35 protein-coding genes are annotated in these 43,828 nt (G+C 69.3%); 14 read left to right on the top strand and 21 right to left on the bottom strand.

The genetic code is table 11. The features are described 5' to 3' along the window. Positions 1–267: PAC2 family protein (locus QZX79_RS06985; protein ID WP_294566592.1), on the bottom strand; the 267-nt coding region annotated here is incomplete at its 3' end. A gap of 232 nt (positions 268–499) precedes the next feature. On the opposite strand from QZX79_RS06985, the gene QZX79_RS06980 reads away from it, so the two are divergent. The 3 genes from QZX79_RS06980 to sucB all read left to right on the top strand — a co-directional run bounded on the left by QZX79_RS06980 (position 500) and on the right by sucB (position 5,609). Beyond that, complete coding sequence (locus tag QZX79_RS06980; RefSeq protein ID WP_294566589.1) at positions 500–2,047, top strand: leucyl aminopeptidase; 1,548 nt, start codon at positions 500–502, stop codon at positions 2,045–2,047. A 195-nt stretch (positions 2,048–2,242) separates the two neighbouring features. Next, positions 2,243–3,625 (top strand): dihydrolipoyl dehydrogenase, encoded by a 1,383-nt coding sequence (gene lpdA / locus QZX79_RS06975; RefSeq protein ID WP_294566586.1) that lies wholly within the window; start codon positions 2,243–2,245, stop codon positions 3,623–3,625. Positions 3,626–3,773: 148 nt separating this feature from the next. Next, positions 3,774–5,609, top strand: a complete 1,836-nt coding sequence (sucB, locus tag QZX79_RS06970; protein WP_294566581.1) for a 2-oxoglutarate dehydrogenase, E2 component, dihydrolipoamide succinyltransferase — start codon at positions 3,774–3,776, stop codon at positions 5,607–5,609. Positions 5,610–5,855: 246 nt separating this feature from the next. Here sucB and QZX79_RS06965 read toward each other — a convergent pair whose 3' ends face one another. Beyond that, positions 5,856–9,293: a S41 family peptidase gene (locus QZX79_RS06965; RefSeq protein ID WP_294566578.1), complete on the bottom strand. Its 3,438-nt coding sequence runs from the start codon at positions 9,291–9,293 to the stop codon at positions 5,856–5,858. A gap of 83 nt (positions 9,294–9,376) precedes the next feature. On the opposite strand from QZX79_RS06965, the gene QZX79_RS06960 reads away from it, so the two are divergent. Further along, positions 9,377–10,270, top strand: coding sequence for a TIGR01777 family oxidoreductase (locus tag QZX79_RS06960; RefSeq protein ID WP_294566574.1), 894 nt, complete (start codon positions 9,377–9,379; stop codon positions 10,268–10,270). Position 10,271: 1 nt separating this feature from the next. Here the strand turns inward: QZX79_RS06960 and QZX79_RS06955 are convergent, their stop codons facing one another. After that, entirely contained in the window at positions 10,272–12,485 is a 2,214-nt protein-coding gene (locus QZX79_RS06955; RefSeq protein ID WP_294566568.1) for a serine/threonine-protein kinase, read from the bottom strand. Between the two features lie 72 nt (positions 12,486–12,557). On the opposite strand from QZX79_RS06955, the gene lipB reads away from it, so the two are divergent. The 3 genes from lipB (at position 12,558) to QZX79_RS06940 (ending at position 15,120) form a co-directional block, all read left to right on the top strand. Then, on the top strand, positions 12,558–13,280 hold the full coding sequence (gene lipB / locus QZX79_RS06950; RefSeq protein WP_294566565.1) for a lipoyl(octanoyl) transferase LipB: 723 nt from the start codon (positions 12,558–12,560) through the stop codon (positions 13,278–13,280). Then, entirely contained in the window at positions 13,277–14,278 is a 1,002-nt protein-coding gene (gene lipA, locus QZX79_RS06945; RefSeq protein WP_294566562.1) for a lipoyl synthase, read from the top strand. The genes lipB and lipA overlap by 4 nt, the downstream gene beginning before the upstream one ends. A gap of 89 nt (positions 14,279–14,367) precedes the next feature. After that, positions 14,368–15,120 (top strand): DUF4191 domain-containing protein, encoded by a 753-nt coding sequence (locus QZX79_RS06940; RefSeq protein WP_294566560.1) that lies wholly within the window; start codon positions 14,368–14,370, stop codon positions 15,118–15,120. 216 nt (positions 15,121–15,336) lie between these two features. On the opposite strand, the gene QZX79_RS06935 is transcribed toward QZX79_RS06940, so the two are convergent. Continuing rightward, positions 15,337–15,774 (bottom strand): RDD family protein, encoded by a 438-nt coding sequence (locus tag QZX79_RS06935; RefSeq protein WP_294566558.1) that lies wholly within the window; start codon positions 15,772–15,774, stop codon positions 15,337–15,339. Positions 15,775–16,066: 292 nt separating this feature from the next. Here QZX79_RS06935 and glnA (QZX79_RS06930) point away from each other — a divergent pair, with 292 nt between their 5' ends. From glnA (QZX79_RS06930) to QZX79_RS06920, 3 genes are all read left to right on the top strand, one after another. Further along, positions 16,067–17,491 carry a type I glutamate--ammonia ligase gene (gene glnA / locus QZX79_RS06930; protein ID WP_120169652.1) on the top strand — a complete coding sequence of 475 codons (1,425 nt, stop codon included), beginning with the start codon at positions 16,067–16,069 and terminating at the stop codon, positions 17,489–17,491. A 268-nt stretch (positions 17,492–17,759) separates the two neighbouring features. Beyond that, positions 17,760–17,969 carry a hypothetical protein gene (locus tag QZX79_RS06925; protein ID WP_294566556.1) on the top strand — a complete coding sequence of 70 codons (210 nt, stop codon included), beginning with the start codon at positions 17,760–17,762 and terminating at the stop codon, positions 17,967–17,969. A gap of 387 nt (positions 17,970–18,356) precedes the next feature. After that, the gene (locus QZX79_RS06920) at positions 18,357–20,492 is read left to right on the top strand and encodes an acyltransferase family protein (protein ID WP_294566554.1); all 2,136 of its coding nucleotides are present in this window, start codon (positions 18,357–18,359) and stop codon (positions 20,490–20,492) included. 122 nt (positions 20,493–20,614) lie between these two features. Here the strand turns inward: QZX79_RS06920 and QZX79_RS06915 are convergent, their stop codons facing one another. From QZX79_RS06915 to glnA (QZX79_RS06905), 3 genes are all read right to left on the bottom strand, one after another. Further along, positions 20,615–21,817 (bottom strand): hypothetical protein, encoded by a 1,203-nt coding sequence (locus QZX79_RS06915; RefSeq protein WP_294566551.1) that lies wholly within the window; start codon positions 21,815–21,817, stop codon positions 20,615–20,617. Positions 21,818–22,060: 243 nt separating this feature from the next. Next, on the bottom strand, positions 22,061–25,069 hold the full coding sequence (locus QZX79_RS06910; protein ID WP_294566548.1) for a bifunctional [glutamine synthetase] adenylyltransferase/[glutamine synthetase]-adenylyl-L-tyrosine phosphorylase: 3,009 nt from the start codon (positions 25,067–25,069) through the stop codon (positions 22,061–22,063). Positions 25,070–25,096: 27 nt separating this feature from the next. Beyond that, entirely contained in the window at positions 25,097–26,437 is a 1,341-nt protein-coding gene (glnA, locus tag QZX79_RS06905) for a type I glutamate--ammonia ligase (protein WP_294566546.1), read from the bottom strand. Positions 26,438–26,657: 220 nt separating this feature from the next. Here glnA (QZX79_RS06905) and panB point away from each other — a divergent pair, with 220 nt between their 5' ends. Further along, complete coding sequence (gene panB / locus QZX79_RS06900; RefSeq protein WP_294566543.1) at positions 26,658–27,527, top strand: 3-methyl-2-oxobutanoate hydroxymethyltransferase; 870 nt, start codon at positions 26,658–26,660, stop codon at positions 27,525–27,527. A 15-nt stretch (positions 27,528–27,542) separates the two neighbouring features. Here panB and QZX79_RS06895 read toward each other — a convergent pair whose 3' ends face one another. Continuing rightward, positions 27,543–27,707, bottom strand: a complete 165-nt coding sequence (locus tag QZX79_RS06895; RefSeq protein WP_133404849.1) for an SPOR domain-containing protein — start codon at positions 27,705–27,707, stop codon at positions 27,543–27,545. A 120-nt stretch (positions 27,708–27,827) separates the two neighbouring features. Here QZX79_RS06895 and map point away from each other — a divergent pair, with 120 nt between their 5' ends. Both map and ppgK read left to right on the top strand, forming a co-directional pair. Further along, positions 27,828–28,706: a type I methionyl aminopeptidase gene (gene map / locus QZX79_RS06890; protein ID WP_294566538.1), complete on the top strand. Its 879-nt coding sequence runs from the start codon at positions 27,828–27,830 to the stop codon at positions 28,704–28,706. A gap of 96 nt (positions 28,707–28,802) precedes the next feature. Continuing rightward, a complete protein-coding gene (gene ppgK, locus QZX79_RS06885; protein WP_294566535.1) occupies positions 28,803–29,624 on the top strand; it encodes a polyphosphate--glucose phosphotransferase in 822 nt (273 codons plus the stop codon). Positions 29,625–29,834: 210 nt separating this feature from the next. Here ppgK and nrdR read toward each other — a convergent pair whose 3' ends face one another. The 3 genes from nrdR to QZX79_RS06870 all read right to left on the bottom strand — a co-directional run bounded on the left by nrdR (position 29,835) and on the right by QZX79_RS06870 (position 32,372). Continuing rightward, the gene (gene nrdR, locus QZX79_RS06880) at positions 29,835–30,332 is read right to left on the bottom strand and encodes a transcriptional regulator NrdR (RefSeq protein ID WP_294566532.1); all 498 of its coding nucleotides are present in this window, start codon (positions 30,330–30,332) and stop codon (positions 29,835–29,837) included. Positions 30,333–30,447: 115 nt separating this feature from the next. Then, entirely contained in the window at positions 30,448–31,809 is a 1,362-nt protein-coding gene (gene hisD, locus QZX79_RS06875) for a histidinol dehydrogenase (RefSeq protein ID WP_294566530.1), read from the bottom strand. Between the two features lie 38 nt (positions 31,810–31,847). Continuing rightward, entirely contained in the window at positions 31,848–32,372 is a 525-nt protein-coding gene (locus tag QZX79_RS06870) for a hypothetical protein (protein ID WP_294566527.1), read from the bottom strand. Between the two features lie 122 nt (positions 32,373–32,494). Here QZX79_RS06870 and QZX79_RS06865 point away from each other — a divergent pair, with 122 nt between their 5' ends. After that, the gene (locus tag QZX79_RS06865; protein WP_294566524.1) at positions 32,495–33,016 is read left to right on the top strand and encodes a flavin reductase family protein; all 522 of its coding nucleotides are present in this window, start codon (positions 32,495–32,497) and stop codon (positions 33,014–33,016) included. 158 nt (positions 33,017–33,174) lie between these two features. On the opposite strand, the gene dnaE is transcribed toward QZX79_RS06865, so the two are convergent. The 10 genes from dnaE to QZX79_RS06815 all read right to left on the bottom strand — a co-directional run. Continuing rightward, positions 33,175–36,714: a DNA polymerase III subunit alpha gene (dnaE, locus tag QZX79_RS06860; RefSeq protein ID WP_294566522.1), complete on the bottom strand. Its 3,540-nt coding sequence runs from the start codon at positions 36,712–36,714 to the stop codon at positions 33,175–33,177. A 59-nt stretch (positions 36,715–36,773) separates the two neighbouring features. Next, positions 36,774–37,724: an RluA family pseudouridine synthase gene (locus tag QZX79_RS06855; RefSeq protein WP_294566519.1), complete on the bottom strand. Its 951-nt coding sequence runs from the start codon at positions 37,722–37,724 to the stop codon at positions 36,774–36,776. After that, positions 37,721–38,410 (bottom strand): signal peptidase II, encoded by a 690-nt coding sequence (gene lspA / locus QZX79_RS06850; RefSeq protein ID WP_294566516.1) that lies wholly within the window; start codon positions 38,408–38,410, stop codon positions 37,721–37,723. The genes QZX79_RS06855 and lspA overlap by 4 nt, the downstream gene beginning before the upstream one ends. A gap of 186 nt (positions 38,411–38,596) precedes the next feature. Next, positions 38,597–39,244 carry a DivIVA domain-containing protein gene (locus QZX79_RS06845; protein ID WP_294566513.1) on the bottom strand — a complete coding sequence of 216 codons (648 nt, stop codon included), beginning with the start codon at positions 39,242–39,244 and terminating at the stop codon, positions 38,597–38,599. A gap of 140 nt (positions 39,245–39,384) precedes the next feature. After that, a complete protein-coding gene (locus QZX79_RS06840) occupies positions 39,385–39,678 on the bottom strand; it encodes a YggT family protein (RefSeq protein ID WP_120169683.1) in 294 nt (97 codons plus the stop codon). Positions 39,679–39,738: 60 nt separating this feature from the next. Next, on the bottom strand, positions 39,739–40,254 hold the full coding sequence (gene sepF / locus QZX79_RS06835; RefSeq protein ID WP_120169685.1) for a cell division protein SepF: 516 nt from the start codon (positions 40,252–40,254) through the stop codon (positions 39,739–39,741). Positions 40,255–40,346: 92 nt separating this feature from the next. Then, entirely contained in the window at positions 40,347–41,108 is a 762-nt protein-coding gene (locus QZX79_RS06830) for a YggS family pyridoxal phosphate-dependent enzyme (protein WP_294566505.1), read from the bottom strand. After that, the gene (locus QZX79_RS06825; protein WP_366484768.1) at positions 41,105–41,788 is read right to left on the bottom strand and encodes a polyphenol oxidase family protein; all 684 of its coding nucleotides are present in this window, start codon (positions 41,786–41,788) and stop codon (positions 41,105–41,107) included. The genes QZX79_RS06830 and QZX79_RS06825 overlap by 4 nt, the downstream gene beginning before the upstream one ends. A gap of 37 nt (positions 41,789–41,825) precedes the next feature. Continuing rightward, entirely contained in the window at positions 41,826–43,019 is a 1,194-nt protein-coding gene (ftsZ, locus tag QZX79_RS06820; protein ID WP_294566499.1) for a cell division protein FtsZ, read from the bottom strand. A 206-nt stretch (positions 43,020–43,225) separates the two neighbouring features. After that, the coding region (locus tag QZX79_RS06815) for a cell division protein FtsQ/DivIB (RefSeq protein WP_294566496.1) at positions 43,226–43,828 on the bottom strand (603 nt) is incomplete at its 5' end.

The raw sequence follows: 43,828 nt of genomic DNA, 5'->3' as shown, positions 1-43,828 counted from the left end.
AAGCTCAAGGCGGGGGGCCTGATAGTCGGTGAAGTGGTCTTCCTCGAACGTGATCCGCGGGCGGCGGTTCCGGTAATCGATGAGCTGGTCGGTGTCGAAGACGGCGACCAGCTCCGAATCGAGGGTCTCCAGGAGCTCCTCGCTGACCTGCGACACGACCTGCCCCGCGTCAGCGAATCCGCTCAGGCTCGCGAGCAGCGGCAGCCCGCGCAGCTGCTCGGGACGTGCGTCGGCGCTCAGGCTGAACAGTGTCCGTGCATCTAGCATTATTTCCTCCTGCATATCCCGGGGCCGCCTGCGTGGCCGCGCCTTCGGGTTTCCAACAAGTCTGCTTACTGACTCAACGCACCGGGCACGCCCTTCATTCCACGCGGCCGTCCGTGGAGCACCGAGAGGATACGATCGAAGAACGGTCACCGGCCTGCCCGCCGCCCTGGTTCACCAAGCCCGGCCGGGCGGCCCGGACCCGATATCCCATCTGGAAAGAGGAAACACCTTAGTGATGAAGCCAAGCGAGCCCACTCTGACAGCGGTTGCCAAAGACCTCAAAAAAATCCCAAGCGACGCCCTGGTGATCGGCGTGGGCAAGGGCCAGGACGGCCCGGTCCTGCTCGACAGTCCCCTGCCGGCGAAGGCCGCCCGCGCCCTGGGCGATTCGCTCCAGGTCCTCGGCGTGACCGGCGCCGCCGACGATGTCCGCCGGCTGGCCGCACTGCCCGACACCGGCTCGGAGTCCCTCGTGCTGGTCGGCGTGGGCCCGGTCACCGCCGGAAGCGCCCTGCCGGCCGAGACCCTGCGGCGCGCCGCCGGAGCAGCGGTCCGCCAGCTCAAGGGCCTCGAGACCGTGGTGCTCGCCCTGCCGGCACCGGGCGCGGCCGAAGCCACGGCAATCGCCGAGGGCGCCGCCCTGGGCGCCTACGCCTACGACGGATACCGCTCACGGCTCGGCGCCGACGGCAAGCCCGCCCCGCGCAAGGATGACGGGCCGGTGCGCACGATCCTCGTGCACACCGCCGCCGCGCAGGACGCCGCACTGTCGGCCGGGCTGGCCCGCGCCGCCGTCCTGGCGAAGAACGTAAACCTCACCCGCTCGCTGGTCAACCAGCCGCCGAGCCACCTCTACCCCGAGAGCTTCGCGCAGGCAGCGCGGGATCTCTCGAAGGGCCTGCCCGTCAAGGTGACGGTGATGGATGAGAAGAAGCTCGAACGCGACGGCTACGGCGGCATCCTCGGGGTCGGCAAGGGCTCCTCCCGGCCGCCGCGCCTGGTGAAGGTCGAGTACGCGCCCGCGAAATCGAAGGTGCACCTGGCCCTTGTGGGCAAGGGCATCACCTTCGACTCCGGCGGACTGTCCCTGAAGCCCGCCGCCGGCATGCAGACGATGAAGCTCGACATGGCCGGCGCCGCCGTCGTGCTCAACACCGTCCTCGCCGTGGCCGAACTGGGCCTGGCCGCCAAGGTGACCGCCTGGCTGTGCCTTGCGGAGAACATGCCCTCGGGCACCGCCCAGCGTCCCGAGGACGTCCTGACGACCTACGGCGGACGCACCGTCGAGGTCCTCAACACCGATGCCGAGGGCCGCCTGGTCCTCGCCGACGGCCTCGCCGCCGCCCGCGAGGAGCACCCGGACGCCATCATCGACATCGCCACCCTCACCGGCGCCCAGATGATCGCCCTCGGCAACCGCACCTCCGGTGTGATGGGCGACGACGGCGTGCGCGACGCGGTCAAGGCCGCGGCCGACCGCGCCGGCGAACCGTTCTGGCCCATGCCCCTGCCCGAGGAACTGCGCCCGAGCCTCGACTCCCAGGTGGCCGACATCGCCAACATCGGTGAGCGGTTCGGCGGCATGATGACGGCGGCCGTCTTCCTGCGGGAGTTCGTCGGCTCGATCGACGGAGAGAAGATTCCGTGGGCGCACCTCGACATCGCCGGGCCGGCCTTCAACGAAGGCTCCGCCTACGGGTACACGCCCAAGGCGGGCACCGGCGTCGGCGTCCGGACGCTCCTGGCCTACGTCGAGGACGTGCTCGAGCGGGCCTCCTAGGTCAGTACGAAGGCCCGCCCGGCACACCGCCCGGCGGGCCTTCGTGAGACTGCCCACACGTGCCGGGAATGGGCGGTTCCCATGTGGCCGCGGGCAGCATCTGGCGATAGGGTAAAGCCTGATCACCAAGCAATTTGGCACAATCAATCACCGACGCGTCTCGGCGCGTCATTGCTTACGCGAGGGAGCGTCAAAGTGGCCGATACGGCAGCTGCGCAAGAATTCGACATCCTGATCCTCGGCGCGGGAAGCGGTGGCTATGCTGCCGCCCTCCGGGCCGTTCAGCTGGGTTTGACCGTAGGTCTCGTGGAGAAGGGCAAGCTGGGCGGCACCTGCCTCCACAACGGCTGCATCCCCACCAAGGCGCTCCTGCACACGGCGGAGGTCGCGGACAGCGCCCGCTCGGCAGGCAAGTACGGCGTGAACGCCACCTTCGAGTCGATCGACATGGGCGCGGTGAACGCCTACAAGGAAGGCATCGTCGCCAGCAAGTTCAAGGGGCTGACGGGCCTGATCAAGTCCCGCGGCATCACCGTGATCGAAGGCGCCGGCCGGCTGACCTCCTCGAACACCGTCGAGGTCGACGGGACCTCCTACACGGGCAAAAACATCGTCCTGGCCACCGGCTCCTACTCGCGGACCCTGCCCGGCCTCGAGATCGGCGGCAAGGTCATCACCTCCGACCAGGCCCTGCAGATGGACAGCGTCCCCAAGAGCGCCATCATCCTCGGCGGCGGCGTCATCGGCTGCGAGTTCGCCTCCGTCTGGGAATCCTTCGGCGTCGACGTCACCATCATCGAAGCCCTCCCCTCGCTGGTTCCCAACGAGGACGCCACCATCGTCAAGGCCTTCGAGCGTGCGTTCAAGAAGCGCGGCATCAAGTTCAACACCGGCACCCGCTTCCAGGGCGTCGAGCAGAACGACGAGGGCGTGACCGCCACCCTCGAGGACGGCAAGACCTTCAAGGCCGACCTCATGCTCGTGGCCGTGGGCCGCGGGCCGGCCACCGCGGACCTCGGCTTCGAGGAGGCGGGCCTGACGATGGACCGCGGCTTCGTCATCACCAACGAGCGCCTCCACACCGGCGTCGGCAACATCTACGCCGTCGGCGACATCGTCCCCGGCCTGCAGCTGGCCCACCGCGGCTTCCAGCAGGGCATCTTCGTCGCCGAAGAGATCGCCGGCCTCAAGCCCGTCGTCGTCGAGGACCTCAACATCCCCAAGGTCACCTACAGCGAGCCCGAGATCGCCTCGGTCGGTTACACCGAGAAGGCCGCCAAGGAGAAGCTGGGCGAGGACAAGGTCCTGACCCAGGAGTACAACCTGGCGGGCAACGGCAAGAGCTCCATCATCGGGACCGGCGGGCTGGTGAAGCTCGTCCGGGAGAAGGACGGCCCCATCATCGGTGTCCACATGATCGGCAGCCGCATGGGCGAGCAGATCGGTGAGGCGCAGCTGATCGTCAACTGGGAGGCGTACCCCGAGGACGTCGCCCAGCTGGTTCACGCCCACCCGACGCAGAACGAAGCCCTCGGCGAGGCCGCTCTGGCCTTTGCCGGCAAGCCCCTGCACAGCTGAGCTCCGCCCGCACCCCCAAGTGCGGGCCCAGTGCACCCCAAACGGGGTGCACTAAGCTCGCAATAAGTCATCCAAGCATTTCCGGCTGACCCTGCACCACGGGGGCCCAGCCGTCAGGAACGAACCAACAAGGAGAAACGGGGACACTATGTCTGAATCCGTGAACTTACCCGCTCTCGGTGAAAGCGTCACCGAGGGCACCGTCACCCGCTGGCTGAAGCAGGTAGGCGACCGTGTCGAAGTTGACGAGCCGCTCCTTGAGGTCTCGACCGATAAGGTCGACACCGAGATTCCCTCGCCGATCGCGGGCGTCATCGAAGAGATTCTCGTCGCCGAGGACGAGACGGCCGACGTCGGCGCGCCCCTGGTGCGCATCGGTGACGGCTCGGGAGGCGGCTCGGCCGACTCCAACGGCAGCGCGGCTCCCGCCGCCGAAGCCGCCCCGGAGCCCGCAGCCGAGGAAGCACCCGAACCGGCCCAGGAAGCCGCCCCCGAGCCCGCCCAGGAGGCTGCCGCACCGGCCGCGTCCGGTGGATCGGACAGCGGTTCGGACAGCGGTTCAGACAGCGGATCCGGCGAAGGCACGGAAGTGACCCTGCCGGCCCTCGGCGAGAGCGTCACCGAAGGCACGATCACCCGCTGGCTCAAGGCCGTCGGTGACGAGGTCGCCGTCGACGAACCGCTCCTCGAGGTCTCCACCGACAAGGTGGACACCGAGATCCCCTCCCCCGTGGCCGGAACCCTCCAGGAGATCCGCGTCGCCGAGGACGAAACGGCCGAGGTCGGCTCCGTCCTCGCGGTCATCGGAACCGGCGCCGGCGCACCGGCCAAGGCCGAGGCGCCCCAGGGCGAGCCGCTCGCCGCCGGTGAAGCGGAGACCCGCGAAGCCCCGGTTGCGGCACCCAAGGCCGAAGAGGCTCCGAAGCCCGCCGAGAAGACCTCGGAGCCCGAGGAGGAAGCAGCGCCCGCCCCCGCACCGAAGGAAGCGCCCGCTCCGGCCCCCGCCGCCGAGCAGGCAGCTCCCGCGGAATCCGAGCCGGCCGGGGACGCCTACGTGACCCCGCTGGTGCGCCGCCTGGCGAACCAGAACGGCGTCGACCTCTCCGCCCTCCGGGGCACCGGCGTCGGGGGTCGGATCCGCAAGCAGGACGTCCTCGAGGCAGCGGAGGCGGCCAAGGCCGCGGCCGCCGCTCCGGCTCCCGCCGCGGCACCGGCGTCCGCGCCGGCCCGCGCCGCCGCTCCCGCCGTGGAGCCCTCGAAGCTGCGCGGCACGGTCGAGAAGGCCCCGCGGATCCGCCAGACCATCGCGAAGCGGATGCGCGAGTCCCTCCAGGTCTCCGCCCAGCTCACCCAGGTGATCGAGGTCGACATGAGCCGCATCGCGCGGCTGCGGAACACGGCGAAGAACAGCTTCCAGGCCCAGAACGGCGCCAAGCTCACCTTCCTGCCCTTCATCTCGAAGGCCGTGATCGAAGCGCTGAAGCAGCACCCGAAGCTCAACGCGTCCTTCGACGAGGAAGCCAAGGAGATCACCTACCACGACGCCGAGCACCTGGCGATCGCCGTGGACACCGAGAAGGGCCTGCTCGTTCCGGTCATCCGCGATGCGGGCAACCTGAACCTGGGCGGCCTGGCGAAGAAGATCGCCGACGTCGGAGCGCGCACGAAGAACAACAAGATCGGACCGGACGAGCTTGCGGGCGGAACCTTCACGATCACGAACTTCGGCTCGGTGGGGGCACTGTTCGACACCCCGATCATCAACCAGCCCCAGGTCGCCATCCTCGGCACCGGGACGATCGTCAAGCGCCCGATCGTCGTCACGGACGCCGACGGCGAGGACACCATCGCCATCCGTTCGATGATGTACCTGAGCCTGACCTACGATCACCGCCTGGTCGACGGCGCGGATGCCGGTCGGTTCCTGCAGACCCTCAAGGCGCGCCTTGAGGATGGAGCCTTCGAAGCCGAGCTCGGCCTCTAGGCTCTCCGCTTCACCGCAAAGGGCGGCGTTCCCCGTGGGGAACGCCGCCCTTTGCTGTTGGCGGCCGATTTCCGCCGGCCGCTCGACGCCGCCGGCCCGCGCCGACCTGGGCCGATCTGGGCCATGCAGGCGGGGACCGGGCGGGCACGCAGCGCGGCGGGCCGGCCGGATGCCGACCTGCCGCGACCGATCAGCCGGGACCGGTCAGCCCGGGACAGGTCAGCCAGGCCCGGTCGGCCAGGCCGGTCAGCTGCCCGGGCGTGCCGGCAGCGGCGCCGGCCGCAGCGAACGGTAGCCCTCCCGTGCCGGAGGGAGGTCCGTGGGCAGCTCGGTGAGCATCTCCTTGAGGGTGGCCACCCCGTGCTCGAGCTGCGGGTCCTCCCCCGCGGCGTAGGCGTGCGGCGGGAAGGGCACCTCGATGTCGGGGTCGACGCCATAGTTCTCAACTCCCCAGCCGGGCCCGCCGGTCATCCAGAAGGAATACCTCGGCTGGGTGACGCCGGTGCCGTCGGCGAGGCGGAATCTTCCGTCGATTCCCACCACGCCGCCCCAGGTCCGGGCCCCGATAACCGGGCCGATCCCACGCAGCTTCGCGACCTGCGTGATGATGTCTCCGTCCGAGCCGGCAAACTCGTCGGCAAGGATGACCACGGGCCCGCGCGGGGCGTGCGCCGGGTAGGTTCCGGGCTGCTCGCCGCGGGGGAAGGACCAGGCCGTAACCTTCCGGCCGATCAGCTCCGCGACCAGCTGCGAGGTGTGGCCGCCGCGGTTGCGCCGCACGTCGACGATCAGGGCGTCGCGGCCCGTTTCGCGGTCGAGGTCGCGGTGCAGCTGGGCCCAGCCGTTGGCCACCATGTCCGGGATGTGGAGGTAGCCGAAGCGCCCGGCGGAGGCCGCGTGCACGATCATGCGGTTGGCGTTCACCCAGTTCTGGTAGCGCAGCCGTTCCTCGCTGCGCAGGGGCACGACGGCCACACGCCGGGTGGCGGCCTCGCCCTCGCCGTCCCGGCGGGTCACGGTCAGCTCGACGGTCCGGCCGGCCGAAGCGGTGAGCAGGACCGACGGCCCGAAGCCGGCAGGGACCGGCACGCCGTCGACGGCGTCGATGGTGTCCCCCTCGGCGACGGCCACCCCGGGGGCGCTCAGCGGGGAGGAGGCCTGCGGGTCGGAGGATTCGCCGGCGAAGATCCGCTTCACCATCCATCCGGCCTCGGTGGGCTCAAGCTCGGCGCCGAGGAAGCCCTGCGCACCGCCCGGTTCCGCGTTCAGGGCCGGGGTGACGTAGGCGTGGGAGGTTCCCAGTTCGCCGTGGAGCTCCCAGAGGACGTCGATCAGGTCATCGTGTGAGCCGATCCTGTCGAGGAGCGGACGGTACTTGGCACCAACCGCCTCCCAGTCGATGCCGCCGAGGTCGGGGGTCCAGAAGAAGTCGCGCTGAAGCCGCCAGGTCTCCTGGTAGGCCTGCTTCCAGACGGCGACCGGGTCGAGCAGCACCCGCACGCGCTCGAGCCCCACCTCGATCCGCTCGGGTGACTCCGGCTCGACCTTGCCTGAGGTGGGGACCGCGGTGATGGCGCCCTGGCGGACGACTACGGCGGTCGAACCATCCCCGCTGACCCGGTAGGAGTCCGCCTCGCCGACGAGGACCTCGACGGTGCGCCGCTGCAGGTCGAACCGTTCCAGCCGGCGCGCCGGCTCCTGGTCGGAGGGAGTGGCCCGGCCGTCACCGGTCAGTCCCCCGGCGTCCCCTGCCGTCCACAACAGGGCGCCCTCGACCGCGGAGAGGGATTCGTAGCGGCCCTGGGCGACGGGGACGGCGATGATCCGTTCCCCGATGCGGTCGGCGTCAACGGTCACCGCATTGGGCACAGCTTCAGCGCCGGCGTCCTGCCGCGCGCCGTCCGGACGGGCGGAATGCGCGGCCGGACCGAAGGGCGAGGGCGTATCGGCGGCGAGCGCCACCAGGAAGGGCTTGGTGGAGGCGGGGAAGCTGAGGTCGAAGCGGTGCGTGTCGTACACCGGATCGAAGCTGCGGTCCGAAAGGAACGCCAGGTACTTGCCGTCGCGGGTGAAGACGGGCGTTGAGTCGCGGAACCGACCGTCGGTGAGGTCGTGGACCTCGGCCCCCTTTTCGGCCCGGGCGATGCGGATCCGGGTCCGGGCGCCCTCGGTCGTCACCGGCTCCGCCCAGGTGACCCAGCGCGAGTCGCCCGAGAAGGCGACGTCGTTGATGGCGCCGTGCTCGGGCGCGGCAAGTGGGAAGAACGTCCCCGAGGCCACCTCGAGCACCAGCAGCCCGCCGAGTTCACCGGCGACGGCGACACGTGCTCCGTCCGGGCTTACCGCCAGTTCGCTTGCGCGGAACGGGCCGTCGAAGGCGAAGGTGCGCAGCAGCCGGGCCTCCGGTGCGTCTTGGGCGGCGAGCGCGGTGGAGCCCGGGTCGCCGGACCCGTCGTCGTCTCCGGCTGTAGCCGGTGCCGCGGGGGCCCCCTGGACCGCCGGCACGGGGGCCGGCAGGGCGGGGCCGCCGTTGGTCCGCTCCGGGTCCTGGGCGGTGCCCGGCTGCGGTGCGGTGCCGGCCGGCCGGGCGGCGCCGAAGACATCGCGGATGTGGAGAGATTCTTCGCCGCCGTGGTCGGCGACGTAGACGACGCCGTCCGAGCCAAGGGGCCGTCCCAGCCGGGCCCGCACGCCGGCGGTGCCCTCGATCACGCGCGAGGGGCCGTCCCGGTGGGTCAGCCAGTGGAGGGTTCCGTGGGTTTCGACGACGCTGGCATCGCCTGCCGGGACCGGGACGGCGTCGGCGAGATGGCGGGCGGCGTCGAGCAGGACCGGCCGGCGCGCGGTCGAGGCCGACCCGAGTTCGATGTCCAGCCGTTTCGGCGCCGTCTCCGGTTCGAGCGAGCCCAGCAGCCACAGCTGACCGGCCGATTCGTAGACGATCCGCTCCCCGTCGGTGGAGGCGTGGCGCACGTAGAAGTCTTCATTGTCGGTGTGCCGGCGCAGGTCCGCGCCCTGCCGGTCCACGGAGTACAGGTTGCCGTAGCCCTCGTGGTCCGAGAGGAACGCCACGCGCCCTGCCACCCACATGGGATCCGTGAGGTTTCCGTCGAGCTCGGGCACGAAGCGGGAAAAGCTTCCTCCGCCGTCGGCGTCGATCCACAGCTTTCCGGCCGTTCCGCCGCGGTAGCGCTTCCACCACGCCTGCTCGCGCGTCATCACGCTGCCGATGATCACCGGGCGCTCGTCGCCGAGGGCTTCCGCGTGCACGATAGTGTCGACCGGCCCGTACGGGAGCACCGTCTGGGCGGAACCGTCGAGGGGCACCCGGTAGGCCCAGGCCAGCCGGGGGTCCTCATGCCGGTAGGCGCTGGTGGCGATGACGTCGCCCTCTTCGGTGAACCCCTTGACCCGGGTGTTCTGGTGCCCCCAGAAGGTCAGGCGCCGGTAGCCGCCGCCGTCGGCGTTCGCCGCCACCACCTCGGGCGCACCGGCCTGCACCACGGTCCAGGCGATCACCTTTCCGTCCGGGGAGAACCGGGGGTTGCGGGCGGGCAGCTGCATCGCCGAAATGCGCCACGCCCTTCCACCCGAAACCGGCGCCACCCAGACGTCGTTTTCGGCGACGAACGTGACGGAATCTCCGGAGAGATGCGGATAGCGTAAGTAGTCTGAGGAACCCATTGCCCGATCATAACCACAGCCCCCGCCGCAACGGCTGAGGCCGCCGTGTTCCCCCGGGACGTCGTGGATGGTTCGATGGGGGCATGCATATTCTCATCGCCGGCGCTTCCGGCCTGATCGGCAAGGCTCTCCAGAACCGGCTGCGGGACAACCACACGGTCACCCGGCTTGTCCGGCGTGCTCCCGCAGGCCCGGATGAGGTGGCATGGGATCCGGCCCGGGGCGAGCTCGACCCGTCGGTGATGGACCGGGCCGACGCCGTCATCAATCTTTCGGGCACGTCCATTGCCGGCGGCCTGTGGACCCGCAGCCACAAGGAATCCCTCTACTCCTCGCGCATCCGCTCCACCCGCACCCTGGTTGAGGCGATGCGGCGGGCCGGCAGCCCGCCGGCCGTGTTCCTCAGCCAGTCCGCCTCCGGGTACTACGGGAACCGGGGCGAGGAAGTGCTCACCGAGGCCTCGGGCTCCGGTGACCTGCTCCTGTCCGACGTGTGCCGCCGGTGGGAGGCCGAGGCGGTGAGGGCCCCCGAGGGCGTGCGCACCGTGCTGACCCGTACGGGCATCGTCATGAGCCTGAAGGGGGGCGCCCTGCCGAAGCTGCTGCTGCCGATGCGTCTTTATGCCGGAGGCCCCCTGGGAAGCGGCCAGCAGTGGTGGCCGTGGATCACCATGACCGACGAGGTCCGCGCCATGGAGCATCTGCTCACCGCGGAGGTGGAAGGGCCGGTGAACCTCTCCGCGCCGCAGCCGGAGAGGCTGCAGACGCTCCTCCAGGAACTCGGCAGGGCGCTGCACCGCCCCACCCGCTTCCGCGTCCCGCAGAAGGTCCTGACGGTGGCGATGGGCCAGCTCGCGGATGAACTCCTCCTGGTGAGTGCACGGATGGATCCGAAGGTCCTCACCGCCTCGGGTTTCCGGTTCGACGCCGTGACCGCCGCCGATCTCGCCGAGCAGGTCCGGGATCGGCGCGTTTGACTCACGGGCCCTGCGCGGCCGCATATACAGCGTGGATCTTCCAGCCGCCCTCCTCTTGGAGGACGAAGACGAGTTCCTGTCGGCGCGGAGGAACCTCCGCGGAGACGGCGGCTCCTGAGTTGTCGAGTTCGGTGTGGGCCGAGACCTCCACCGTGGCGGCGACGGCTGCGGTCCGGGACGCGCCGCCGTCGGCGAACCCGTTTGACCCCGGGGGTTTTGCGGCCGGGGGTTTTGCGGCCGGGGGTTTTGCGGCCGGGGGTTTTGCGGCCGGGGGTTTTGCGGCCGGGGGTTTTGCGGCCGGGGGTTCGACGATCTGCGCCTCGATCACGGTCAGCCGCAGCCCGGCCAGGCGGCGGCCGGCTTCCGCAAGAGCAGTGACTTCCCGAAGGTCCGATGCCATCGCCGTGGACCCCCTCGTGTTGACCTCGTCGAGCACGGCCGGGTCGGCCCGGGCGAAGGCGGCGGCGCGCTGCTGCGCCAGCTGAGGCAGTGCTGTGAGCGGGTCAACCGCTGAAATCGGTTCGGGCGCCGGAGGCCCCGACGACGTCCGGGCCTCCGGCGCCGGTTGTGTTTTCGGAGCGGCCGGGGTGACCGATGGACGATGTACCTCCGCCCGGCCTGGTGCGCCAAGGGACTCGAGGGCTTCCGGTGTTTCCGGAACGTCCAGGGGTGCCGGTTCCTCCTGAGTATGCGGTTCCTCCCGGGCAGCCGATCCTTCCTGGGCCGATCCTTCCCGGGGAACCGGTCCCTCCTGGGGAACCGGTCCCTTCCCGGAACCGGGCGCGGGATCCGTCACCGGCGGCAGCTGCCCCGGCCCGCCCCCCGGAAAGTCCGGCCCCCGCTCCGCGACGGCCTCCGGTGGCCGCTCGGGCAGCCGGAGGCGCCCACCCTCCCCCTGCGCCCAGACAGCGCCGGCGGCAAGCAGGACCGCGAGGGCTCCCGCCGCGATCCACCGCGGCATCGAACCTGGAATCGAACCTGGAATCGAGCCCAGAATCGAGCCCGGTACCGGGCCGAATCCCCTCCGTGCGGCGGACCGTCGGCCCGTCCCGGCCGCAGCACCGCGGCGGCGCGGTTCCGCGGGCCGGGAATCCGTCCTGCTGGCCGGGGTCCGGGCCCGCGATCCCGATCTCCCCTTCCCGCTCCCGAACGCTGTTCCCGCACCGGGCCCACCGGACCTCCGCCCGCCCGAACCAATGCGGCCCAGGGGACCCCAAGGCCTGGCGTTCGGTGCCGCGTCGCGCCGGGTAAGGAGGCGCGGGCGGACATCCTCCCCCACCGCCTCTACGAGCCCGACCGGCACCGCCGTACCCGCCCTCAGGCTCCCCCGCGCAAAGGAAACGGCATCGGGGCGCTGCGTCGGGTCCTCGGACAACGACTCCTCGATCAGGGAAAGGAACCGGGGCGGAATCTCGGGTACCAGCATCGACAGGGGTGGGCGCTGCGCGGACGGCCCGGGGACCCGGCCGGTCAGGGCGAACCACGCCACCGCGCCGAGGGAGAAGACGTCGGCCTCGGTGTTGAGGCGCTCCGGCTCGGATGGGCGGGGATCCCTGAAGCCAGGCGTTCCTGCCGTCAGCCGCAGCCCCTCGCCGAGACGCCGCCCCAGTTCGAAGTCGCTCAACAGCGGCTTGCCTTCCTCGGTGAAGAGGATGTTCGAGGGAGTGACGTCACCGTGGGACACACCCTGCCCGTGGAGGTAGGCGAGAGCCTGCGCAATGGGCACCAGAACCGTAACCGCCTCGCCGACCGGCAGCGGGCCCCGCACCGCCACCAGATTCTGCAGGGAACCTCCGGGGGCGTAGTCCATGAGCGCACCAGGGCCGCGGTCGGTCGCCACGATCCCGTGGATGGTCACGAGGTGTTCGTGGCGCAGCCCACCCATCACGTCCGCTTCCCGGTGGACCATTCCTTCTGCAACGCCCGGGTCCGTTTCGTCCGGATCCGCGCCGGAAAGTCCCCCGGAGCCGACCTTCAGCGCGAACACTCCACCTCCGTCGTGCGCGGTAACGAGCCAGACGGAGGAACCGCCGCCCGTTCCGAGCAGGCGTCCTGTCTCGAACCCCTGGACGGAGGGCGGGGGCCCGGCACCAGATCCACCGTCCGGCACAGGGGCAGCACCGGGGTCGAGGTCGGGGAAACCGTGTCCATCGCTGGCGGAGATGTCCATCCTTAAGTTGTAGTCCCCGAAATCCCACGCGGGGCCCTTATCCACAGGGCAGGCGTACCTCGTCGGTGTGAGATTTCTCCTGATCTTTTTGCGGGAGGCGGGCATTACCCTTAACCCATGACTCTCGAGTTCGCCAGAATCGGCCTCCATCCCGAGTACGTCGACTACACCAAGGCATGGGACCTCCAGCGCAGCCTTCACGAGGCGGTCGTCGCAAGGCGCTCGCCCAGCACCGTGCTGCTGCTCGAGCATGAGGCCGTCTATACGGCAGGCAAGCGCACCGAAGATCACGAGCGGCCCTTTGACGGCACGCCGGTGGTCGCTGTGGACCGGGGCGGGAAACTGACCTGGCATGGCCCCGGCCAACTCGTCGGGTACCCGATCCTCGCCCTGCCCGAACCCACGAGGGTGTCCGACTACGTGGGAATCCTCGAGGACGTCATCATCGCCGTGCTGAAGGACTACGACCTCGAGGGCATCCGCATCGACGGACGGTCGGGGGTGTGGATCGCCGCTGGAGGAGGACTGCCTGACCGCAAGATCGCCGCCATCGGAATCCGCATCAACCGGCGGGTGACCATGCACGGATTCGCGGTGAACTGCAGCAACAGCCTCGCACCCTTCGAGCAGATCGTTCCCTGCGGCATCACCGACGCGGGCGTCACCAGCATCTCGGCCGAGACCGGCCGCACCGTTACCCCATCGGACATCGTGTCGCGCATCGAGGAAGAACTGCGCAAGAATGAGTCAGCATTGGTACTCGACGACGCGGCCACAACGCTTTCCGACGGACCGACCGACGACGCTGGCGCCGACCAGCCCAAAGGAGCTTTACTGTGAGCCTGGCCCCCGAAGGACGCCGCATGCTGCGCATCGAAGCGCGCAACGCCGAGACGCCCGTGGAGCGCAAGCCGGACTGGATGAAGGCCAAGGTCAATATCGGCCCCGAGTTCGTCTCCATGAAGAACCTTGTGAAGAAGGAAGGCCTTCACACGGTCTGCGAGGAGGCCGGCTGCCCCAATATCTTCGAATGCTGGGAGGACCGCGAAGCGACCTTCCTCATCGGCGGATCCGAATGCACCCGCCGCTGCGACTTCTGCCAGATCGACACCGGCAAGCCCCAGCCCCTGGACCGCAGCGAGCCCTTCAAGGTGGCCCAGTCGGTTCGATCGATGAACCTCCGCTACGCCACGGTGACCGGCGTCGCCCGCGACGACCTGCCCGACGAGGGGGTCTGGCTCTACGCCGAGACGATCCGCCAGATCCACAGCATGAACCCCGGCACCGGCGTCGAAATCCTCATCCCGGACTTTTCCGGACGGCCCGAACATATCGCGGCCATCTGTGACGCGGTTCCCGAGGTGTTCGCGCACAACGTCGAAACCGTCCCGCGCATCTTCAAGCGCATCCGGCCCGCCTTCCGGTACGAGCGGTCCCTCGATGTGATCTCCCAGGGCCGGGCGCGCGGCATGGTCACCAAGTCGAACCTGATTCTCGGGATGGGCGAGACGCGGGAGGAAATCTCCGAAGCGCTCCGCGACCTTCACTCCGCCGGGTGTGACCTGATCACCATCACCCAGTACCTCCGGCCGAGTGAACGCCACCTGCCGGTGGATCGGTGGGTCAAGCCCGGCGAGTTCGTCGAACTCCGCGAGGAAGCCGAGGAGATCGGGTTCCTGGGGGTCATGAGCGGGCCTCTGGTGCGCTCCTCCTACCGGGCCGGCCGGCTGTGGGCGCGTGCCATGCGGAGGAAGGGACTCGAGCTCCCGCCGGAGCTTGCACACCTCGACGACTCCGGCCCCTCACTCCGGGAAGCCTCCGATCGAAAGGCCGGTTAACGGCCCGCAGGCACCTCAGCACTTCCGGCTTCAATCGGCCGCTTCGGCGCGGCCTGAGCGCGGCCGCTATCACGTAGAATTGAGCCACTATGTCGCACAGCATCAATCCTGAGGGATCCCCCGCGCCCAAACGGCGCCTTTTCTCCCGCAAGCCCAAGGCTGCCAAGCCGGCGAAGAAGACCGGCAGGACCAAGCAGATCCTCGAAGTCTTCAAGATGACGAGGCGCAACGACCCGAACGTGGTCTGGCTGATGCTTCTTGCCTTCCTGGGCATCATTGCTGTGGGGCTGATCATCGGGCTGCTCATCCAGAACGTCGTGACGCTGATGCTGATCTCGGTGCCGCTGGCCTTCCTGGCCGCAGTGTTCATCCTGTCGCGCCGCGCCGAACGGGCGGCCTTCTCGCAGATCGAGGGCAAGCCGGGCGCCGCCGGCGCTGCACTGAGCGTGCTGCGCAGGGGCTGGATCCTTGAGGAGCAGCCCGTGGCCATGAACCCGCGCTCCCAGGACGCCGTGTTCCGCGCCATCGGCCGCCCCGGCATCGTACTCGTCACCGAAGGCCCGTCCGGGCGCGTGAAGCGCCTCGTCGACGACGAGCGCCGGAAGATGGCCCGCATCGTGCCGAACGTGCCCATCCACGTGATCCAGGCCGGCCGCGGCGAGGGCCAGGTGCCCCTGGCAAAGGTGGCCAAGACCGCCCAGAAGCTCAAGAAGTCCCTCACCAAGCAGGAGGTGCACGCCGTCGACAAGCGGCTGCGCGCGCTCGGTACCCGCCTGCCGATCCCCAAGGGCGTCGATCCGTACAAGGCCCGGCCGGACCGCAAGGCCATGAAGGGCCGCTAAGCCTGCAGAATCCCTGTGGCAGGAAGCTCCCGGTGTTCCGGGGTTTCCTGCCACAGTTCGTTAAGGGCCAGTGCGTGAGGGCCAGTGCGGAGGGCCAGTGCGTGAGGGCCAGTGCGTGAGGGACCGGTGCCGCGGGTCTGGGTGTCCCGGGTCTGGGCACCGAAGGACTGGGCGCCAAAGGACTGGGCGCCGAAGGACTGGGCTCCGGCGGCCGGACTAGATGCGGACGAGGACGGTGCCGCGGGCCCGGTCGTGGAGGCCGCGCTGGTCGGGGTCGAAGATGAGTGCGGGGATCACCAGGCAGATCAGCACGGAGCGGATGGCGGCGGTGAGGAACCCGGCCGGACGTCCGTCGAGGGTCTGCACCTGCATTCTCAGCACTCGGTGGCCGATGCTGTAGCCGAAGAAGCCGACGAAGAGGATCTGTTCCAGGAGGAACAGGTACGTCGTGGCGAACCCGTCCCAGCCGAAGAAGGCCTGCGAGATGAGGGTGCACAGCGCCCAGTCGATCAACAGCGCCACCACCCGCGGCCCAACCCGCGCGATGGAACCCGGGCCGCTCTTCGGACGTCCCAGCCGCTGTCCGGGCCAGTCCTGCGCTCCGGAGGGAGGAGGCCCGTTGAGCCAGGATCCGACGTCGTTTCGATTCACCACAGGCCCAGTTTACCGGTGGGCGCCCGCCGGTTTTTCCCGCCCGGCGGGGGGCGCCGCCCCGTCGGACGACACCGGCACGGCCCGTCGGTCCCCTGCAGGCACGCTAGGCTGAAAGCACTGCCCATTAAGTAACGTGCCGGAAACAATGGTGACACCCGAGGGAAACTGCGCGCTTCTACAGTTGTAACTTGTCGGCTGCAGCAAGGCACTGCCCGTGTGTCCGCTTTCTGTTGACGCGGACACCCGATGACGCCGGGCCGTTACCCAAGCTATGCGTAAGGAGCATCAATCCATGTTCAAGAATGCGGACGAAGTCCTCAAGTACATTGCTGACGAAGGGGTGAAGTTCGTCGACGTCCGGTTTACCGACCTGCCCGGAGTGCAGCAGCACTTCAATGTGCCGGCGAAATCGGTGGACGCCGACTTCTTCATCCACGGCCAGCTGTTCGACGGCTCGTCCATCCGCGGCTTCCAGGGCATCGCGGAATCGGACATGCAGCTGATCCCCGACGTCACCACCGCCTTCATCGACCCCTTCCGGGTGGAAAAGACGCTGGCGCTGAACTTCTCGATTGTGAACCCCCGCACGGGTGATCCGTACCACCGCGACCCGCGCGGCGTCGCCGAGCGCGCCGAGGCCTACCTCGCCTCCACCGGCATCGCCGACACTGCGTTCTTCGCCCCCGAGGCCGAGTTCTTCATCTTCGACAACGTCCAGTACGAGTCCTCCCCACAGGGAAGCTTCTACAAGGTCGACTCCATCGAGGCCCCGTGGAACAGCGGCCGCGAGGAGGTCGGGGGCAACCTCGGCAACAAGACCCCGTTCAAGGGCGGCTACTTCCCCGTCTCCCCCGTCGACAAGCAGGCCGATCTCCGCGACGCCATCTGCGTCGAGCTGGACCGGGCCGGCCTTGAGGTCGAGCGGTCCCACCACGAGGTCGGCGGCGCCGGCCAGGCCGAAATCAACTACAAGTTCACGACGATGACCCACGCCGCGGACGACCTGCAGAAGTTCAAGTACATCGTGAAGAACGTCGCCAATGCCTGGGGCAAGTCGGCGACCTTCATGCCCAAGCCGGTCTTCAACGACAACGGCTCGGGCATGCACTGCCACCAGTCGCTGTGGAACGGCAGCGAGCCGCTGTTCTACGACGAGCGCGGCTACGCCGGGCTGTCCGACACCGCCCGCTGGTACATCGGCGGCCTGCTCAAGCACGCCTCCGCCGTCCTGGCGTTCACCAACCCAACGGTGAACTCCTACCGCCGCCTGGTGAAGGGCTTCGAGGCCCCGGTCAACATGGTGTACTCGCAGGGCAACCGCTCGGCCGGCATCCGGATCCCCATCACGGGCTCCAACCCCAAGGCCAAGCGCATCGAGTTCCGCGCGCCGGACCCCTCGTCCAACCCCTACCTGGCGTTTGCGGCACAGCTGATGGCGGGCCTCGACGGGATCAAGAACCGGATCGAGCCGGCCGACCCCATCGACAAGGACCTCTACGAGCTGCCCGCCGAGGAGGCCAAGGACATCCAGAAGGCGCCCGGCTCCCTCGAGGAGGCGCTGCTCGCCCTCGAGGCGGACAACGAGTTCCTGCAGGCCGGCGGGGTCTTCACCCAGGACCTCATCGAGACCTGGATCGCGTACAAGCGCGAGGTGGAGATCTTCCCGCTGTCGCTGCGCCCGAACCCCTATGAGTTCGAGCTCTACTACGGCGTCTAGCCCGGCCCCAGGGGCGCCGCGGGTGTTCACCCGCACACCGCCCCGACGGCTCGGCACCAGCGCCTGACGTTGGCGCCACGGAAGGCCCCTCTACCCGTTCCGGGCGGAGGGGCCTTCCGCGTTCGCCCCGCCGAAACTGCACATCACCACGCTTCGCCGCGTGCAGAACGTGGTGAGCTGCAGTTTCGAGGGCAGTGAAGTGTGTTGAAAGGCCGTGCGGGATGGGTTGGGACCTGTTCAAACTCCCGGATCGGCGCAACAATCGACCATGGAGAAAACATACGAGGTCGAAGTTGAGCTGGATGCCGGCGCGCATGTTGAGGACAGCAAGGTCCTCGCGGTGGGGGCGGCGCAGATCCAGACCCTCGCCGCTGCCGACGGCCACTCCTTGACCGACCAGGAGGTCCTTCAGGGCCTCCACGTGGAGCGGGTCACCGACAGCAACAAGTGCAGGGTTTCGAAGACCATCCAGTTCTGACTCCGTCCCCCGCCGCCCTCTAGCCCTCCGGGTGGACGGCATAGCGAGCCGGGAACCTCGGCCTGCCAGGCGCGTGCCTCCGCACGGACGTTGACGCACAGGCACCAGGGGCACAGGCGTGCCGCACCACGGGTGCGAACAGCGCGGATCAGGGCGGCACTGCGAGGAAAAAATCCCGATCTGCAGGGGCACCCTGACACAGTGCCGCCGGGAATGCCACCAAAAACTAGGCGACCGGCGCCCACCTCGCCGATGAAAAGATTAATCAGTGCCTTCTCGGCCTGACGGTGGTCGTCAGGCGTTACCGAATTGGGGAAAATCCTCAGCACCCTTAGAATTTCCCGAGCGCCGAAAAACGAACAGTTCGACGGATCGAGGTGTCAAAGAATGAGCAACGCCGTGCGCACGATGGCGCCCCCACGCCGCGCCACTACGCCGGCCAAAGAGGTTCGCAAGGATGTGCAGGGCCTCCGGGCCATCGCAGTGCTGCTCGTGGTGATCGCCCACCTCTGGCCGGCCTGGCTGCCCGGCGGATATGTCGGAGTCGACGTGTTCTTCGTCATCTCCGGTTTCCTGATGACCAAGCACCTGCTCTCGGAACTGGGGCGCACCGGCGGCGTCCGGCTTGGCGCCTTCTACCTCCGGCGCATCAAGCGTCTGCTGCCCGCCGCGCTCACGGTTGCTCTGGTCTCCCTGGCCGCCGCGTGGGTTTTCCTGCCCTTCCCGAGGTGGGCCTCCCTCGCCTGGGAGACCATCGCGGCCACCGTCTATATCGAAAACTGGGTCCTCGCGGACAAGTCCCTGGACTACTCGGCGGACAACGCCGCTCCGTCGACCGTGCAGCACTACTGGTCCCTGTCGGTCGAGGAACAGTTCTACCTCGTCTGGCCGCTGTTCCTGCTGGGGCTCTTCCTGATCGCCGCCCGGTGGAGGCTCCCCTCCGTCCGGGTGGTCCGCGGGGGCCTGGCCGCCGTCGGCGTGCTCTCCCTGATCGTCTGCATCCACCTGACCTACACCAGCCCCAGCGAAGCCTATTTCGTCACGCAGACTCGGGTCTGGGAATTCGCCGCCGGTGGACTCGTGGCGACCGTCCTCACGCTCCCCCGCTCCCGCACCGGGGCAGGGCTGCTGGTGAGCGGTGCCGCACAGTGGGCCGGACTCGGCCTGATCCTGTTCGCCGCGGTCACCTTCAACGCCGACACTCTCTTCCCCGGCGCCGCCGCGCTCGTGCCCGTGGCCGGCACCCTGCTCGTCCTGGTGTCGGGTCCGCAGCACCCCGGGTGGTCCCCGAATACGCTCCTGGCGGCACCGCCGGCCCAGTTCGTCGGGGACATCTCCTACTCCCTCTACCTCTGGCACTGGCCGCTGATCGTCCTGGCGCCCAGCGTTCTGAACCGCGACCCCGCTCTCGGCGACCAGGTGCTGCTGCTCGCCGTCGCGGTGGCCCTGGCCGCCCTCACCAAGTCCCTGGTTGAGGATCCGGGGCGCTCGGCCCTGTTGGCCGGTGCTTCATTCGGCCGGGTCCTCGGCGCAACGGCCGCCTCGATGGCCGTGGTCACCGTAGTGGCCGCTGCGATGATCGTCAGCGTCGACCGTGCCGAGCGAGACCACAGCGCCGTCCTCAAGGATGCCTCGCGCAGCTCCTGCTTCGGCGCCGGCAGCCTCCAGCCCGACCGGCTCTGCCCGGAGCCCCTTGGGCCGCCGGCCACGGAGGTGGTGACCGCCGCCGAGTCCTATGAGACGTCCCCACCCGAATGCGGGCGCGCCGCCGACCCGCTCTGGATCAAGAAGGCGAACCGGCTGATCGAATGCGACTTCGCGGGCGGCGCGGATCCGGCCGCCACCGTCTGGCTGGTGGGCGATTCCCACGCCGAGCAGTGGCAGGCGGCGATCTTCGAACTCGCCCGGCAGAACCGCTGGATGGTCAAGAAGAGCGTCGTGGACGGCTGCCCGGTCGTCGACGTGCCCCGGGTGGCGTTCAAGGGCAAGCCGACCACCAGCGAGGCCTACAAGAAGAAGTGCCTGAAATGGAGCGCCGAAGTCTCCGAGCGCATCACCGCCGAGAAGCCCGAGCTGGTCTTCGTCTCGTCCTTCGCCGTGGTGGAGAAGATCGACGACGGAAGCGGCCGCCCGCAGCCCGAGCAGTACCGCGACGGCTTCGCCCGCCGGGCCCTGCCATGGGCCGAGGCAGGCAGCGAGGTGTTCGTGCTGCGCGACACGCCACTGACCCTCGAGACCACTACGACCGAGTGCCTGGCGCAGAACCCCGCCGCCCCGCGCGCCTGCTCAAACGACGGCGCTGACTCACTCCCCGCCGACCCTCTCGCCGAAGCCGCGAAGGCGGCGGGGTCGGACCGGATCAAGGTCCTTGACCTGTCGGACCAGTTCTGCCCGGACGGGCGGTGCTACGCCTCCATCGGCGGAGCGCATGTCTACTACGACGACAACCATGTGACCTCCACCTACATGCGCTCCCTCGCCCCGGCCCTGGCTGCCGATCTCGAGGCCAGCCGCGCCGGCTGAGCCCTCCCATGCCGGATCCGGCGGCCAGGGCCCACCCTGCCGGGGAGCGGCCGGTGCCCGCACGTAAAAGCTGCCGCCCACCGGGAACGGTGGGCGGCAGCCTTTGGACGCTCTAAACCGGATCAGCAGCGGTTGCGCCGCTGTTCCGCCGTCGCGGGATTCTTATAGCAGGTCTGGCCGGTGGTGCGGGTGTCGGTGGTGACGACCGGAGCACCGGGAGCCTCGGTCTCGACGACGAGGGGATCGATCTCCTCGCGGGTCACCGTGACGGTGGGCTCGGCGGGGACCGTCGCCGTCTGCACGTCCTGCGTCGTCTCACCGTCGGCAGAGGTGATTACCGGGGCGGCCGGTGTGCAGACGACGTCCGATTCCTCCTCACCGGGCCGCGTTCCGGTGGTCACGACCGGAGTACCCGGAACCTCCGCCGTGGTGATCACCGGATCCCCCGCGGTGGTCGACATCGTCGTCACCGGCGTGCCGGGCTGCGCCAGCCCGTTGGATTTGTCGAAGGTAAAGGTCGTTTTCGTCGTGGTGGTGGTGCGCGTCGTCTGCTGGGTGGCCGTCGCCGTGCGCTCGGTCTGCTGCGTCGTGGCCGTCGCAATCACCGTCTGGAAGGTCGTGGTGGTGCACGACTCGCGCGGCTGCGTGCTGGTGAAGACCTCGGTGACCGGCGTGGTCGTGGTGACCAGCGTCTCCCGTGGCTGCGTGGTGGTGGTGACCCGCTCCTGAGGGGTGGTCGTCGTGGTCACGACGGTGGTCGGCGTCGTCCTGGTGGTCAGGACGGCGCGGTCGCACTTCTCGACGGGCTTGGCCGACCGGTCGTCGTTGACCCTGCGGCAGTTTGTTGTCGTCGGCTGCTGGGTGGTCGTGGTCGTGCCGCGCTCGGTGCGGGTGGTGGAGGTCGGGGTGCCCGGAACGACGACGTCCTCGCTGGCGGCCTCACCGGTGTCGCGCTCCTCCTCCGTGACGACCGGGGTGCCGACCCGCTCGGTGCGGACCACGGTCGCGTCGCCGGCATCGCGTTCCTCGGTCGATACCTCCGGGCTGGGCTGGCGCACCGGCTGGGAGGTGTCAACGGTCACCGGATCGCCGGCCGGACGGTCCTCACTGAAGGTTGTTGTCGGGGTGCCGGAGGGCACGTCGGGGCCGACGACCACCGTGGTGACGGTGCAGGTCTGATTGTTGCCTTTGCCGCTGAACTCTCCGTTCACTGCGGTGCAGGCGGCCCGGCGGTCGTCCTCGGGCGCCGCGAGGACGGGGCCGGCTGGCGCCAGAGCGACGACAAGTCCGAGCGTCGTCGCGGCTACCAATGATGAAAAACGCATAATGAACTCTCTGGCTTGGGATTGGCCCGCGCGCGCGGGATGCCCCGACCGTAAGGCTACTGATCAATTCGCGGCAACGACATCGGGCCCCGTTTGGCGGAGTCGGGTAGCGTACAGGCACTAAACGGGTAATTGCCCCAAGCATCGAGTGCTGCGGAACGCGGTCCAACAGGCAGCCGGGCCCGCGGATGGGAGTAGCTGCCGGTGCCTTTCGGACCGTGCCCGCAGAATCAGGGCGGACCGTCAGGTTCCGTAGAAGTTGCGCTCAAAGATGGCCCGGCTCCGGCGGGTCAGACGCAGATAGTCTTCCTCAAGCTCTGCGCCCTTCCCGGGCCCGTAGCCGCACCAGCGGGCCACCGCCTCAAGGTCCCGGCGGGAGGAGGGCAGCAGGTCGGAGCTGCGCCCGCTCCAGATGACATTGGCCGCACGCAGCCTGCTGGCCAGCAGCCAGCTGCGCCGCAGGGTCTCCACTTCGGCGGCCGGCAGCAGCCCGGCTGCCTCCACGGCGTCCATCGCCTCAAGCGTGGAGGCGGTGCGCAGTTCGGGCACCCGTGCGGCGTGGCGGAGCTGCAGCAGCTGGATCAGCCATTCGACGTCGCTGAGGGCACCCCGGCCCAGCTTGAGGTGCCGGGAGGGGTCGGCCCCGCGCGGGAGGCGTTCGGCCTCCATCCGCGCCTTGATCCGGCGGATCTCCCGCTCGTCGGTCTCCGACAGTGAGGACGGGTAGCGGATCGGGTCGATGAGCTCGAGGAAGTCGGCAATCAGGGCGTCGCTGCCCGCCATCGGCCGCGCCCTCAGCAGCGCCTGGGCCTCCCAGATCAGTGACCACCGCTTGTAGTACTCCCGGAATGAGTCAAGGGAGCGAACCAACGGCCCCTGCCGGCCCTCCGGACGCAGGGCGGCGTCGATTTCAAGGACCCGCTCCGCCCGGACCGGCGGCTTCGAGGGCTGGGTGAGATTTGCGGCGAGCTGCGACACCACCTTTTCCGCCTGCCGCTGGGCGGCGGCCGGATCGGCGCCGGGCAGTGGCCGGTGGACGTAGAGCACATCGGCGTCGGAGCCGTAGGTGATCTCCCGGCCGCCCTGGCGGCCCATGGCGATGACGACCACGTCGGTAATGCGCGGCTCGGACGCGTGGATCGAATGTTCCGCAACGTGGAGGGCTCCGAGCACGGCGGCCCGGTCGGCGTCGGCGAGCGCGTTGCCCACCGCGGCCTGCGTGAGGAGTCCGGCGCTGTCTGCGATCGCGATGCGGAGCAGTTCCCGGCGGCGGATAAGGCGGATGAGCCGCATCGCGTCCTGCGGCTGCGGGTGGCGGGCCATCTTCGACCGGATTTCCTGCCACTGCGACTCGAAGGTGTCGGGAACCAGCTCGGGGTCGGCGCCCAGCCACTTCGTCGATTCCGGCGAGACCTCAAGCAGATCGGTGATGAACCGGCTTGAGGAGAGCACGTTGCACAGCCGTTCCGCCGCGGCCTTCGAGTCCCGCAGCATCCCGAGGTACCAGTGGCTCTCCCCCAGTGACTCACTGAGCCGGCGGAAGCCCAGCAGCCCGGCGTCGGGATCCACTCCGTCGGCGAACCACGCCAGCAGGATCGGAAGGAGCTGGCGCTGCAGCACGGCCCGGCGCCGGATGCCGCCGGTGAGGGCCTCGATGTGGCGCATCGCGCCTTTGGGGTCGGAGTAGCCAAGGGCCGCCAGCCGCGCCTGTGCGGCCTCCGGGGTGAGCTTAACGTCTTCGAGGCTGAGGTTCGCCGCGGTGTTGAGCAGCGGCCGGTAGAAGATCGTCTCATGGAGGCGCTCCACCAGCCGGCGGGTCCGCTGCCATTTCTCGACCATGCTCCGCGCGGTGGGGCGCACGCTGACCATCGCGCCCTCGGTGGAGCGAGCCAGCGCGTGCCGGGCGGCGTCGCCGTCGGGCATCAGGTGGGTGCGGCGCAGCTGCGTCAGCTGGATGCGGTGCTCAAGGAGGCGCAGGTAGCGGTAGGCGTTGTCGAGGTCCGCGGCGTCGGTCCGGCCGATGTACCCGGCGGCGCTGAGGGCGGCGATCGCCGTGACGGTGTCCCGGACCCTCAGGCTTTCATCGGCCCGCCCGTGCACCAGCTGCAGCAGCTGCACCGTGAACTCGACGTCGCGCAGGCCGCCGCTGCCGAGCTTGAGCTGTTTCGGCCCCTCGTGCCTGGGGATGTTGTCGGTGACCCGCCGGCGCATCGCCCGGACGGACTCCACGAAGCCCTCCCGCTCCGACGAGGTCCACACCAGCGGCGCCACCGCCTCCTCGTAGCGGCTCCCCAGCTCCGGGTCTCCGGCCACCGCCCGCGCCTTGAGCAGCGCCTGGAACTCCCAGGTGGAGGCCCACCGGGAGTAGTAGGTCAGGTGGGATTCGAGCGTGCGCACCAGCGGACCGTCGCGGCCCTCCGGCCGGAGGTTGGCGTCGACCTCCCAGAGCGCCGGTTCGGGCCCCGGGGAGTAGACCCCGCGGGAGATGCCGGTGGCCAGGGCCGTGCCGATGCGGCTGGCGAGGGCCTCGTCGAGGGTTGGGGCGTCGATCACGTAGATGACGTCGACGTCGGAGATGTAGTTCAGTTCCCTCGCTCCGCACTTGCCCATCCCGATGACGGCGAGCCGGACGGCGGCGATATCGTCGGCGGAATAGCTTTCGGCGAGGTCCGCTCGGGCAACTGCGAGGGAGGCCTCGAGTGCGGCCGCGGCCAGGTCGGCCAGTTCGCGGGCCGCGGTGGGCAGATAGTCGATGGGAGAGGGGTGGGAGAGGTCGCGCACCGCCAGTTCGGTCAGGTGGCGGCGGTAGGCCGCACGCAGGCACTGATGGGCCCCCGTCCCGGTCTTCCCGGCGACGGGGTTCTCCACCGCGGGATCGGCGTCCACCGCGGCCAGCAGGGAGGCCCGGAGCTGCTCCGGTGGAACGGCGGGTTCCGCCCCCGCCGGGGGCCGGACCGCGTCGAGGTGCCCGGGGTGGCGCATGAGGAACTCCCCCAGCGCCTCGGAGGCCCCCAGCAGGCGGAAGAGTGCCGTGGCCCGCTCCGGCTCCCGGGTGAACAGGTCCGCCACCGCCGGTTCGACGGCGAGCAGGCGCACGTACGACTGGAGGGCGAGGTCGGGGCTGGCGGCGTGGCCCAGCGCGGCGAAGAGCAGCTCCGCGTCGATGCCCGCCAGTTCCGGGGCCTCAAGGAACCGGGTGCTCTTCTCCAGGTCGGTGAAACCGGCGCTGATGAGCCGTCCCGCCAGGCTCATCGGGTACCAGCGTCCCGGCGGGTGCCGTTACAGGATGCCCAGGTTGCGGCGCAGCTCATAGGGGGTGACCTCGATACGGTAGTCGTGCCATTCGGCGCGCTTGTTGCGCAGGAAGTTCTCGAAGACCTGCTCGCCGAGGATCTCGGCGACGAGTTCGGAGTCCTCCATGGCGCGCACCGCATCGTGGAGGCTCGCCGGGAGCGGATCGTGGCCCATCGCGCGCCGCTCGGCCGCGGTGAGGCTCCAGACGTCGTCCTCGGCGCCCAGGGGCAGTTCGTAGCCCTCCTCGATGCCCTTCAGCCCGGCTCCGAGCAGGACGGCGTAGGCGAGGTAGGGGTTCGCGGCGGAGTCGATGCCCCGGTATTCGATCCGGGCGGACTGGCCCTTGTTCGGCTTGTACAGGGGGATGCGCACCAGCGCGGAGCGGTTGTTGTGGCCCCAGGAGATGTAGCTGGGCGCCTCGCCCCCGCCCCAGAGCCGCTTGTAGGAGTTCACGAACTGGTTGGTCACCGCGGTGAACTCGGGGGCGTGGCGCAGGATGCCGGCGATGAACTGGCGGGCGGTCTTGGAGAGCTGGAATTCGGCGCCCGCTTCGAAGAACGCATTCGAGTCACCCTCGAAGAGCGAGAAGTGGGTGTGCATGCCCGAGCCGGGGTGGTCGGAGAACGGCTTGGGCATGAAGGTCGCGTAGCTGTCCTGGGTGAGCGCCACCTCCTTGATGACGGTCCGGAAGGTCATGATGTTGTCGGCGGTCTGCAGCGCGTCGGCGTAGCGCAGGTCGATCTCGTTCTGCCCGGGCCCGCCCTCGTGGTGGCTGAACTCGACGCTGATGCCCACCGACTCGAGCATGGCGACGGCGGTCCGCCGGAAGTCCTGGGCGACGCCGCCGGGCACGTGGTCGAAGTAGCCGGCCTGGTCCACGGGGACCGGGCGGCCGTCGGTGCCGAGCTCGGCGGACTTCAGCAGGTAGAACTCGATCTCGGGGTGCGTGTAGAAGGTGAAGCCCATGTCGGCTGCCTTGGCGAGGGTCCGCTTCAGCACGCTGCGCGGATCCGCGGCCGAGGGCTGTCCGTCGGGGGTGAGGATGTCGCAGAACATCCGTGAGGTCTGCTCCTTGTCCCCACGCCAGGGCAGGATCTGGAACGTCGACGGGTCGGGCTGGGCGAGCATGTCGGATTCGAAGACCCGGGCCAGGCCCTCAATGGAGGAGCCGTCGAACCCGAGGCCCTCCTCAAAGGCCCCCTCGACCTCGGCAGGCGCCAGGGCGACTGACTTGAGCGAGCCGACGACGTCGGTGAACCACAGCCGGACGAAACGGACGTCACGCTCCTCGATCGTCCGCAGTACGAATTCCTGCTGCCGGTTCATCCCTACCCTCTTTCCTGCCGCGTCTGCGCTGCGCCGAGCCGTTCCCTGCCCGCGCCGGTTGGCCGGCCGAGCCGGAATCTCTCCATACTCTACTGACCCGGACGCCGGAATCGCGTCCGCCGGTGCCCGCCCAGTATGGCGCGGCGATGTTACAGGCCGGTTACCGGACGGCGGGGGCGCGGCTCAGGGAAGCCCGGGGCCGTGAAGTAGGCTCGGATTCATGACTTCCGCCGAAATGCCCGCCCCGTACGGCACCGGAGCTTCCACCCCCTCAGAGCCCCACCAGGCCCCGCGCCCGGCTCGGATCCGGACCCACCACCTGCAGCAGGCCAAGGCGGAGGGCCGGCGCTTCGCCATGCTGACGGCCTACGACCAGTACACGGCGCAGATCTTCGACGAGGCCGGCATCGAGGTGCTCCTGGTCGGCGACTCCGCCGCCAACAATGTGCTGGGGCACGCCACGACCCTGCCCATCACGCTCAATGAGATGGTGCTGTTCACCCGCGCCGTGAGCAGCGCGGCACGCCGCCCGCTCATCGTCGCCGATCTGCCCTTCGGCAGCTACGAGGTGTCGACCGCCCGGGCCGTTGAGTCCTCGGTGCGGCTGCTGAAGGAGGGCGGGGCGCACGCGGTTAAACTCGAAGGCGGCGCCCAGTTCGCCGACACCGTGCGCGCACTGGTACGGGCCGGGATCCCGGTGATGGCGCATGTCGGCTTCACCCCGCAGAGCGAGCACACCCTCGGCGGCTACCGGGTGCAGGGCCGTGGGGACACCGGCCGGAGGGTCATCGACGACGCCCTGGCCCTCGAGGCGGCGGGCGCGTTCTGCGTCCTGATGGAGATGGTGCCGGCCGAGGTCGCGGCCAAGGTGGATGCCGCGGTGCAGGTGCCGACCATCGGCATCGGCGCCGGCGCCTCCACGACGGGCCAGGTGCTCGTCTGGCAGGACATGGCCGGCCTGCGCGGCGGAAAGCAGCCGAAGTTCGTCAAGCAGTTTGCCGAGGTCCGCTCCGTGCTGGCCGACGCGGCCACCCGCTACGCCGAGGAGGTCCGCAGCGGAAGCTTCCCCGGCCCGGAGCACTCCTTCTAGCCGGGATGCCGGCGTTCAGTCCTCGTCTTCGGCGTCCCACGCCTTATTGCGCTGCTGAACCTTCTCGAGGGCCCGCTCGGCCTCCGCGCGGGTCTCGTAGGGACCGATGAGCTGCTTCCAGTCGGACTGCGCGTCAACCTCGACCTCATGGGTCCTCACGTTGAACCAGTACTGCGGCATCGTCTTCTCCTCCTGCGTCGTCGATGGCGGCCGCCACCGGTGCCGGGCTTCCGGCAGCCGCCCGCGGCCTGACAGGCGGCGCTTTCAGCTCTGAACCCTGCCGCCTATAAGATCAAGGGTATGCCCCACAATCCTGGCACCGCACCCGTTGGAACGCTCCAGCGCGGCATGGTCAGTCCCCGGCTCCCCGTCCCGTCCGGAATCGCCCGCCCTGAATACGTCGGCCGCAAGGCCCCGGCCCCCTTCACCGGCTCGGAGGTGAAGACCGCCGAAACCATCGAGAAGATCCGCAGGGCCGCCAGGCTGGCCGCCCAGGCCGTCGAGGAGGTGGGACGCCACGCCCAGCCCGGCGTCACGACCGATGCCCTCGACCGGATCGGCCACGAATTCCTCATCGACCACGGCGCCTACCCGTCGACGCTGGGCTACCGCGGCTTTCCCAAATCGATCTGCTCCTCAGTCAATGAGGTGATCTGCCACGGCATCCCGGACAGCACCGTCCTCCGGGACGGGGACATCCTCAACATCGACATCACCGCCTACCTCGACGGCGTCCACGGCGACACGAACGCCACCTTCCTCGTCGGCGACGTCGACGAGGAATCCCGGCTGCTCGTGGAGCGGACGAAGGAGGCGCTGAACCGGGCGATCCGGGCCGTGGCACCGGGCCGGGAAATCAACGTGATCGGCCGCGCCATCGAGTCCTACGCGCGCCGTTTCGGCTACGGCGTGGTGCGCGACTTCACTGGCCACGGCGTCGGCGAGGCATTCCACACCGGCCTGATCATCCCGCACTACGACGCCGCCCCCGCCTACAACCGGGTGATTGAAACCGGAATGGTCTTCACCATCGAACCGATGCTGACCCTTGGCACCATCGAGTGGGACATGTGGGCCGACGACTGGACCGTGGTGACCCGCGACGCCAAACGCACCGCGCAGTTCGAACACACCCTGGTCGTCACCGACACGGGCGCCGAGATCCTCACCCTGCCCTGACCCGCCGCACGGCGGTTCGAGCACACCGACCAATCCACGAAACGGCTCGGGACGGGGCGAACCGCCCACCCGGCCACGAAACTCACCTGGAGAATCATGCCCAAGGACATCGACAAGAAGAAGCCCGGCCGGAAGCTGCCCGCCACCGTCATCGGTGTCGATATCGGCGGCACCGGGATCAAGGGCGGCATTGTCGACCTGGCCAAGGGCGAAATCGTCGGTGAGCGCTACCGGATTCCGACTCCCCAGCCCGCCACCCCGGAGGCGGTCGCCGGCGTCGTTGCCGAGATCGTCACCGAACTCTCCTCACGCCCGGGCGGTCCGGCCGCCGATGTGCCGGTGGGTGTGACCTTCCCGGCCATCATCCAGCACGGCATCGCCCGCTCGGCGGCGAATGTCGACAAGAGCTGGGTCGACACCGACGTCGATGCCCTCTTCACCCGGGTGCTCGGCCGGAGCGTCCACGTCATCAACGACGCTGACGCCGCCGGCCTGGCCGAGGTGCGCTACGGCGCCGGCAAGGGCGTTGCCGGTACGGTCCTGGTGATCACCCTGGGCACCGGCATCGGTTCGGCATTCATCTTCAACGGACAGCTGGTGCCCAATGCGGAACTGGGCCACCTCGAGATCGACGGGCACGACGCCGAGTCCAAGGCGTCGGCCGTGGCACGTGAACGGGACGGGATCGGCTGGGACGAGTACGCGGTGCGGCTCCAGCGGTACTTCTCCCACGTCGAGTTCCTCTTCTCCCCCGAGCTGTTCATCGTCGGCGGCGGGATCTCCAAGCGCAGCGCCGAATACCTTCCCTCGCTGGACCTGCGCACCCGGATCGTCCCGGCCCAGCTGAAGAACCAGGCGGGCATCGTGGGCGGGGCGCTGCAGGCGGCGCTCCTGCTGTCCCCCTCAAGCACCAAGTAGCCCAGGCACGAGGCAGCCCAAGGTACAGGCGGCCCAGGCACGGGGCAGCAGCGCTCGATGGAACCCGTGCCTTCCGGCAACACCGGAAGGCACGGTTTTTTCTGCGTTGGACGCGAAAGGAGGATGCGGACCTTTCGATCCGCTGGGACGTGGTGCCGGTGGTGGCGCCGGCTTCCCCTCCGCCGCCACCACCGGGGTTCAATGGCGCACCTAGTGCGCGCTCAGGGGCCGCTGCGCCCCCGAGGGTACCTTTGCGTTTTCGGAGGACTGGAGCCGAAGGGTGGCGATGGCCTCTTCGAAGTCCTCAAGGGATTCAAAGCCCTGATACACGCTGGCGAAGCGCAGGTAGGCGATCTGGTCGAGCTTCCGCAGGGGGCCCAGAATCGCGAGCCCCACCTCGTGGGCGTCGATCTCGGCGACGCCGCTGGCGCGCACCGATTCTTCGACTTCCTGGGCCAGGAGGGCGAGGTCGTCCTCGGTGACCGGCCGGCCCTGGCAGGCCTTCCGCACGCCGTTGATCACCTTGCCGCGGCTGAAGGGTTCACCGGCACCCGAGCGCTTGATGACGCTGAGGCTTGTCGTCTCCACCGTGGTGAACCTGCGCCCGCACGCGTGGCACTGCCGGCGCCGGCGGATCGCCGAACCGTCGTCGGCCAGCCGGCTGTCAACGACCCGGGAGTCGGAGTTGCGGCAGTAGGGGCAATGCACTGCGTACTCCTGTCTCCGCTCGGGCCGGATGGGCGGGTACCGGACCGCTGAGCGCTCCGGATGGTTCAAGTGTAGAACCAGATGTAGGGAAACTACAAGCGTGCAATTACCACATCTAGTGGTTATTGCCGGGGAAGCGCGCCCGTACGGCGTCGCCGTGTGCGGGCAGGTTCTCGGCCTCCGACAGCGCCAGGATGGGCGCGCTGACCTCCGAAAGCGCACTCCGTGAATACTCCACCACCTGCTGTGCCCGCAGGAAGGTCGTCGTGTTGAGCCCGGACGCGAAGGAGGCGGTCCCCCCGGTGGGCAGCACGTGGTTGGAGCCGGCGCAGTAGTCGCCGAGGCTGACGGGGCTGTACGGTCCGACGAACACCGCGCCCGCGTTGCGGACCCGGGCGGCGGCGGCCGCGGCGTCGGCGGTGTGGATCTCGAGGTGCTCGGCGGCGTAGGCGTTGCAGACCTCAAGGCCGGAGTCGAGGTCGTCGACCAGGATCACCCCCGACTGCGGACCGGACAGGGCCGTGAGCACCCGTTCGCGGTGCCGGGTGGCGTCCGCCTGCCGGCCGAGTTCGATACGCACCGCGTCGGCAAGTGCGGCGGAGTCCGTGATGAGCACCGAGGCTGCCTGCGGGTCGTGTTCGGCCTGGCTGACCAGGTCCGCGGCGACGAGGACGGGGTCGGCGCCGGCGTCGGCCAGCACCGCGATCTCGGTGGTGCCCGCCTCCGAGTCGATGCCGACGACGCCGCGGACGAGCCTCTTGGCCGTGGCGACGAAGACATTTCCGGGCCCGGTGACGACGTCGACCGGTTCAAGGGACGGGTGGCCGTCGGCCTCCTCGAGGCCGTAGGCAAAGGCCGCCACCGCCTGGGCGCCGCCGATCGCATACACCTCGGTGATTCCGAGCAGGGCCGCCGCCGCCAGGATGACCGGGTGCGGCCAGCCGCCCCACTCCTTCTGCGGCGGGGAGGCGAGGGCGATCGAGGGGACACCGGCCGCCTGCGCGGGAACGACGTTCATCACCACCGACGAGGGGTAGACCGCCAGGCCGCCGGGCACGTAGAGGCCCACCCGGTCGACGGGAACCCAGCGGGACACGAGCCGTGCCCCCGGGGCCGGGCTCACCTCCACCTCGGCCGGGACCTGCGCCGCGGCGAACAGCCGGGCGCGGGTGATCGCTTCATCCAGGGCCGCACGGACCTGCGGGTCGAGGTTCTCCAGGGAGCTGCGAAGGACGTCGGCGGGCACCCGGGGGTGGTCCTGCTCCACGCCGTCGAAGCGGCGGGCGAGCTCCCTCAGGGCCGGCAGGCCCCGGTTCCGGACGTCCTCAAGGATCCGGCCGACCGCCTCTTCGGGCGGATGCTCCCCCACCACCGGCCGGGGCAGCGCGCGCTTCAGCTCACGCCGGCTGAGGGAGAGACCCCGAAGGTCGATGGTTCGGAAGCCCTCGCGGGCCGGGGCGGCAGCTGGATTTTCCACTCGGCCAGTCTACCGGCGCCCGGGACGCGAGCCCGCTGTCAGGGACGGCCGCGCTGCAGCCAGTCGAACAGGGCGGCGGCGAACACGATGAGGGCTGCGGCCGCCGGCCAGATGGCTGCGGCGCCCGGCGAATGGAGGCCAAAGTCCGACCCGGGGATCTCGGGGCTGCCCTGGGGGCCGATCCACGCACCGAGCGCTGTGCCGACCAGGACGGCGAGCAGGGACCCGAGAATTGAGCCGCCGACAGCGGCCAGGAGCCGCCTCAGCCCGCCGGGCCGCCCGAGGCGCCGTGCCAGCACCGTTCCCACGGCTACGCCCGCGACGAGTTCAAGCCCCGCGAGGGTCAGGTCGCGCAGCAGCCAGGTGCCAGGGAGGCGTCCGTCGCCGAAGAGAATCCCGCCCGGGGCGCCGAGCCACCAGAACACGCCCAGGACGATACCGAGCACCGCCGTGGAGCCCGCCCACCACAGCAGGCCCACGGGAGGGGCCGCCGTGCGGTTCGGGGCCGGGGCGTACACCGGGGGTGGGTAGGAGCCGGCGTCGTGCGGGCGGGAGGGGTGCATGACTTCTACATTAACAAAAGCACGCCCCCGCCGCCCGGCTCGCCTAGGGTTGAAGGATTGCCGGAGCCGCCGGCGTCCGTCCCCGCACGCGGGGTGCGGACCGCAAAGTTGAAGGAGGAGCCATGGAAGGAAACCTGGTGAAGGACAGTCCTGCCGCCGCCGATCCGGGCCCCGGATCGGCATTCCGTGGAGTTTTCCGCCGCCATGCGGCCGGGGTCGCCATCATTACCGCGTCCTACAACGGACAGCCCTTCGGGTTCACCGCCACCTCCGTGGCGTCCCTTTCGGCCGACCCGGCCCGTTTCACCTTCAATATGTCGCGGGGGTCCTCCTCCTGGCCCGCCGTGGCCAACACCAGTTACGTCGGCGTCCACATGCTGGGCCTGAACAACCAGGCCCTCGCGGACCGGTTCGCCCGCACCTCGGACCGCTTCGGCGGGGACCACTGGAGCCCGGGCTCCCACGGGGTCCCCCTGCTGCACGGGGTGGCCGGCTGGCTGATCGGACGCATCACCATGAGGCTGTCCTTCGAGAACAATGCGGTGGTCGTCGCCGAGGTGACCGAGGGAGGCACCGGGGCCGACGGCGCGCCGCTGCTGTACCACGGGGGCGGCTACGCCGCGCCCACCGACTACATCATCTGAGGCATCGGCCGGAGAGTGCTGCCCCGGCGGCCGGCCTGCTCAGGCGTCCAGGCAGCCTCAGGCGTCCAGTCTGATCAGGCGGCCGGCAGCCTCAGGCGTCCAGTCTGATCAGGCGGCCGGCCTGCTCAGGCGGCCGGCCTGATCAGGCGGCCGCAGCCTCAGGCATCAAGGCAGGCGGGGCCGAGCAGCACCTTGAGGTCCCCGAACAGCGACGGGGTGGGGTTCACCCGCAGGTCCACTCCGAGCTTCATCACCTCAACCTTGCGGTTGCCGTTGAGCCGGATCTGCACCTCGCTGGTGCCCGGATGGGTGCGCAGCACCTCGCCCAGGGCCGTCACCGCCGCCTCGGTGGCCTTGTGCTGGGCCATGGAGATGACGACGGGCCCGGAGTGGCCCTCGCTGAGGTCGGGCACCGTGAGTTCCTGCGCGTTGAGCATCACCGCGCCGTCGTCCCGGCGCTGCAGCCGGCCGCGCACCACCACGATGAGGTCCTCGGCGAGCACGCCCGAGATCGGCCCGTACACCTGCCCGAAGAACATGACCTCCATCGACCCGGCAAGGTCCTCGATCTCCGCGCGGGCGTAGGCATTGCCGCTGTTCTTGGCGATCCGCCGCTGCAGCGAGGTGATCATGCCCGCGATGGTGACAATGGCGCCGTCGGCCGGGCCCTCGTCGCTGATCACCGAGGGGATCGTCAGGTCGGCGTGCTGGCTGAGGATCCCCTCGAGGCCCTGCAGCGGGTGGTCCGAAACGTAGAGGCCGAGCATGTCGCGTTCGAAGGAGAGCTTGTCCTTCTTCTCCCATTCGGGCAGGTCCGGCACCTCGACCGAGAGGCTGCTGCCGGCGCCCGGGTCGTCGAAGGCGCTGAACAGGTCGAACTGGTTCGCGGCCTCATTGCGCTTGAGCACGATGACCGAGTCGACGGCCTCCTCATGGATCATCGCCAGCGCCCGGCGGGGGTGCTTGAGCGAGTCGAAGGCACCGGCCTTGATCAGGGACTCGATGGTGCGCTTGTTGCAGACGACGGCGGGGACCTTCTGCAGGAAGTCGCTGAAGGAGGTGAAGTCGCCCTTCTCCTCGCGGGCGGTGACCATCGCCCCGACGACGTTCGCGCCGACGTTGCGGATGGCGCCCATGCCGAAGCGGATGTCGTTGCCGACCGGGGTGAAGTTCACGCTCGACTCGTTGACGTCCGGCGGCAGGACGGTGATGCCCATCCTGCGGCACTCGTTGAGGTAGATGGCCAGCTTGTCCTTGTCGTCGCCGACGCTGGTGAGCAGGGCGGCCATGTATTCGGCCGGGTAGTGGGCCTTGAGGTAGGCCGTCCAGTAGGAGATCAGCCCGTACGCGGCGGTGTGGGCCTTGTTGAACGCGTAGTCCGAGAAGGATTCGAGGACGGTCCACAGCTTGTCCATGGCGGCCTGCGAGTAGCCGTTTTCCTTCATGCCGGCGAAGAAGTCGGCCTGCTGCTTGTCCAGCTCCGACTTCTTCTTCTTGCCCATGGCGCGCCGGAGCATGTCCGCCTGGCCGAGGGTGAAGTTCGCCAGCTTCTGGGCCGCGGACATCACCTGCTCCTGGTAGACGATCAGGCCGTAGGTGCCGCCCAGGATCTCCTCGAGCGGGCCCTCGAGCTCGGGGTGGATCGGCTCGATCTCCTGGAGCCCGTTCTTGCGCAGGGCGTAGTTCGTGTGCGAGTTCACGCCCATCGGCCCGGGACGGTAGAGCGCCAGCACCGCGGAGATGTCTTCGAAATTGTCGGGGCGCATGAGCTTGAGCAGGGAGCGCATCGGCCCGCCGTCGAGCTGGAACACGCCCAGGGTGTCGCCGCGGGCCAGCAGCTCGTAGGAGGCCTTGTCGTCGAGCTCGAGGTCCTCGAGGACCAGGTCGGTGCCCTTGTTCGCCGTGATGTTCTCCACGGCGTCGGTGATGATCGTGAGGTTCCGCAGCCCGAGGAAGTCCATCTTGATCAGTCCGAGCCCCTCGCAGGTGGGGTAGTCGAACTGGGTGATGATCTGGCCGTCCTGGTCGCGGCGCATGATCGGGATGATGTCGATCAGCGGGTCCGAGGACATGATGACGCCGGCGGCGTGGACGCCCCACTGGCGCTTCAGGCCCTCGAGGCCCAGTGCCGTCTCGAACACCTTGGCGGAGTCGGGGTCGGTCTTGAGCAGCTCGCGCAGCTCGTCGGCCTCGGAGTAGCGCTTGGCGTCCTTGTTGTGCACGTCGGCCAGGGCCAGGCCCTTGCCCATGACGTCCGGCGGCATGGCCTTGGTGAGCCGCTCCCCCGTGGAGAACGGGTAGCCCATGACGCGCGAGGAGTCCTTCAGGGCCTGCTTGGCCTTGATGGTGCCGTAGGTGACGATCATGGCGACGCGCTCGTCGCCGTACTTCTCGGTGACGTAGCGGATCACCTCGGAGCGGCGGCGATCATCGAAGTCGACGTCGAAGTCGGGCATGGAGACGCGCTCGGGGTTCAGGAAGCGCTCGAAGATCAGTCCGTGCTTGAGCGGGTCGAGGTCGGTGATGCGCATGGCGTAGGCCACCATGGAGCCGGCGCCGGAGCCGCGGCCGGGACCGACCCGGATGCCGTTGTTCTTGGCCCAGTTGATGAAGTCGGCCACCACGAGGAAGTATCCGGGGAAGCCCATCTGGGTGATGACGCCGACCTCGAACTCGGCCTGCTTGCGCACGTCGTCGGGGACGCCGCCGGGGTAGCGGTAGGCCAGGCCGGTCTCGACCTCCTTGACGAACCAGGACTGCTCGTTCTCCCCCTCGGGCACCGGGAAGCGGGGCATGTAGTTGGCCTTGGTGTTGAACTCGACGTCGCACCGCTCGGCGATGAGCAGCGTGTTGTCGCAGGCCTCGGGGTAGTCGCGGAAGATGGCCCGCATCTCGGCGGGCGACTTGAGGTAGAACTCGTCGGCGTCGAACTTGAAGCGCTTGGGGTCGGCCAGGGTGGACCCGGACTGGACGCACAGCAGGGCCGCGTGCGCCTTGGAGTCCTCGGCGTGGGTGTAGTGAAGGTCGTTGGTGGCGACCAGCGGCAGCCCCAGTTCGCGGGCCAGCTTGATCAGGTCGGCCTGGACGTTGCGTTCGATGTCGAGCCCGTGGTCCATCAGCTCGCAGAAGTAGTTTTCGGCACCGAAGATGTCACGGAAGTCCGAGGCCGCCTGCTTTGCCTCCTGGTAGAGCCCCAGCCGCAGCTTGGTCTGCACCTCGCCCGAGGGGCAGCCGGTGCTGGCGATCAGGCCCTTGCCGTAGGTCTGCAGCAGGTCCCGGTCCATGCGGGGTTTGTAGAGGTACCCCTCGAGGGAGGCCAGCGAAGACATCCGGAACAGGTTGTGCATGCCCTCGGTGGACTCCGACCAGAGGGTCATGTGGGTGTAGGCGCCGGCGCCGGAGACGTCGTCGCGCCCTCCCCCGCCCCACTGGACGCGGGTGCGGTCGGAGCGGGCGGTGCCCGGGGTCAGGTACGCCTCCACCCCGATGATCGGTTTGATGCCGGCGCTGCGGGCCTTGCTCCAGAAGTCGAAGGCCCCGAACACGAACCCGTGGTCGGTGGTGGCCAGCGCGTTCATGCCGAGCTCTTCGGTGTGGCTGAAGAGGTCGGTCAGCTTCGCGGCCCCGTCGAGCATCGAGTACTCGGTGTGATTGTGAAGGTGGACGAAGGACTCACGGGACGCTGCTGTTGAAACCACTCGACCATTCTAGGCCCGCCGGTCCATCCCCGGATCCAACCCCTAGGAACCGCAGCGGATTAGGCGCGGTCCCCCGACAGGGCGCCCAGGGCGTATTCGAGGTCCAGCGGGTAGGGACTCACGGCCAGAACCGGCTCGCCGGTGCGCGGATTCTCGAAGCCCAGGCGGTGCGCGTGGAGCCACTGCCGGGTCAGGCCAAGCTCCGCCGCAAGCCGCGGGTCGGCGCCGTAGGTGAGATCGCCCACGCACGGGTGGCGCAGCGCCGAAAAGTGGACGCGGATCTGGTGGGTGCGGCCGGTCTCGAGGTGGACCTCGACGAGGCTGGCCCGGCCGAAGGCCTCAAGCACCTCGTAATGGGTGACCGAGGGCCGCCCGTCCTCGAGCACGGCGAACCGCCAGTCGTGGGCCGGGTGGCGCCCGATGGGCGCGTCGATGGTTCCCTCGAGCGGGTCGGGCAGGCCCTGCACGACGGCGTGGTACACCTTGTCCACGGTGCGCTCCTTGAAGGCCCGCTTCAGGGCCGTGTAGGCCCTTTCGGTCTTGGCGACCACCATGGCCCCTGAGGTGCCGACGTCGAGCCGGTGGACGATACCGGCCCGTTCGGGGGCGCCGGAGGTGGAGATCCGGTAGCCGGCCGCAGCCAGGGCGCCCACTACGGTGGGGCCCACCCAGCCCGGGGAGGGGTGGGCGGCGACGCCGACGGGCTTGTCGATGACCACGAAGTCCTCGTCGTCGACGAGGATGCCCATGCCTTCGACGGCCTCCGGGATCACCCGCAGCGGGTCGGCGGCACCGGGGACCACCACGAGCAGTTCGGTGCCCGCCTGCACACGGTCGGCCTTGGCCAGGACCGTGCCTCCGCGGCTGACCCTGCCGTCGGCGCACCAGGCGGCGGCCACCGACCGGGAGACCCCGGCCAGCTGCGCCAGGGCGGCGTCGGCGCGGGACCCGCCGAGGTCCTCGGGCACGGTGAAGGCCGTCGGGGTGCCCACGTCGGAGGCCCCGCTCACGAGGCGTTGCCGTCCGGCCGGGGCGTGTCCGGGCCGGTTCCGGCGGCTCTTTCCCCGGCCGGGCGGTCCCCTGCCGGGCCCTCCCCGGCAGTGCCGTTCCCTGCAGCGCCCTCCCCGGCAGGGCTCTCGCTGCTGCGCCGTCCGTCCATGCCGATGCCGCGCAGGGTCATCAGGCACACCAGGATGACGCCGCTGACGACGGCGGAGTCTGCGATGTTGAAGATCGCGAAGTTGGGCAGGGCGATGAAGTCGACGACGTGACCCTGCCCGAAGGACGGTTCACGGAAGAGGCGGTCGGTGAGGTTGCCCAGCGCGCCGCCGAGCACGAGCCCGAGGGCGGCAGCCCAGCCCCAGGAGGCGACCTTGCGGATCTGGGTCAGGATGGCCACGGAGACCAGGGCCTGGATGATGGTGAAGATCCACGTGACATTGGTGCCGATCGAGAAGGCCGCCCCGGGGTTCCGGATGAAGTGCCAGTTCAGCAGCGGGGGCAGCACCGGCGTGATCGAGCCCTCGGTCATGGTGGAGACCACCCAGACCTTGGTGACCTGGTCGAGGACGTAGGCGGCGAGCGTGCAGACCAGCAGCAGGACGGCGTACCGGGCCCGGACCCGCTTGCTGTGGCCGGGCCCATCGGTCCGTTTCGTTTCCGCGGGGGTTTGCTCTGCCGGTGGATTCTCGCTCATAACGCTTTCATGCCGGGTGCATACGCTTCCGCACGGCGGCAGAGGTATGGAACAGGTGGATCGGACTGTCGTGGGACGACTCCTCAAGGGTACGGCAAAGGCCGGCCCCTTTTCCGGGGCCGGCCTCAATCCGGTACTGCGCTGCGGCGCCCTGCGGGCACCCCCGCGCGGTGCGCCCGAGGGGCTTTAGGCGTCGGCCGTCTCCGATGCCACCGAGCCGCGGGAGTCGAGGTCGCGCAGCTGGCCCTCGATGTAGGCCTTGAGGCGTGAGCGGTAGTCGCGCTCGAAGCTGCGGAGCTGTTCGACCTTGCGCTCCAGCACGCTCTTCTGCTGCTCGAGGGCGCCGAGGACCTTGCGGCTCTTGTCCTGGGCGTCGTTGACGAGGCTGCTTGCCTCGATCTGCGCTTCGGCGATGATCTTGTCGCGCTGCTCCACGCCCGCGTTGACGTATTCGTCGTGAAGCTTCTGGGCCATGGCGAGGACGCCGGCGGCGGACTCGGCGCTGGCAGCCGCGGGAACAGCGGCAGGAACGGCAGCGGGCGAGACGGTCTCGACGCGGGTCTCGGGCTTCGCGGGCTCGGGGCGCTTCTCCTCCTCGCGGACCTCTTCGGTCTTGGTGCTGGCGGCAACCGGGGCGGGGACCGTTCCGGTCGAGGCGGTGCCGGCGGGAGCGTCCGAGAGCCGGCGGCGCAGCTCGTCGTTCTCCTGGTTCAGACGGCGCAGTTCGACGACGATCTCGTCGAGGAAGTCATCCACCTCGTCCTGGTCGTAGCCCTCGCGGAACTTCGTCGGCTGGAACCTCTTATTGACAACATCTTCTGGCGTCAGGGCCATCTGGTCACCTCGTAGTGTTAAAGACCTGCCTGCCCGGGGGCGGACCTGCCTGCGGTACCGAATTGTGGACGTGAAGAACTGGATTCACATCAGAATGTGATTCAGCTTATATCTATTGGGACTCGAAAACTAAACCGGGCCTATGCGGTGGCGAAACCCCGTGACACACCCATTAGGATCACCACGGCGAAAAACAACACAAGAAAAGCCAGGTCGAGGGAAACTCCCCCAATTCGCAGCGGCGGAATCACGCGACGCAAAGCTTTGATCGGCGGATCGGTCACTGCATAAATACCGGAAGCAACGACCAGCGCGATTTTCTGGGGACGCCAGCTACGGGCGAAAATCTGGACGGCGTCGTAAATGATCCTGATGATCAGCGCAAGCTGGAACAACATCAGAACGAGGTAAATCAGGGCAAATACCAAACTCACGGAGCGGTTCCAGTCCTTAGGGCCTTACAGGGGGCGGCAGGCACGGACAGCCGGCCGGCTTCAGCTCTGGTTGAAGAAGCTGGTCTGAGCTTCGCTGGCCTTCTGATCCTCACCCAGAACTTCAATATACGACGGCGAGAGCAGGAACACCTTATTGGTGACCCTTTCGATGCTTCCGTGCAGGCCGAAGACCAGGCCCGCGGAGAAGTCGACGAGGCGTTTGGCATCGGATTCGCCCATATCGGTGACGTTCATGATGACCGGAATGCCGTCGCGGAAACTCTCGCCGATCAGCTTCGCATCATTGTAGGAGCGGGGGTGGACGGTGGTGATCTGCCGCAGGGCGGAGTCGTCACGGGTCGACTGGACGCGCTTGATCGGTGTCACCGGGGCCCGGTACTCCTCGCTGGGGACGCTTCGGGGGACGGGGGCGGGTTCGGGACGGCGTTCGTCACGGTCATAATCCACTGCGTAATCCTCGTTCCTGCTGTGGGCGCTCTTCGCCTCGGGCTCGTAGTGCTCGTCACCATCGGCGAGCCCAAGGTAAATCATTGTCTTGCGCAGTGCGCCAGCCATGGTAACTCCTGTCATTGAGAGAGTGGATAATTTGCTTCGTCCCGGAGCCGAAACCGCGCCCTGCGGGTCTCACTGCCGTCCCGGTGCAGACGCTACCGCAACGGTGGGCGGGGACCGAGTACATCTGAGCCAATCCGCAGGTGTGTCGCGCCCGCCTGGATGGCGGCCTCGAGGTCCCCGCTCATGCCGGCCGAGATCGCCGCCGCGCCGGGGTGGTCCGCCCGCAGGTCCGCGGAGATGCCGGCCAGGCGCTGGAAGGCGGCCAGCGGGTCGGCGCCCAGCGGCGCCACCGCCATGACGCCCTTCAGGTGCAGCCCCTGCGCCCCGGCGAGCCGGGCGGCGATCTCCGGGACCTCTGATGCCGCCGCCCCTCCGCGTCCGCCGGCGCGGGCGTCCGGGTCGAGGCTGACCTGGATGAAGCAGCCCAGATCGGGCCGGAGCGGAAGGCCGGCACCGGAGCGGCGTTCGGCCTCCGTGCCGGCAGCCTTGGCCAGCGCCTCCGCCACCGAGGGCCGGTCCACGGAGTGCACCGCGGCGGCGTAGCGGACCACCGAGCGGGCCTTGTTGCTCTGCAGCTGGCCGATGAAGTGCCAGCGCAGGTCGAGGTCGGCGGTCTCGGCAGCCTTTGCGGCGGCCTCCTGGTCCCGGTTCTCGCCGAGGTCCCGCACGCCGAGGCCGGAGAGCAGCCGCACGTCCGCGGCGGGGAAGAACTTCGTCACCACGATCAGCCCGGGCGGGTCGGTCCGTCCCGCGGCGGCGCAGGCCGCCGCGATCCTTCCCCGTACCGCTCCCAGCCGTTCGGCGAGTTCCTGCCGGCGCGCCGAAGCCTCCGCAGTCCCGTCCGTGCCGCTCACGTGCGCCAGACCAGGCCGGCGAGCCGGCCGGCGCCGGGCTCCCTGCGGTGGGAGAACAGCCCGGGGTTTTCGAGGGTGCACGCCGAGGATCCCGCCGGCACCGCCGCCACGTCGACGCCGGCATCGAGCAGCTGCTGCCGCACGGCGGCCGGCAGGTCCAGCGCAGGGGTGCCGTGCCGTGTCTGCGCGTAGGAGGCCGGTACGGCGGCCGCAACCTCGTCCCTCATGCCGGCCGGGACCTCGTAGCAGCGCCCGCATACCGAGGGGCCGATCCAGGCGGTCAGCTCCCGGGCGCCGTGGGCGCGCAGGCCCGCGACGGCGTTGGGCACGATGCCGGTCAGTACGCCCCGGCGTCCGGCATGGACGACGCCGGTCGCCGGGCCCGAGCGGTCGGCCAGGACAACGGGGACACAGTCCGCCACGAGCACAGCCAGCGCCTGGCTCCCGTCGGGGCTGAGCAGGGCGTCGGCCTCCGGCGGGCTCCAGTTCCCGGACCCGGCCGGCACCTCGGCCACCGTACTGGAATGCACCTGGGTCATGAACCGCAGGGAACCGGGGGCCACGCCCATCGCCGTCTCCACCCGCGCCCGGTTGCCGGCCGCCGTCGAGGGCCGCCCGAGGTTGAGTGCGAGGTTGCCGGCGGCGGAATCGGTAAAGGCGGCGTGCAGCCTTGGCTGCACGCCGCCTTGCCAAAAGAACATCCGCAGAAGATCCCGGTTACTTCAGGAAGTCGGGCACGTCGAGGTCGTCCGAGCGGCCCGAGGAGAGGTCCGGCTCCACCACGGCGGGCAGGTCGACGTCGAAGCCGGCATCGGCAGGCACCGTGTTGGACTGGGAGAAGCGCTGCTGGGACCACGCACCGAGGCCCGCGGAGGCAGGAGCGGCAGCACGGGCGGTGTCGCCCGCGCCGACCGTCGGGGCCGCAGCGGGCTTGACCGCGGGCACTGCGGGCTGGGATGTCGCATCGACCTGGTCGAACCCGGCGGCGATCACGGTGACGCGGGCCTCGTCGCCGAGGGCGTCGTCGATCACCGCACCGAAGATAATGTTGGCCTCCGGGTGGGCGACCTCCTGCACGAGCCGGGCCGCCTCGTTGATTTCGAAGAGGCCGAGGTCGGAGCCGCCCTGGATGGACAGCAGAACGCCGTGCGCGCCGTCGATCGAGGCCTCGAGCAGCGGCGAGGCGATCGCGAGTTCGGCGGCCTTCACGGCCCGGTCCTCTCCACGCGCCGAGCCGATGCCCATGAGGGCCGAGCCCGCACCCTGCATGACCGACTTGACGTCGGCGAAGTCGAGGTTGATCAGGCCGGGGGTGGTGATCAGGTCGGTGATGCCCTGCACGCCGGAGAGCAGCACCTGGTCCGCGGACCGGAAGGCGTCGAGCATCGAAACATTGCGGTCGCTGATCGAGAGCAGGCGGTCGTTCGGGATGACGATGAGGGTGTCGACCTCGTCGCGCAGGGTGTCGATGCCCGACTCGGCCTGGTTGGACCGGCGGCGGCCCTCGAAGGTGAACGGCCGGGTGACGACGCCGATGGTCAGCGCGCCGAGCGAGCGGGCGATCCGTGCCACGACGGGTGCACCGCCGGTGCCCGTGCCGCCGCCCTCACCGGCGGTGACGAAGACCATGTCGGCCCCGCGCAGCACCTCTTCGATCTCCTCGGAGTGGTCCTCGGCCGCCCTGCGGCCGACCTCCGGGTCCGCGCCGGCGCCGAGCCCGCGCGTCAGTTCCCGTCCGACGTCGAGCTTCACGTCGGCGTCGCTCATCAGCAGCGCCTGCGCGTCGGTGTTGATGGCGATGAACTCCACCCCACGGAGTCCCACCTCGATCATCCGGTTGATGGCGTTTACGCCGCCCCCGCCGATGCCGACGACCTTGATGACGGCCAAGTAATTCTGCGGTGCTGCCACGTCCTGTGTCCCTTGTTCGAATCTGTGCGCTGTTGTCTGGGGTTACACCCGGCCGGAACCGGCTTCAACCTTCACCCGGCATAACGTTAACTCTCAGGTTGAGGGTTAACGTTATGTCAAGTAACTTCTATCTGAGACGCTATGGGCACCGGGAGTCTTCTGCAATGACCGGTGCCGCGTGTCGCCTGGTTTCTTTGAAATCCCGCTCACCGGGTAACCGGACGGTCGGGGGTGCTGACGTCATATTCCTTCACCGGTGGATCCGATGCCGGAACCTTCAGCAGGGCCGAGAGGACCCTCGCCTTGGCGGTGTTGCGCTCCGCGCTCCCCCAGAAGATTTTCTGGTTGCCGGTCAGCGAAAGCGAAACCGAGTCCACGCTTCGGGCGGAGGCGTGGTTGAGGCGCGACAGGATGTCCGGGGGCAGGTCGGCCAGCACCGCGGTGATCGAGCGGAAGACCTCCGAGTTGACCGCCTCCGTGCCGCCGTCGATCAGTGGAAGCTTCACCGCCTTCCGGTCCGCGACGGTCTTGAGCTGCCGGCCCTCCGAGTCGATCAGGATGAACTGCTTATCCTTCTGCACGATGGCCACCGGCACCCGTTCCCGGATGGTGACCACGAGGGTCGACGGCGGCTCGGCCGCCACGCGCACCGACTCGATGGGTGCCTTGTCCCGCAGGAGGCCTTCGACCTTCTCGTCCGGGAGCCGGGCGAGCGAGGTGCCAAGGAGCGGCTTGAGTGCCGTGGTGACCTCCTCGGTGGAGACCAGCGTGTTGCCCTCGACCCGCAGGTGCTTCAGCGCCAGGACCGG

This window comes from uncultured Arthrobacter sp., assembly GCF_902805515.1.
Classification (GTDB): Bacteria; Actinomycetota; Actinomycetes; order Actinomycetales; family Micrococcaceae; genus Arthrobacter_D.
Note: the sequence above shows the minus strand (reverse complement) of the source record. Positions and strands in the feature narration are given on the sequence as shown.

Bases quoted from the DNA above. Each gene is read 5' to 3' on its own strand.
- QZX79_RS06925 (WP_294566556.1), top strand. From the start codon at position 17,760: ATGGAGAAAACATACGAGGTCGAAGTTGAGCTGGATGCCGGCGCGCAT.
- lspA (WP_294566516.1), bottom strand. From the start codon at position 38,410: ATGAGCGAGAATCCACCGGCAGAGCAAACCCCCGCGGAAACGAAACGG.
- QZX79_RS06965 (WP_294566578.1), bottom strand. From the start codon at position 9,293: ATGGGTTCCTCAGACTACTTACGCTATCCGCATCTCTCCGGAGATTCC.
- QZX79_RS06940 (WP_294566560.1), top strand. From the start codon at position 14,368: ATGTCGCACAGCATCAATCCTGAGGGATCCCCCGCGCCCAAACGGCGC.
- QZX79_RS06915 (WP_294566551.1), bottom strand. From the start codon at position 21,817: ATGCGTTTTTCATCATTGGTAGCCGCGACGACGCTCGGACTTGTCGTC.
- QZX79_RS06865 (WP_294566524.1), top strand. From the start codon at position 32,495: ATGGAAGGAAACCTGGTGAAGGACAGTCCTGCCGCCGCCGATCCGGGC.
- lipB (WP_294566565.1), top strand. From the start codon at position 12,558: ATGACTCTCGAGTTCGCCAGAATCGGCCTCCATCCCGAGTACGTCGAC.
- map (WP_294566538.1), top strand. From the start codon at position 27,828: ATGCCCCACAATCCTGGCACCGCACCCGTTGGAACGCTCCAGCGCGGC.
- sucB (WP_294566581.1), top strand. From the start codon at position 3,774: ATGTCTGAATCCGTGAACTTACCCGCTCTCGGTGAAAGCGTCACCGAG.
- panB (WP_294566543.1), top strand. From the start codon at position 26,658: ATGACTTCCGCCGAAATGCCCGCCCCGTACGGCACCGGAGCTTCCACC.
- QZX79_RS06910 (WP_294566548.1), bottom strand. From the start codon at position 25,069: ATGAGCCTGGCGGGACGGCTCATCAGCGCCGGTTTCACCGACCTGGAG.
- QZX79_RS06895 (WP_133404849.1), bottom strand. From the start codon at position 27,707: ATGCCGCAGTACTGGTTCAACGTGAGGACCCATGAGGTCGAGGTTGAC.
- glnA (WP_294566546.1), bottom strand. From the start codon at position 26,437: ATGAACCGGCAGCAGGAATTCGTACTGCGGACGATCGAGGAGCGTGAC.
- QZX79_RS06845 (WP_294566513.1), bottom strand. From the start codon at position 39,244: ATGGCCCTGACGCCAGAAGATGTTGTCAATAAGAGGTTCCAGCCGACG.
- QZX79_RS06920 (WP_294566554.1), top strand. From the start codon at position 18,357: ATGAGCAACGCCGTGCGCACGATGGCGCCCCCACGCCGCGCCACTACG.
- ppgK (WP_294566535.1), top strand. From the start codon at position 28,803: ATGCCCAAGGACATCGACAAGAAGAAGCCCGGCCGGAAGCTGCCCGCC.
- glnA (WP_120169652.1), top strand. From the start codon at position 16,067: ATGTTCAAGAATGCGGACGAAGTCCTCAAGTACATTGCTGACGAAGGG.
- sepF (WP_120169685.1), bottom strand. From the start codon at position 40,254: ATGGCTGGCGCACTGCGCAAGACAATGATTTACCTTGGGCTCGCCGAT.
- QZX79_RS06960 (WP_294566574.1), top strand. From the start codon at position 9,377: ATGCATATTCTCATCGCCGGCGCTTCCGGCCTGATCGGCAAGGCTCTC.
- QZX79_RS06870 (WP_294566527.1), bottom strand. From the start codon at position 32,372: ATGCACCCCTCCCGCCCGCACGACGCCGGCTCCTACCCACCCCCGGTG.